The sequence below is a fragment of the Nostoc favosum CHAB5714 genome (genome assembly GCF_020829495.1).
GTDB lineage: Bacteria > Cyanobacteriota > Cyanobacteriia > Cyanobacteriales > Nostocaceae > Nostoc > Nostoc favosum.
This window is the reverse complement of sequence record NZ_JAIVFQ010000014.1, coordinates 83,719-124,271: the sequence shown is the minus strand read 5'-3', so window position 1 is coordinate 124,271 and position 40,553 is coordinate 83,719. Positions and strand designations below refer to the sequence as shown.

Genomic DNA, 40,553 nt, shown 5'->3' with positions numbered 1-40,553 from the left:
AACAGGGCGCCGGCACCTCGATCGCGGCCTTCTCGGTCATCACCTCGGCGATGATCTGGTCTTCCGCGACCACGTCGCCCGGTGCGACGTACCACTTCAGCACTTCGGCCGAGACGGTGCCTTCGAAGAACGTAGGGCCCTAACAGCAGCTTGGGTTCGGTCATCAGCACATAGTTTATTTAGAATATTACGAACGTGGGTCTTCACAGTACCAACTGTAATGTAGAGTTTTTCGGCAATTTGCCCATTGCTACACCCAGCTACAATCAACTCCAGGATTTCCAGTTCCCGTTGAGTCAAGGGGTATGTTTCCAAAACTTGCTCGTATTCTGACGCCAACGCCTCAATTTTTACAGTCTTCGGCGTTTTATCAGAACCTTGGCTCTCTCCAGGAATACCTTGCCGCATCTTCCGCAATACCACGTTGGCAATTGCCGGATCAATCCAAGAATTACCGCCGTGAGTTGCTTGGATAGCCTCAGTTAATTTACTGATGCTTGTTTCTTTCATGTAATAAGAATCAGCACCCGCCGCGAAGGCTGCAAGTACAGCATCCTCTGTGTGATCCATTGTCAGGATCAAAATCTTCGTTGTCGTTTGCCCAGTTTCAGCTTGGTGGCGTTTGAATTTTCGGGTGAGTTCAATGCCATCCATATCAGGCAAACCGATATCTACAACAGCTACATCTGGCTTTGCCGTTTCCAAAAGCTTTAGTCCTTGGGTAGCATTTGCGGCTTCGCCAATTACTTTCAATGCGCTGTGAGACTGTAATGCTGCTCGTAGCCCCATTCGCGTTAAGTCATGATCTTCAATTAAAATAATGCTAATTTCATTCATCGCTACACTCGCTCTTATGCTGTTTGCATCTTTCAAAGTATTACTTTTTGTAAGTGCTATCTTTTATTTTACCATACCAAAGATAGATGATATTTTAACCTGTCTGCATCCACCGATAGAAAGAAGAAATCTCACGTTTTTTAACATTTAGATAGAGAATAAATCTAGCTAGAGATATATAGATCCTTGCACAATAAGTATGAAAGATTGAGACTAATGCCAAATTGCTCCTCCTTTAGTAAAAATTGAGCTTTCAGTTGCCATGTTCCATTAGTTAATTACTATTATCTTGCATAAAGCTTACCAAAATGGACAAATTACAAAAGGTAAAAATTACCTTTCGAGAAAGTGAACGCTGGTTCCGAGCAATTTTTAACCAAACCTTTGGATTCATCGGATTGATGCAGCTGATGGGCATCTTCATGGAAGGGAATCAGACGGCGTTAAAAATTGGTGGAATTACTAGCAGCGAAGTAATTCGTTGTCTTTTGGGGGAAGCTTGTTGAGCGGTTGGGTTTTTTGTTAGTTTTTCCACATAAGGTGAAAAGTCAGGCTCAATGGTGGACAATCTCAAAAGAAATTCAAGCACAACTACAAAGGGTAATAACTCGTGCGTTCAGATGGTTAGGGACTTACGGTTCACAAGTTAAACACTTCAGTAATCAAAGCCGAAAAGTATTCTTTTTAATACCAAAAATTTTGCAATAACTTGGTATTATTTCTGATGTTAACTAGAAGGTTTTGGTATTTTTCCGAACAGTGGAAGGCTGCGATCGCCAGCAAAATACTAACACAGGTCTGGCGCTCATTAAGAAAATTCTCGAAATTTCAGGAGGTAGGATTACTTCAGATTCACAAGATGGTATAGGAAATTACTATTTTATTTACTTAGTCTAACCAATATGATGAGTAGACTTGCTCAAGCTTATGGTACGCAGCAATGGTGTGCAACTCTCACCAATGGCTGACGACGGTCGCTTGCTGACTCAATTACAATTGTTTTAAGCTTAGTAAAAGTATTTTATTTTACTTTATACCAGCTATGTTTGCTGCGTTCAGGTCAATAGTTTTCGGTTTGTTAATTACTAATTGTTTTAGAATCATTGGTCATTTGCTAGGAGTTTAATTTCAATCCTCTAGGAAATTAACCAGCTTGAGGATACAACAGACTGCATTTAACCCAAAGAAATGCCCGAAAGAGTAATTAACATACTACTAGTGGAGGACAACGAAGTTGATGTAATGAATATCAAACAGGCATTCAATAAAGTTAATATTATTAATTCAACCAGTATTGGATATTGTGCGAAATGCCTTAGTCAATAAAGTTACAGATTTTATATGTCTGAAAATATTATATTTAGTTAGATGATCTGAAAAAAGGAATGTTATACATCAACCTATGTTTAGCGGCAAAAATAAAAAACGATGGAAGATACGCTGAAAATTTTGGTTGTAGATGATGATGAAGTAGACCGGATGGCAGTCCGTTATGCCCTGACTAAAGCAGGTATTCAAATGGAACTATCTGAAGTAGGCAATGGCAATGATGCATTTTCTATTTTAAGCACTACTGCCTATGATTGTGTTTTCCTGGGCTATCGCTTAATAACTCAGGATGCACTAACCTTAATTCAACAGTTACGTTCTTCGGAAATTAAAGTTCCTTTAGTAGTCCTAACTAGTCAAGAAGATGAACAAACTGCTGTGCAATTATTCAAAGCTGGTGCTACAGACTATCTTTCTAAGTCTAGGGTATCTCCAGAAAACTTGGTACAAGTTTTGCGGAGTGCAATTAGGGTTTATCGGGCTGAGATACAGGTAGCTTTGGCAAAAGACCAGCTTAAAGAAAGTCATGAACAACTTATTCGTAAGAACCAAGAATTGGAGAGACAACAGCAACAGCTTCAAATGCAAAACTTTAAGCTATCAGAGGCATCAGTGCTAAAATCACATTTTTTGGCAACTATGTCCCACGAACTTAGAACGCCGATGAATGCGATTATTGGTTTTTCGCAAATACTGCTGCGTCCTAAGTTCGGTCAACTAACGCACCAGCAAGCAGATATGGTTGAGCGCATCTTGAATAATGGAAAGCATTTGCTGATGCTAGTCAATGAAGTTCTTGACTTTTCCAAACTGGAGGCAGGACGATTAGACTTAAAGGCGGAAATATTTGATGTCTTAAAGGTAATAAATCTTGCTGTAGGTGAAATGCGTTCCCTAGCTGACGCCAAAAACCTATCATTATTAGTGCAAACCGATTTGCAAAATAGTTTGGTATTTAATGATCCAGTTCGTGTCAAACAGATTTTAATTAACCTGCTCTCCAATGCCATTAAGTTCACAGAGTCAGGTGAAGTTTGCGTTGAAGTTAAGGAACTACCTGCAAATCGAGTGACAATTATTGTTCGGGATACAGGTATTGGCATAGCACCGAGAGATTTTAAACGTATTTTTGAAGCATTTCGACAAGTTGATCAAAGTCTGACTCGTAAATATCCAGGTACAGGGTTGGGTTTGGCAATTATAGATTCACTGGTGCGAATGATGGGCGGCAAAATATTTCTTGAGAGCAAATTAGAGGTTGGTTCAATGTTTAAAATTGAATTGCCGCGTCAAATCACATTATCGGCTGTAGGAGGCGATGCTCAATCTTTATCGGTAGATAGCAACCAGGTTTTTTCCCCTGCTAAAAATCCGCATCATTCATCTTCTCAAGCTAGGCAAGCACCAATAGGATATCCTAAATTTAAACTATAAATTACTTTCAAAAAAACTGATAAAAGTTGATAAATTATGTCTGTAGTTGAAAATAGTAGAATTTATCGAATTCTCGCAGTTGACGATACTCCAGATAATCTCATTTTGGTTCAAGCAATTTTAGAAAGTGAAGGGTATGAAATTGATTTGGTTTCAGATGGAATAAAAGCTTTGCGGCAAGTTGAACAATCTCCACCCGATCTGATTCTGTTAGATGTGATGATGCCAGGGATAGATGGTTATGAAGTCACACGTCGGATTCGGAATAACCCAGCAATTAGTTATATTCCAATTCTGCTGATTACAGCCTTTCACGAATCCAGTGTTGTCGAAGGTTTGGATGCTGGTGCTGACGATTTTATTCGTAAACCATTTGATACTGATGAACTATTGGCAAGGGTGCGATCGCTGTTACGTCTCAAGCACAGTTTGGACGAACAACAAAAAATGGCCCGCCAACGGGAGGACTTTGTTTCCCGTCTGACTCATGATTTGCGAACTCCCTTAGTAGCCGCCGATCGCATGTTGAATTTGTTTGAGATGGAAACATTCTGCAAAATTTCGCCGGAAATGAAACAGGCGATCGCGGTTATGATTCGCAGTAACCAAAATTTAATGGAAATGGTGAATACCCTCCTAGAAGTCTATCGCTTCGAGGCAGGTAAAAAAACCTTGAATTGGGAGGAATGCGATTTACGTGAGATATCTCAAGAAGTAGTGAGCGAACTAAGTCCTCTAACTAGTGAAAAAGGTTTGACTCTAAAAATAGACACCCGTGAATTAGATCCACTGGGTAAAAATGCAGGTATTATTATGGGCGATCGCTTGGAGCTACGGCGGGTGATAAACAACCTGATTGCAAATGCCATCAAATTTACAGATACAGGAGGCATTACAATCCGCATTTTTGAAACACCACCTAATTCAGAAAATCCAGATTCGGTAACAATCGAGATCCAAGATACAGGATATGGGATTGCGCCCGAAGATCAGGCAACAATTTTCGAGCGATTTCGCCAAGGCAAACATAAACGCTCAGGTAGTGGTTTAGGGCTACATCTATCCCACCGGATTATAGAAGCACACGCAGGAACTATCAAGGTCACCTCTGAACTAGGTAAAGGTAGTTTGTTCACTATGCAACTACCTAAAAACATTTAAGTCCTTCACCTTCACCTTCATATTTTTATGCTCGACTGCTAATCCTGACAAACCTTCAAAGCTGGGTAAGGGACGAATTTTCTTGCCAACCCACTGCGAATTATAGCCTCTAATTCCTCGAGCATATAGGGCTTGCTGATGTAATCAATAAATAAGTAATCAAAGCTATTTACTATTAAAATCTGTACTAAAGTTGGTGTAGTGGATAGTGAACTACCTACACCGCCCTTGCGGGTCGGTGTAGGCTTCCGGTTTCAACGACAACAGCCTTTCCACCTTGTGGCTTATTGGTCTTACGCTGCCTCGACTCGGCAATAACGGGGTTCCCTCCGCCATTGTTTTGTAATATCCGTATGCCTTCAGTTCTGATATTTAATGCTGCATTTGCATCACGGTCGTGAGTAGCTTGACATTTTGGGCAATCCCATTCACGAATATCGAGCGTTAACTGATCAACAATATGACCGCAGCATGAACAAGTTTTAGAACTGGGGAAGAATCTATTAATTTCTACAAGTTGACCATCTCTGGCTTTCAACTTGTAGTCTAGGAAATTAAGAAACATTCCCCAACCCACGTCGGATATTGATTTTGATAGCTTCCGGTTTCGTACCATTCCCTTAACGTTGAGATTTTCTACAGCGATGATTTGGCTTTCATCTACCAGCTTTCTACTTAGTTTATGTAAGAAGTCTTGGCGGGAATTGGCAACTCTTTCATGAACCTTTGCTACGAGTTTTCTGTATCGATTTCTAGAATTACTACCAAGAAATTTTCGTGCAAGTTTCTTTTGTTTACGTGCTAGGTTTTGTTCATGACGTTTTAGGTGTTGAGGATTAGAGTACTTTGTAATCTGACTACCATCATGAACAATAGCAAAGTCTTTGATTCCGAGGTCAATACCAAGTATTTTGTCCCCAGATGGTATTGATTTACCATCAACGTATTCAATTAAGATAGATGCAAAATACTTATCTGTAGGAGTCTTGACTATTGTACAAGTTTTGATATTTCCATTAATCGGTCTATGGAGTACTGCTTTAACGACACCAATCTTGGGAATATCCAAACAATCCCCAACCACATTGACATTTTGCGGGTATTGAATTGATTGCCTGTGATGTTTTGACTTGAACTTCGGAAACTTGGCTCTGCCTTGAAAAAAATTAGAGTAAGCTTTGTTGAGATTTCTTGCTACACATTGCAATACTGCTGAGTAGCAATCAGTTTTTAACCAAGGGTAATATTTTTTCAGTTGAGGTAAATAAGCCTTGTAAACGTTCAGCTTTAATGATTTACCTGTTTCTTGATAGTGTTGAATGCAAGCATTTAAAGAATAATTCCAATACCATCTTGCACAACCAAAAGACTTGGCTAGAGCTTCCTCTTGTTCAGTTGTTGGGTATAGCCTGACCTTTGCTGCTTTCAACACTTTTATCACCTCCTTAATTTAATTAACTGAAATCATGTTAACCTAAATGCAAATACATTGTGTAGGCATTTATGAAAAACAAAGCATTAAATTTACGAATATCTGAACGGAGATTAAATAAGCTACGGCTATATTCAGCGTGGAAGGATAAAACGATGACCCAAATTGTAGAAGAATTTATAGATTCTCTACCCCAACCACAAGAACTTGGCAATTCCTCAAACACCCCACTCCCGCGTTAATCTTCGATTAACATAGGTCGGGGATGTTTTCGTCATTGCCCCAAAATTCATCTCATCACTCCCCTTCGGGTGAGTGAGAGGCTTCTTTTGGATTTAGCTAAATTACTCAGGATAATAATTTTCAATACGTACTATAAAGTTTTGTTGAACTAAGCTTGATTTTATCCATTTTTTTCGCAACACAATACTCCTGCGGAGTCGTTGCATAAATGCCTAAGCTGAAACCTATGTGATATCATGTCCGCATAAATAGTTACGCTAACCACAGTCATTACACCCCACCCCCAACCCCTCCCGAAGAGCGGGGAGGGGAGACAAAGCATAGCTTTGGCGGGGTGGGGTTCTTCGGGTTTAATAAGTAATCAAGCGGACATGATATGAAACGGTAGTTTTACTTTTTGAACTTCATCGATAATCTATGACAGCTAGGGTTTTGTCGGATAGAAGAAGAATTCAGAATTCAGGAGCGGAGCCGGAGACGCTCCGCCGAGGCGTCAGAATCAAGACGCTCGTTCCTCGCTAACCATATATGGATCAATATTCGTATCATTCTATGGATAGTAGAAATAACTATTTTACAAAGTTATTATTCAGCCTATTAATGCCTGAAAAACGTGTATGCGCCCTGGAATGATACCCAGGGTTTTTTTTATCAAAACTCAGATAAGTCAAAGATAGACTCTCATCGGAATAGAGGTAAATTGACCAAATAATTACTAATTCGTAATGACGCTCGTCATTACGAATTAGTAATTATTTTGACTCTTCGAGCCATCTCCCACGGCGAGCCAGTCGCTTATCAGCTTTTAGAATATTTGGATACGGCCTATAGCAGGATGAACTAAAGCAAGGGTCAGTTTAAATTAATCTTGGTGTAGTAAATGCTTGGTATATATAGAGGCTTGGTTAAACCAAGCCTTTTATTATGACTGATTAAGTAATTATGTATCAGTCTTCAGGATATTTGGATACAGTCTCTAACAAGATGAACTGCTAGAAAAGTAAGTTTAAATTAATTTGGGATCTTTGCCTAACCCTCTTTTATGACTCTGACGAGATAAAAATCAGAAACCAATGTTTCTGATTAGTTTTTAGAAATCTAAGCGTAGGTTGAGGAGCCACTGCGCCCTTGCGGTTTCCCGACTTGTACCCCTGCGGGGATCTTGCTACGCGCAGCGTCTCCCCAAGGGAAGAAGCAAGTGGCGTTTGAGGAACGTAGACTCAACACCAAGAATCCAAGATAGGTGTTGGGTAACACGAATATTCAACCCAACCTTGTATCCAACCTTGTATCTTAGAAGAAGTGGTAGACCGTCCCAACCTTGGTCATCAGGGGGACTACAGGGGGGTTAAAACGATCTCAAATTCTCACGAATGATTTAGGACTGCTATATAGGACTTACGCAAAAGTACACGCACTCAGGGGCAATTCATGAATTGCCCCTACGTGAAATAAGGGTTTCGGCTATTGTTTGCGTAAGTCCTGCTATATAAGCAACAGATACCTCGAAGTCGTGTTGAGGTACCTGATATCTTGCAGCATTCTCGATTAGCACCATCGCCCGCCCAGAAATAAATTTCTGGGCTGATAGCTAAAGTCCACTCAAGTGGACTAAAACCCTTGTTCAGTCTTCAATAGATAGACTTTAGCTATTAGCCTCAGAATGAATTCTGAGGCGGTTGTTGGGACTGGTGCAAGATTTAAGGTACTTAAAAGTCGTGTTGAGGTACTTCAAAGTCGTGTTGAGGTACTTCAAAGTCGTGTTGAGGTACTTCAAAGTCGTGTTGAGGTACTCCAAAGTCGTGTTGAGGTACTCCAAAGTCGTGTTGAGGTACTCCAAAGTCGTGTTGAGGTACTCCAAAGTCGTGTTGAGGTACTCCAAAGTCGTGTTGAGGTACTCCAAAGTCGTGTTAAGGTACTCCAAAGTCGTGTTGAGGTACTCCAAAGTCGTGTTGAGGTACTCCAAAGTCGTGTTAAGGTACTTCAAAGTCGTGTTGAGGTACTTCAAAGTCGTGTTGAGGTACTTCAAACTTTGTCGCACCGCGATTAAGTACACAGGTGCGACGCCGTAAGCGTTGCGGTAGCGAGTCAGACGCTCCTGCGTCGCTCTAAGCGAAGCCATGCCGAAGGCTTTACGCTGCGCTATCGAGCGTCATAGCCCGCCAACTCTTGGAGACGCACTCGCGTTCGGCATCGCTTTCATAAATCTCCACAAACAAAGCGATGTCTACGACGGGCTATTCGGCGTCACTTGACTTTTAAAACAGTCGCTACAATTATTTTATTTTTTCAGAGTAATAAAAGAGCGCTAACTAGACAATTGCAAAATCATCATCATGTTTATGCGTTAATTGCATTAATACGGATTTACAATAGTTCCACAGATGCGATTCTAATATCAGGGAATAAAGATGGATACCCCTGGTGTTGACCAGGGGCTTTTTATTAGGTAGCTACGCCTTAAACGTCAACACCGGACTTAATCGCGTTACAGCGTCCACCATTTCTGCTTCAACCTGCACATCAATCACAGACTGAATCGGTTTATAGGCAAAGGGTGCTTCTTCAATTCGGCGTTCTTGACGCAGGGTGATGCAGTCTACCCCGGTTAATCCCAGTTCAGCCTCACTTTGAGATGCACCTCTGCGGTTGAGGTCGAAGCGAGAATGAATTCTTCCGGCCCCAATACCGTTCGGTTAAGGAATTTTTTGGTTGAGGCAGGCTGTTCTTGAGCAGGGGGAGAAGAGAAGCTGTTCTTGAGAGAAGAATTGCTGAACAATAACCTTCTTTCCTCAAGAGCCTCCCCTGCCTCCCCTGCCTCCCCTGCTTATCCGAACGGTATTGCTTCCGGCCCCATGTGAGGCAGAATTACAAAATGCTGGATTACCTCTACCCACCATCAGATAAGAATAAGCACCCATTGAACCAGGGATAATCACTGGTTGCCCTACATGGGCTGGACTTGCACCTTTGCGTGTTACCCATCTCTGACCTTTTGGCAAGGTGATGTTATGCGGCAAGTCATAAACTAGAGGTGCTTTCACATCTTTGTATACTTCTCGCAAACGCAGACGTAGCAGTTCTGCTAACAACAGGCGATTAATAACACACAGTTTCATCGGATGACAAGTGTTTTGTAGTACGTTGTATTTTTGATGGACAACGGTTACTCAGTGAAACCAAAGTTGTAAAGAAATTTGAAGTTTAACGAAAAACTTTTAAAAATCTCTAGACTCTCCAGCCGGCTAGAGAGTCTAGGATGAATTCAAGGCGACTCTCTTTCCAGTTATTTCTGATGTGTGAGAGATACGTCTCAGTGATCCTGCTCGATCTGGCTAAGTTGTTCATTTTATCCCGTAAATCTATGACTCTCCAACTCACAGTTCCCAACATGGCTTGTTCTGCTTGTGCAAGCACCATCACCAAAGCACTTCAGGCAGTCGATGCCAATGCTAGCGTTCAGGCCGATCCAACAACCAAGCTTGTCAGTGTTGAAACTCAAGCATCAGAAACAGCAATTAAGGAAGCGTTAGCTGCTGCTGGCTATCCAGTTGCTAACTAATTCGTAATTCGTAATGACGCTCCTACGGACGCTCGTTCCTCGCTACCGCTTCGCTAACGCTAACGCTGCGCTAACGTAATTCGTAATTGTTGGGGAAGCACTTGCGCGTAATTGTCTTTCTTGGCGGTATTGAATTAGTTGAGGTCTAAATCCACAAATAATTTAATTACGAATTACTTTAAGATCCTCCCACATCAATCACAGGGGTTCATCTAGTTATGGATACTCTCACACTCAAACTTCGAGGCATGAGTTGTGCCGCTTGTGCCAACAACATCGAAAAGGCAATTCGCTCTGTTTCTGGAGTAAGGGATTGCAACGTTAACTTTGGAGCAGAACAAGCTACCATCAAATACGATCGCTCTCTAGCTAATTTAGAGAAAATCCAAAGTGCGATCGCATCTGCGGGATACTCTTCTTACTCACTCCAGGAAGAATTGCTGACTGAAGAAGATGATGCCGAGAAAGTGAGTAGGCAAGCATTACAACGCGAACTCTCCCTCAAGGTAGTGGTGGGAGGTGTAATCAGCATTTTCCTATTTTTAGGGTCGTTGCCCATGATGACTGGGTTGAACTTACCCTTAATTCCAAGCTTCCTGCAAAATCCTTGGATACAGTTAGTGCTGACAACACCCGTCGTGTTCTGGTGTGGTGGATCTTTTTACCGCAATGGCTGGAAATCCCTCAAGCGCCATACGGCGACGATGGACAGCCTGATTGCTTTGGGTACAAGTGCAGCATATCTATATTCTTTGTTTGTCACTTTTTTCCCAAAATTTTTTATTGCTCAGGGCTTAATACCTCATATTTATTACGAAGTAGCCGCCATTGTCATTACCTTAATTTTGTTGGGGCGGTTGCTGGAAAATCGCGCTAGGGGGCAAACTTCTGAAGCCATCCGCAAACTCATCGGATTGCAAGCTAGAGATGCCAGAGTCATCCGTGATGGAATAGAAATTGATGTTCCCATCGCCGAAGTCAGAATTAACGATGTGATTTTGGTGCGTCCTGGTGAAAAGATTCCCGTAGATGGTGAAGTGATTACAGGCGCTTCGACGGTAGATGAAGCGATGGTGACGGGTGAAAGTTTGCCAGTTAAAAAGCAGCCAGGAGATGAGGTGATTGGGGCGACAATTAACGGTGCGGGTGCTTTTCAGTTTCGGGTGACACGAGTCGGAAATGATACGTTTTTGGCTCAAATCGTCAAACTAGTGCAACAAGCCCAAGGTTCTAAAGCACCAATTCAGCGCTTGGCAGATCAGGTGACAGGATGGTTTGTACCAGTTGTGATTGCGATCGCGATCGCCACTTTTGTCATTTGGTTTAATTTCACTGGCAACCTCACCCTAGCAACAATGACAACGGTAGGTGTACTAATTATTGCTTGTCCTTGTGCTTTGGGTTTAGCTACCCCCACTTCTGTAATGGTGGGGACGGGCAAAGGTGCAGAAAATGGCATTTTGATTAAAGGCGCTGACAGCTTAGAACTAGCACACAAAATTCAAACCATCGTTCTAGATAAAACTGGCACTTTGACTCAGGGTAAACCTACGGTTACAGACTTTGTAACTATCAATGGCACAGCTAATGGTAATGAAATCAAGCTTTTACAGTTAGCAGCAACGGTGGAACGAAATTCTGAGCATCCTTTAGCTGAAGCTGTGGTGAAATATGCCCAGTCTCAAGAAGTGAGTTTAACAGAGGTAAAGAACTTTCAGGCTAATGCAGGTAGTGGTGTCCAAGGAGTTGTTTCAAATCAGCTTGTGCAAATTGGTACACAACGCTGGTTAACAGAACTTGGAATTAACACCATAACTGTCCAGCAGTATAAAGATGACTGGGAAGCGGCTGGTAAAACAGTCATTTTGATTGCTGTAGATGGCGAACTGCAAGGAATAATGGGTATTGCCGATGCCCTCAAACCTTCCTCAACAGCAGTAGTGAAAGCTTTACAGAAGTTAGGTTTAGAAGTAGTAATGCTTACCGGAGATAATCGTAAAACTGCGGAAGCGATCGCAGGGCAAGTTGGCATCCAGCGAATCTTTGCCGAAGTACGTCCAGATCAAAAGGCAGCGATTATCCAATCTTTGCAAGGGGAGATAAAGAAATTTCCCAAATCCAAAATCCAAAATCGTTCGACTGAGCGTAGTCGAAGTCCAAAATCTAAAATTGTCGCAATGGTAGGCGATGGTATAAATGATGCCCCAGCCCTAGCACAAGCTGATGTGGGAATTGCTATTGGAACGGGAACAGATGTAGCGATCGCAGCTAGCGATATCACTCTGATTTCTGGCGATTTGCAAGGAATTGTTACGGCTATTCAACTTAGTCGCGCCACCATCAACAATATCAGGCAAAATCTCTTTTTTGCCTTTATTTACAACGTCATTGGTATTCCCATTGCGGCTGGAATCCTGTTCCCCATCTTTGGTTGGTTACTCAATCCAATTATCGCCGGCGCTGCGATGGCTCTTTCTTCGCTGTCTGTTGTTAGCAATGCCCTCAGATTGCGTAACTTTCAACCAAAAGCTATCTCATAATTTCAGGATAATTTCGGAAATGTTCAGTAAAAAAATGCTTTGGGGAAGCCTTACAGCTTTAGTGCTTCTCACTGGAACATCAGGCGTAGCTTTAGCAGAAATGCCAGCCCACTCGCCACAAAACAGCCAATTTCATCATATTGAGCAACCTTTGGGCTTGAAAGTTGGGGTTGCGATCGCAGGTTTAGCCTTGATTGGACTTGAGTTTTGGTGGTTTCTTCTTTATAAAAGTCCTGAGTCCTAGATGAAGAACAAAGAAATTGCTTTATTTTTTAATTTTTAATTCCGTCCTGCGGTACTAGTGTTTTGAATGATGGGGCAAATTGTATCCTCATGCTGTCCGTCCATATTCTTCCAGCCTGAAAGTAATCCCTTTATTTCAGACCGTAAAGTTAACAACTGATCAATTTGGTGATCAATTTGCAAGAGCTTCTCTTCGAGCTTTTCTTCAATTTCACCACAGGGAGCTTGTCCTTGGTCATAAACCTGAAGAATATTTCCAATCTCCTCTAAGCTAAGACCAAGATTTTGTGCCCTTTTAATGAACGCTAGACGAGTCAGCACATCCAATGAAAACTGACGGAAGCCTCCTTCTGTTCGTCTTGATGATTTAATTAAGCCTAAACTCTCGTAATAGCGAATTGTCCTAATGGGGATTTTGCTTATATCTGTTACCTGACCAATTAAAAGCAGTTTTGTCTCCTGAGTTAACACGGCAGATTTTCCCAATTCTTGTAATTATTATTACATATTTTTCTAATTCCTGAAGTTATTTGATTAAGCAAAATGTTGGTATCAGTAGTTTAAATTTTAATCTAATTAGGGACTTCCAAATAAAAAAATATCCCACTGTTCACAGTCAACAGTCAACAACTCCAAGCGGTTGTTTTTATTTCTTGGAGTTCCCTTAGAGATATTACTAAGTTTTAATTTTCCAAATATCTATTCTGAATGGATATTAGTTTACATAAGCTGATATTTAGTTAACCTAATTTTAACATTTTTAATAAAATCCACTCAATATTTCACCTCTTTAATTTGCTCCATGTATTGGGTAACTGTTTGTCATAGTACTGAAAGTAACTGTTTTTTTCTAGTTCTCATGTTACTTCTAGATCAACAGCTTCACCTCAAGTGAAACCATAAAAATGAATCTCAACTCGCAGACTTTTAGCTCAACCCGTAAACCTAAAAACTTCAATAATCCAGAGCATTTTATTGAGGGATGGTATTGGGTAATACCCTCTCGAAATCTGCGGGTGGGTGAAGTAAAACCTGTCACTATTTTGGGCAGAGAACTAGTAATTTACCGTGGTAAAGACAAAAGAGTAGCTACCTTTGATGCCTACTGTCCACACATGGGCGCTCACCTTGCTGAAGGCAAAGTTGAGGGTAATGCACTACGTTGTTTTTTCCACCACTGGAAGTTTGATGCTGAGGGGATGTGTATTGATATTCCATGTTTAGATACACCGCTTTCCCTAAAGTTACAAACTTGGCCCACTGCGGAGAAGTACGGGATGATTTGGGTTTGGACTGGAGAAATACCACAACAACCCTTACCTTTTGTTCCAGAGTTGGAACAAAAAGAGTGTGATGTCGCCATCCATTCTCATTTTGTGATGAACTGTCACCCCAATGTGGTGATGATTAACCCCATCGATGGTCAACACCTCAATACAGTTCACAAACTGCCAATAGAAATTATTTTTGAAAGACAGGAACTGAACGAGAATGCAATTATCTTCAGTAATATTACACCCATCAAAGACAATTCCTCTGTCATTAAGCTCATCCGTCTTTTCTACAAAAATGCCATAACTTACAGTATTTGCTATTGGTACGGTAGCATTAGCATTGTGACACTTGGCCCCGATTTCTTCCATGTCCACACGATGTTAGCAGTTCGCCTCCACGAAGGGGGAAAAGCTGAAGGTCAAATCTTGTTGATCGCTAAGAAACGTAAAGGAATTTTTGGTTGGTTATGCAATCGAATTGTGCTATGGCTGACCAAGATTGCAGGTAAGTTCTTTTTTATGGGTGACATCAAGGTTCTGCAAACAATTCAGTTTGATTTGAAAACTCCCATCAAAGTAGATCAGCCAATCATGCAGTTTATTAACCATGTTGAAAAACAGCAATCTCTAATGTGGGGGACTTGGCAAGAAGTGCGATCGCGCGATGTGGAGAGCAAGCCCAAGCGTGAGAGATGGCAAGATACAATGAGTAATGATTAATATCATGTCTATATGCCTAGAATTCCGTCAGGGTACTTGGTCATTTAAACATACACGAAATCATACCATTGTCAACAATCTTTGCAAGAAATGAATCGGCTCTAGGGGTGTACAGTTGTACGCCCCTAAAAATGTAGATATAGCAGGTATTTTGTCAAATGGTATAACAATTAATAAAGGTTAAAAGTTCAATGAAATTAGGACTTACGCAATGTACAAATGCATCGTGATGTGCATTACCTAAAATGGGAAGTTTTCAGGCTTTTCTTAATTATCCTGCGATCGTAAATAGATGATGCTGTAGGGACACAGCAATGCTGTGCCCTTACGAAAGATATGGTTTTTAACCTTAATACATATTTGGTATTTCTTGTCAATGCGTAAGTCCTAGAAATTACTTTTAACTTTTAATTTATTTTTTACTAGGCTACCAGATAAATAAAAAGAAGTGGCAAAGCCACTTCCTAATTCCCAGGTAGAACCTAAGTCATGAGTATAACGACTACAAAAATTTGAAATAGTATAAACAAACACCAATTAACTTAATATCTATGTTTTTCTTGTTTACTAGGTCAGGAAATCCTGATTTTTATCAGGCAAATAACTGTATATTTACATAGTCTCATGGTTGCAATGCAGACTCAATTTTATCCATAGTCAATTATGACAGTTGCATCAGGATTTTGATTTACCTGGGCGATGATTTAGCAATCTGGTTTACTGTGTTTGGTTTCAATAGCTGAAACATCACAACGACACGAGATGTCACTTCTGTAATTTCTTCTGTCAGTAATTTACCAGTTCCAGACTTAGTATAAGAACGTCGTCTTCATAGTCCCTCTACGCTTTAGCAAACTGATGTTTAGCATACCACTACTCACTTGGGTTGAGTACAACGATAATTTCTGCTAGCCTGATTCCCAGAGGTTTCCAATGGGGATTGCTAGAAGAAAAAGTGCGATCGCCTGACAGTGCTTTATAATCATTGGGATATTTCTGAGCAGTATCTACTCGTAGGATGAGTTTGCCCTGATAGCTAGATAATCGGCTACTATCCAACAAAATCGTGCCGCCGTAATCCCACGCCAATCCATAGAGTTTAAAGTCAGCTAACTTCTTACGTAACTCGCTCAATGGGGTTCCGACACCGATACCTTCGCGGGTTTTCCAAGTTGAACCCAGGTTACGCACATCTAGAGGTTTAGTACGAGTATTATCACTTTACGGATTCCCGATTTCTGAACAATTTTATTTCATCGCTCTAGTTGCGTTGAAAATTGCAAGTATTGCTACTCCCACATCAGCGAATACTGCTTCCCACATTGTCGCTACGCCTAAAATACCCAATCCAATAAATACAGCTTTAATTGCTAAGGCAAAAGCGATATTTTGCCAAACAATTCTGCGGGTTTTTCTGGCAATTTGTATTGCTTCTGCCACTTTTGAGGGTGCATCTGTCATAATCACAATATCGGCAGTTTCTATCGCTGCATCTGAGCCTAAGCCACCCATTGCTATACCAACATCTGCTCTAGCAATCACTGGCGCATCATTAATGCCATCCCCAACAAAAGCAACTTTACTATGCTTACCAACGGTGCTGAGTAATTTCTCAATGGCATTGACTTTTTCCTCTGGTAATAACTCTGCTTCGTAAGCATCTATACCTAACTGTTGAGCAATCCGCGATGCGATCGCTTGATTATCTCCTGTCAACATTACTGTTTTCTCTACACCCATTCCTTTGAGTGCTTGAATAGCTTGTCTGGCATCTTCTTTCACTTCATCAGCAATGACAATATACCCAGCGTAAATATTATCTACTACTAGATGAATAACTGTTCCCTCTAACTGGCAATTATCATGAGTAATATTCTCTCTATGTAATAGGCGATCGCTTCCCGCTATCACTACCCGATTTTCAACCTTGGCTTTAATTCCATAGCCTGCTATCTCTTCATAATCTCTCACCTCAAATTCATCGATTTTTTCACCATAAGCATTACGGATAGATTGAGCGATGGGATGATTTGAGTGCAATTCTACTTTGGCAGCTAATTGGAGCAATTCTTGTTCAAGGTAGCCATTTGATGGTACTATTTTTACTACTTTAAATACCCCTTTCGTTAACGTTCCAGTTTTATCAAAAACAACTGTATTTACTGCATTTAAAGCATCTAAAAAAGTAGAGCCTTTAACCAAAATACCACGTTTAGCCGCACCTCCCACGCCTCCAAAGTAACCTAATGGAATACTGATAACTAGTCCACAGGGGCAGGAAATAACTAGTAAAATTAAGGCGCGATAAACCCATTCTAAAGAAGTTGTACCCGAAATGAATAAAGGAGGTAATAGTGCAACTCCTATAGATATAAAAACTACTATAGGCGTATAATATCGGGCAAATTTAGTAATAAACTTTTCTGTTTCTGCTTTTTTACTTTTGGCATTTTGTACCAAGTCTAAAATCTTGGCAATAGATGAGTCATCAAATAGTTTGGTTACTCTAATGCTGAGAACACCCATTTTGTTGATCATCCCAGCCAAAACTGTCTCTCCCAGTCTCACTGAGCGCGGTACAGATTCTCCAGTTAATGCAGAGGTATCGACTTGGGAATTCCCATCTATAATCTCACCATCTAAGGGAATCTTTTCCCCAGGTTTTACAACGATAATATCTCCAATATTTACTGTCTTTGGGGATACTTTTTTTAATTCTCCCTCTATTTGAATATTGGCATAATCTGGACGTACTTCTAATAAAGCTTTGATGGAATTACGGGAACGACTAACGGCAATATCCTGAAACAATTCCCCAATTTTATAAAATAACATGACTCCGACAGCTTCGGGTAATTTATGAATTGCGATCGCCCCTAATGTCGCTGTTGCCATCAAAAAGGTTTCATCGAATACTCTACCTTTGAGGATATTGCGCCCAGCAGTTTTTAAAACACTCCATCCACTTAATAGATAAGCAGGGATGAAAAGCAGATATTCACCTATTGAGTAGAATGTATTGTGTAATTGATTTTCAAAAATTACACCAGGCGCATATAAACTTAAAATTACTACCAAAGGTAATACCTCATTTTTCAGATTGAATTCTCCACCGTGGTCGTGATTGTGGTCATGGTTATGATTCTCATCATGATTGTGATTATGATCATGGTTATGATTCTCGTGATGGTCATGTTCACAGTTGCAACAACCTGAAGATTCTGAATGTAGTTTTCGCTTCATTTTTTCTGTTGAGGCTAGTAAATTACTTGATATATGAGCCTTTTACCAAATGTAATGAAAAAAAGAACTTTTTTCAAGTTGATAATTTAAGAACGAGAATCTATCTCAGATTTATTGCTAAATATTTATCTTATCTTTTGGTTTAAATTAAGATTTATAATCTTGTAAAGACAGCTATACTGATTTTTAATTGTATAGAATAATGTCAAGATATAACTTTTGTTCGTAGTGAACAATTTATCGCTCTGCATAAGATTTCAAAGAGAAAGAGTTGCTTGCATCAAGCCAACAATCACCATCTTGTGGATATAGAGCGGATTTAAATTTTGTGAAGTATACTACTTAGGTTTCAAATCTAGACATCAAGCCTGTTTGACTGCTGAATTCTGCTATATAGCAGTCCTATTTGATTCGTGAAAAATATAAAATTTGAAAACGAACCGCAAAGTATTGGCTTTGGGCGCAAAGGGAAGAAAGAAGAAAGAGATATATAATTTTCACAAATGATTTAGGACTGCTATAGCAACTAATTTGTGAGCAAACTGGGTAGATAGGAAACTTTGTTGGGTAACAAGTGTCAGGCTAGCTATTCTTATGGAAAACTCACTTGAAGTTTGAAAGTGAATCGAATACCCTAAACTAGTAGACAATTTTCTCAAGGAAATTTATGAACAAAAAAATTATCTTGAATTTGCTTTCCAGTTCCTCAATTTTTGTGTCGCTGATGTCTACGCTGGCGGTATTGAATCCTGCCCATGCTAGTATTACTCAGCGATTAATGCACACACAAGACGGTCGTACTTGTATCACTAACCCACATGGTGGAAAAGATTTTGTGTGCATTCGAGATTCAGAGAGAACGCAACCTTATACCTCTACACGTTCCTCAACCATTGTCACATCAGTATCAGATGAGAATATTGCCATGTTGAACTTTACTGAGGAGGAAAGTGATGCTGCAATTCAGACATTTGGCTGTGACTGTCCATACTGTCTAAATTCTTTGCGTCAGTTGCGCGGTACTGGAAACTTAGTGTACTAAGATTGAATAGCGCTAATAGGGGCTATAACTTCTGTTAGATACACATGATTAATCACGTATAGAAAATATACGAAACCAAAAAAGCATTTTTAACTACGTACCACTACTATATATTTGGTTAAATCTAAATTCATTCTTGGGCGGTTTGTAGGGGCAATTCATAAATTAATCGCCCCTACAGCGTCTAGTTTTGTGTAAGTCCTGAGAGAAAAAGACGCACAGAAATTATCAAATACTCTGTGTACGTAAAAGCGTCCTGTTTATTCAACCACCTCATTCACAGGGAATCTATCAATCAACTGCATCGCCCGATGGGCATTACGCTGGAAAGAGTCTGGTAAATGGGGAACGTGGGGTATTTGTGATAATAAATCCAACGTCCGCCGTAAAATTCTCACCACGTCGCCTTCATCCAAGGTGGTGTTCTCGCAGAGTTCTATCCACTCCATTCCCAGCGCCCATTGTTCGACTATGGCAATTAACTCAAACTCCAACCATATAGGCAGGGCTACGTTATACCGCCGTTGTAGTTGGAACATTTGGCGACGAATTCCCCGCAATTTTGCTAAGGCTTCTGCAACTTCATTACTAAGCTCAAAGTTAACTTTGCTATCTGGACGAGGCGTTTCCATCACCAAACCGGCGGCGGCGGCGGCTAAATGGTGCGGATCTAAGTTGTCCAATTCACCACTAGCGAATACTAAACCTAGCCACAATTCATTCTCGCCTCGAATGGCGGCAGCAATTCGCCCTAATACTGTGGGCACTAAGTTATCTAAAGCGCCAAAGTGTTGCAGAATTGCGATTAAATTGAGAAATTCTTCCCAATGACGTTGTGACTGTTGCTCTACTTGCTCTTGCAACTGTTCAAGTTCGGCTTCTAGTTCAACATAGCGGGCCCGGCGCTTGAAAAGCATGGCAGCATTGCCTGATTGATGTAGGGGATGAGCTTCTAATTGCTCTTGGACGGCAGCAGTGCGGCTGAGTTGTTCTGCTACTTCTGGTGCCAGATTCAATGATTCTACAGGATTGGGAATACGCGTAGCGATCGCAAATGTTTCTTGAGTACCCCGGCGTGACTGTCCTGGCTTCAAAGGCATCTCTGGCGGTGGCAGGATATCAGGTGGCACCTCAATTCGCGGCAGTTCGGCATACAAATCGACTACATCCCCTGTCGTTGCCACATACCAGCGATTATCGTGTCCCAAGCATACCAAGTAAGGAGCTTGACCAGAACCCGGCGATTTTCCCACTAAAACTGCGGTTACAGGAGTAGACACTGTGATGTTTTTACCCTTGAGACTCAACAGAGTTCCTGACACTGCAAATCCCAACATCATCCCCAATTCTTCTTGTCTATCTTCCTGCGCTTGCTCTTGCAAGGTTTTCAATATCTGGCGTTCCACTTTCAGGCGTTGCCGTAATTTCTCATAAATAGCCAGTTCATTTTCATCAACTGCGGCGATTTGCTCATGAAGTTGAGCTAATTGTCTTTGCAGTTCCGCAATCTCATCGTATTCTGGCCGTAAATGCAAGGTGGCCATGTACTGCCCAAAACTGCGTTCTATCAGTTCCCTGGTTTGCTCTAGGGTGTGTGTTTGCAGCAAGTTGAGTACCATGCCATAACTGGGGGTAAACTGGCTTACAAGGGGATCTGGCTTGGATGTTCCCAAATACGCCGCTTCTTTGGCTCCTTCAAAGGGAGTTTGGACTGTCACCACATGACCTTGTTTATCCATCCCCCGGCGGCCTGCCCGTCCCGCCATTTGCAAAAATTCGGAAGCATTCAACAAGCGGTGTCCAGTATCGGTACGCTTGGAAAGGGTAGAAATTACTGTTGTCCGGGCGGGCATATTAATTCCCGCCGCTAGCGTTTCAGTAGCAAATACTACTTTAATCAGCCCTTGCTGAAATAGTTCTTCTACCAGTGCTTTCCAAGCAGGTAAAATTCCGGCGTGGTGGGCAGCAATTCCCCGGTACAGGGGTGCAATTTGTCCAGAACGCCCTGCTTCGGGATTGCGGGCTAAAAAGTCATCAATTTGTTGCCGCAAAATCTGGGATTCTTCATTATTTACCAGCCATAAATCACCCACTTCTGCCACTGCTTTATCACATCCCCGGCGGCTGAAGATAAAGTAAATCGCTGGTAGCATATCCCGTTGCTCTAACTGGCTCAAGGTAAAAATGATTCCAGGAGCTTCAGGTCTACCACTTCTCCCCCTCTCCCTTTCTCCCCCTCTCCCCTTCTTCTGAATAAGGCGGGGGTTAATTTTGGTTTTGCTATCATTCAGCAGGGGAAATAACCCTTTGGGATTGCAAAAGTGAAATTCCAAGGGAACTGGGCGAAAATCGGAGTAAATCAGGTCAGTTGGGCCGTGAACGCGGTTTAGCCAATCGGTGAGTTGATCGCTGTTGGCAACCGTTGCTGAGAGGGCTGCCAGTTGTACTTCCCGGGGACAATAGATGATTGATTCTTCCCAAACAGTACCGCGCTGGCGATCGTTCATGTAGTGGCACTCATCAAGTATCACCGCTTCAACGTCTACTAATGAGATGCCAACTTGCCCAATGGGTGTGCCATAGAGCATATTTCGGAAAATTTCTGTGGTCATCACCAAAATCGGTGCATCTCTGTTAATGGAGGCATCTCCAGTTAACAGTCCGACTTGATCAAACCCGAATTTTTCTCGAAAATCACGCAATTTTTGATTCGATAGCGCCTTTAGGGGAGTAGTATAAAATACACGTTTTCCTCGCGTCAGGGCGCGATAAATGGCGTATTCCCCGACTAATGTTTTGCCCGAACCTGTGGGCGCACATACGACTACGGAGCGTCCGGCGTTTAGGGACGCGATCGCTTCTTTTTGAAACTGATCCAGATCAAAGGGAAATATAGACCCTAAGTCAAGTTCTGGAGACGGTGCAGGATAATTCACTCAATCACATTTGCAACCAGATTGTTTACTATACTAACGAGTCTTTTGTCAACTTCGTTAGGTTAAGAGTTAGGAGTTAGAAGTTAGGAGTGAGGAGTGAGGAGTTAGAAGTTAAAACTCATAACTCATAACTCATAACTCATAACTCATAACTCCTAACTCATAACTCCTAACTCCTCACTCCTCACTTTATTTTCCCAGTTCTTGCGATCGCTCTGTGGCAGCTTTGACTGCTTCAATTAAAGCTGAACGAAATCCTGCCTGTTCTAGCTTGGCAATCCCCGCAATGGTTGTACCACCGGGACTAGTAACGCGATCTTTGAGTTCTGCTGGGTGCATTTTGGTTTCATGTAACAGTTTCGCTGTTCCTAGTACGGTTTGCAAGGCTAGTTGATTAGCAATTGCTCTAGGTAAACCTGCGGATACTCCGCCATCAGCAAGTGCTTCTACCAAGAGCGCCACGTAAGCCGGGCCGCTACCAGATAGCCCTGTGACTGCATCCATCAGCCCTTCTGAGACTTCCACGACTTCCCCCACAGCAGAAAAAATCTGCTGTGCTATTTGGTGGTGCTTGGCATTGGTGTATGCACCTGAACAAATGGCGGTAATTCCCGCTCCCACTGTTGCTGGGGTGTTGGGCATTGCTCTAATAACTGGCAATTGCACAAATGCAGCTTCTAGCTGGCTTAAAGGCACACCCGCTAATATCGAAATGATTAGGGGTGAGTGTTCTTTATTAAGAATATCAATATTTGCTAATTCTTGAGCGATCGCGCTGAACACCTGCGGTTTTACTGCCAAAAAGACAACTTCTTTTACTTGGGTGAAAACCTCGCTATTATCTGTCGTCACAGCAACATTGTATTGCTGTTTTAAAAAATCTAGGCGTGAAGATAGCGGTTCGCTAACTATGACTTCTGATGATTGATAAGTTCCAAGCGCGATAAGGCGGGATAAGAGCGCTTCTCCCATTACCCCACCACCAATTAAGCCAAATTTTATAGTCATTGATCAATTAGTCATTAGTCATTCGTCGTTTGTCATTAGTCATTTGTCACTATGATCAAAACCCAGGACTAATGACAAATGACAAAGGACTAACAACTAATTTAATTTTATTGTGCCATCCGGTTAGTTTCGTTGCCCCAGGTTTGATTTGGAGAACCTGTAGGACGAGAGGGACGTGCTGGCGGTTGTGGTACTTCATGAAGAACCCCACCTTGGGTGCTAACTTGGACACAGCTTGGCGTAAACAAGAAGATGCTTTCACCGATGCGTTCTTGATGTCCATCTAGTGCGTAAGTACCACCTGCAACAAAATCTACTGCTCGTTGAGCTTGATCTGGGTCCATTATTGTCAGATTTAATACCACTGACTTGCGTTCTCGCAACGCTTGAATTGCTTGGGGCATTTCTTCAAAGGTGCGTGGCTCGAGTACTAAAACTTCCGAAATTCCGTTAATTGCTCCTGGCATACCAATCACATTCCCCATTGGCTTTGAACCTTCTGCGATATCATCTCCCATTGTAGGCACTGGTTCCCGCCAGCGTCGATTTTGAGCGGCCGTGCTTTCCTGTGGTGCCGGTGGTTGGGGATTTTCTTGCTGATACAGATTTTGGTAATTATTATCTCTATCTGGTTCTTCTTCGTAATACTCGTATTCCACTTGCTCATTTAGACCCACAAAGTCTCTGAGTTTGGAAAAGATATTGTTCATTGTCTGTGTACTCTCCTGGTGCGAATAGCTTATATTGACTTGGCTTAGGATTGATTGAGTAGGAGCAATCGCTACATCGGTGGATACTACAGCAAGTATACTGCTATTTGTAACCCTACTGGTTTTAGCGATGAACTGACACTTTTTGCAAAGGTCTGTGCATCGCCTAAACATAATAATGAGTCAAGATTATATCCTAAGGTTTGTCCGAAGGAAAGTTCTTTTTACCCCATTTTTCCTTAGCGATTGCTTTTGTCAATACTATATCCTTTGTTTCTAATTGCACCAGTTTGTTAGAAAATTCTTGTCATCAAATCCTGATCTCTATTAATACTTAAGAGCAAGGCTGATGATCAAAGGCTAAGAGCGATCGCCAAACAATATTGTTCCTAATCGTACCATCGTTGCGCCTGCTTGCACTGCCAGTTCGTAGTCGCCTGACATACCCATAGACAAGTGCTGCATTTTAATGTGCGACCAGTTTTGCTCTCTTATTTTCTTTGCTAGCTCACGATTGAGATTAAATACATTCAAAATTTCCGGATCATTTAATCCTGAAGGCGGAATTGTCATCAAACCTTGAATTTGTAAACTTTTGTATTGATCGAGTGTGGGTAAATCAGCCAAAAGTTCTGGCACACTCCAACCAGACTTGTTGGGATCGGGGAGAATTTTCACTTGCAGGCAAACCTGGGGACTCACTCCTAGCTGTTGCGCCAATTGATCTAAGCGCTGTGCCAGCTTCAAGTTATCGACGGAGTGAATCCAAGGGAATTGTTCGATGGCTTTTTTGGCTTTATTGCTTTGCAAATGTCCAATAAAGTGCCAGGTAATATCCGGTAAGTCTTGCAACTCGGCTTGTTTGCTGGCGGCTTCTTGGATACGACTCTCCGCAAAATCACGAATTCCTGCGGCATAGGCAGACCGAATGGTCTGGGCAGAAACTTGCTTGCTAACAGCAATCAATTTGACTGAAGTTGGTAGAGAGGAGCGAATGGAAACAATACGTTCGGAAATCGAACTATTCATTGGAAGGTGCGTTGGAAAACACTCTGAAGCTGATCGTACTCCTGAGATTGTCCACTGCGCCGCAGGGTACGTAAGCGATTTTCCAACATCATTCTAGCCTCAGTACGTCCTAGAGACTGGAATTTAACACCTTTAACGTCATTTGCAACCAAAAAAAACAAGCGCTGGGCATAAAGTGTGGTGAACAAATCCTGGTTGTCATCAACCATACAGATTTTGTAAAGTAAACCCCAAGTTGGATGGTTTATGTAAGTTTCTGCGTTTTCTGGATTCATTTAAGAGTTAAGGTGTAGTCAAGGTGAGAGTATATATATCTTTTCGCAGTGAATTCCAAACATTCAGACGATAATACCAACATTCGCCAGAATATTTGCTTAAAATGCAAAACTGCGGTTGCGAAGACCTTGATCTAGTTTCTAATAGGCAGATGAAGCTAGTGGTAGTGAAGCGAAATGGTACAACATGAAACGTGAAGTGTAGACTCGAAGAGTAGAGGCTTATCGATAGATTTCGCTTTATGCTTTGGTGACTCAAATATACCAACCTGGCGGCATAAGGCATAAAACAGTCCTGACCCTCTTATTGAAAGTTTAGCGTGGCAAGGGAAAACACCCTTTGAAATTCCCAACGGCAACAGCTAACTTTTCAACTTCTTTCCATACTGCCACAACTGTGGCTGAATGGCACAAAATTTGGGAGTGGGGAGTGGGGAGTGGGGAGTGGGGAGTGGGAGTGGGGAGATGAGGGAGCAGGGGGAGCAGGGGGAGAAAGAATAACTAATAACCTACTCCCTACTCCCTACTCCCTACTCCTATTGATTATCTAGCATTTTCAGTGCTGCCAGTTGTGCCTGAGCTTTGTGCAGAGATTCATACCATTCTTTCTCAGGATCGCTGTCTGCGACAATTCCTGCGCCAACTTGTCCCCAGACAATGTTGAGTGCCCAGTGCCCAGGGATGAGTCTTGAGTAAGGAAATGAAGAAGAATTTGCTCCCCCTGCCTCCCCTGCCTCCCCTGCTCCCCCTGCTCCCCCTGCCTCCCCTGCCTCCCCTGCCTCCCCTGCTCCCCCTGCTTCTTGAGACACGGGAGCTAATAGCAGGGTGCGGATTAAGATATTTAAATCTAAATGACCACGCCAATCTAAATAGCCGCAGGAACCGTAGAACAAGCTGCGCCGCAAGGGTTCTAGTTCTTCAATAATTTCCATGCAACGGACTTTGGGACAACCTGTGATTGTGCCACCTGGAAACGTGGCGCGGATCAAATCAATGGTGGTGCATTCGCCTTTTAAAGTACCTTTGATGTTGCTGACAAGATGCATCACATGGCTATATCGCTCAATTGTCAGCAATTCGTCAACAGTAACGGTTCCCCATTCACAAACTCGCCCTAAATCATTGCGTTCCAAATCCACCAGCATGATGTGTTCTGCACGTTCTTTGGTATTGCTGAGTAAATCTTGTGCCAGTTGCATATCTTGTTCTGGATTGACACCACGCGATCGCGTCCCAGCGATCGGTCTGGTTTCGGCTTGTCGATTTTGCAACATTACTAACCGTTCCGGCGAACAACTAATCACTTCCCCCCAAGGCGTTTGCCAATAGCTGGCAAAAGGAGAAGGATTGATTTTTTGCAAGGCTTGGTAAATTTCCCAACCAGAAGCCGATGTAGACGCTTGAAATCGCAATGAAAGATTTGCCTGAAAGATGTCTCCAGCTTGAATATATTTTTTCGCCTGGTTTACAGCTGTTTCATAATCTGCTTGAGATGTCAAAAAGAGAGGAGGCGAGGGAGATGAGGGAGATGGGGGAGATGAGGGAGATGGGGGAGATGAGGGAGATGGGGGAGATGAGGGAGAAAGTTCTACTTTGTCCCCCAACTCCCCTTTTATGTTCTCTAATTTGTGCTGGAACTCATCGAGTTCACTTGCATCACTGGCGGCTAGCCAAAGAATTTGTTGCGCGTGATCTAAAATGGCAAAACAATCTGGTTCATACCAAAAAGCTATGGGAAATGGTAGGGGATCAATTTTATGACGTGGTAACTGTTCAATTTCCCATGCCACATCATAGCCTAGCCAACCTAACCAACCGCCGGTGAAAGGGAGATGGGGAGGTGGGGGAGCAGGGGGAGCAGGGGGAGATGGGAGAGAAAATACTACCTCATCCCCCTCATCACCCTCATCTTCCTCATCCCCCTCATCTCTCCCTACCCCTTGCTGTAACAGCTTTTCGAGGAAGGGAAAAACCTTTCCGACTTCTGGTGTCCACATCTGGGGGATGCCATCGACTAGGCGAGGAGCGCCTGCACAGATAGAATATCGGCTGAGTTGGGGATGATCGATTGGCGTTGGGTAGGGACTTTCCAGTAGGGTAGCAATTCCCGATGCGGAGGTGGGGTGAAAAAGAGTAGCAAAAACTTCCGAACCTGTACGCTTTTCTAAGGGTAGCGATCGCCAATACCAAGCCTTGATCATACTGTTTATAAGCGTTGCAAAATTAGACCTGAGTTCCTATAGCTAGCCGTATTCCCCAGAATAAAATTAAAGTTGCAATAGCAAGCCAGTCACGCCCTTTAAATCGTAAATCGTGCCACTGGACTCGATGCTCGTTAGGACTGGTAAAACCCCGCACCATCATTGCATTCGCCATTTGATCGGCTCGTAAGAGCAGATTTTCTAACAGTCTCTCTGCGACTGTCATCCAAACTTTGAATCCTCCTTTCAATCCTAGCTTTTTCCAATTAATTGCCCTTGTCATCACGGAGCGAAATAAGTTTTGCACTTCTTCTAAAACCAAAGGGATAAAGCGCAAGGATAAGGTTAAAGTTAAAGCAATTTCGGTGACAGGCAACTTGAAGCGTCTCAGGGGTTGCATTAGGCTTTCTATGCCAGATGTGATTTCTTCTGGTGCGGTTGTCAGCAGATACAAGTTGGTGCTGTAAATTACGGTAAATATAATTGTACTCAGACGTACAGCCAAATCCAAGGAGCGGCGAGTTACTTTAACTGGGCCTTTGTGAAATAGCACATAGCTGTATTTGCTATTACTTGCTGGCTCTTGAACAATATTTTTGGAGTTTACTGGCTGGGTTAATATTTGTTCATTGGCTGGGAGGCGTGGCTGATAATCTGCACCCATTGCATCAGGACTGATGGCTCCGATCGCTAAGATAAAAAACGATAGCATTAACAGCCAACCCATTTGCTGCTGCCATACTCGGCGGGGAATCCTGGCAATTAAGGTGGCAAGAATCAATATTACCACTAGCAGCACCCGCCAAAAGTTGTTAGCTAAAACATAGCTTGTTAAAAAACTCATCAACCAGGCGAACTTGACTCGCGGATCGATTTTATGCAGCCAAGTTTGGGGTTGTTCTAAATAAAGTCCAAGTGGCAGCGATCGTAATAAATCCATTTTAGAGTTAGGAGTGAGGAGTTATGAGTTATGAGTGAGGAGTTAGGAGTTACGAGTTACGAGTTATACCGATTACCTGTGAGGTTGCATAGAACCAGTTGCTCAAGCCTCTTGTCTCACCAAGTCTAATTTTGTGTAGTTTCACAAATAATTGCTATTTAGGAGTTTTGACTTTAACTCATAACTCTCTCACTTTGTGCCGCTATCAAACTCAAGTCCATAGGCTTCTATAATTAGAAATTTTGGCTTTAACTCATAACTCCTAACTCCTAACTCCTAACTCTCACTCATAACTCCTAACTTATTTTGACGCGAGTTGCTCTATTAACATTACCAATTTCGGCATCACGGACTTTTTTGCTCCGCCACAGCAAAATAATTGGCGTGCCTTTAAATCCTAGCTGTTGCCGGAATTGGCGTTCAATGTAGCGGCGGTAGTTGTCGTTGAAGCGTTTGGAATCATTGACAAATAGAGCGATCGTTGGTGGTTGGCTACTTACTTGTGTACCATAATAAATCTTGCCCTGACGGCCACCACGAGATGCTGGCGGTGAATGCCAGCTAACAGCGTCTGTTAAGACTTCGTTAATAACTGATGTGCTGACACGGCGTTTGTGTGATTCAGCCGCCGTTTTCACCAACTCTAGAATCTTCTCTACCCGTTGTCCTGACAAGGCACTCACAAAAATTGTTTCTGCCCATTCGGTAAAATGTAACCGTGATTGCAGAGTTTTTTCGTAGTCGTAGATTGTGTAAGAGTCTTTTTCGACAGCATCCCACTTATTAACGACGATGATGCAAGCTCGACCTTCTTCGATAATCCGCCCAGCTAATTTTTGGTCTTGCTCAGTGACTCCATCTACGGCATCTATTACTAATAAAACCACGTCAGCACGGCGAATCGCTTTGAAAGCACGGTTAATACTAAAGAATTCTGTGCCGTATTCTATGTGTTTCTTTTTGCGAATACCGGCGGTGTCAATCAAACGGTAGGTTTGTCCCTCTCGTTCAATGACGGTATCAATAGCATCGCGGGTGGTGCCGGAAATTGGGCTGACAATTGCCCTTTCTTCCCCGACAAAAGAATTCAGTAAGCTCGATTTACCGACATTCGGGCGTCCCACAATTGCTACTTTGATTTCATTCGTGTCTGGGATGTCTTCAATAGCAGGGATGTGATTAACTAACTCGTCGAGTAACTCTCCTGTACCACTGCCATGAATTGCGGAGATAGGGTAAGGTTCGCCCAATCCCAATTCCCAAAACTCGGCAGCTTGCATTAAGCCTTGTTCTGGGGATTCACATTTATTTACAGCTAGTAGAACGGGTACGGGTTGTTGGCGCATCCATTCGGCGATTTCTAAATCTGCCGAGGTGGGGCCTGTTTGACCATCTACGACAAAAATAGCGCCACACGCTTCTGCAAGGGCTGTCATTGCCTGTTGGCGAATCAGTGGTAAAAATTCGGTATCATCATTAAAAACTAAACCACCAGTATCTACCACCAAAAATTCACGACCATTCCAGAAAGCTGGTAGATAAGTGCGATCGCGTGTCACTCCCGGTTCATCATGGACAATCGCCGTTTGTTCCCCGGCGAGTCGATTAACCAGGGTGGATTTGCCCACATTTGGGCGTCCGATAATTGCAACAATTGGCAGTGCCATAAAACCAGGGTGAGTGAGAGACGTAGTATATCACGTACTTACATTTTACTCGCTTTAAACTGGAAGTTTTAATAATTTTCCAATCCTCTGAGGCGATGTCAAAGAAACCTCTCCCTGGTTTTACTACGTAAAACCGTCCCTCTCCGAGTCGGAGAGGGAAAGACTTGAACTTTAGTTCAAGGCAGGGAGAGGTTTATCGAACTCACGTTAATTTAAAAAATAAAAAAGGTAGGATTTCCTACCTTTTACCCAAAAAAAGCATTTTGTAACCAAATACCAGATTAAATATCACACAAGCTTTTGACGAATCTATTGCAAAACTATGACAAGGGTATGACGTTCATTTTGTAATTGACTTCGCTAGTGCTGCTAGTTGCAACCCAGGCGAATAACTTCCTTCTTCCTTGATCCGTTTAATTTCAGCATCTGCTACCCGCAAATTTAACTTTTGTGCTAACGCCCTTACAATATCTCCCCGATCAATTACACCAGCAACAGCACCAGCCGGAGAAAGCACGGTAATTCTAGGTAACTGCTCATTTTCCAGTTTGTTAATTACCTCAGCTATCGTTGTTGCTTCTGCAACAGTGGGTATTTCTGTCAAGGGATGCACAATGCTATGTAAGGTTTGGGTTTCCCATTCACTCCTTTGGGTTAAACGAAAATCGTCAATGGAAACTAGACCCCGGTAACGTCCATCAGATGCAGCAAAATAAATCTGTGAGGGAACGGTTTCCAACAGGTATAAATCGGCAAACGATCGCAATGTCTGATCAGCATCAATTACCCGAAAGTCACGAGTCATCGCATCAGCCGCCACAACTTTAAGTAGGCTTTCTTGCAATGTAGTCATGTTGTCATAGCTGTTAGCGTTGCGGACAGCAAACCAACCTAACATCGCAATCCACAAACCAAGTACTAATTCTCTGGTCACAAAATCTACAACAAATCCTAAAGCGATCGCACTGTAACCCAAAATTTGCCCAGCCTTTGCAGCCCAGTGTACGGCTTGAAAACGATTACCTGTGATTTGCCATAGTGCTGCTTTTAACACTTGCCCTCCATCTAGAGGTAAGCCTGGAATCAGGTTAAATAGGGCCACCACCAAGTTAATTCTCGCCAAATCTCCGACCATGACACTGAGTGGACTAGTATCAGGTATCACAATAGCTCCCAGCCGGAGCAGGAAAAATAGTATGATACTCACCAAAGGGCCAGCGATCGCTACTTGAAAAGCTTTGAAAGGAGTTTTAGATTCTTCTTCAATAGCAGCAATCCCGCCAAACAGAAATAGGGTAATTGAATTAACTTTAATGCCTTGCGATCGGGCTACCAAGCTGTGACCCAACTCATGTAGCAACACCGAACCAAATAGCAACAGTGCCATAACTATTCCAGCACTCCAAGCTATAACAGGCCCCCATTCCTGATAAGCTACCCCAAAGTTAAGAGTTGCCAACCCTAAAATCACAAACCATAACGGGTCTAAAAACAGGGGAATTCCAAATAAAGACCCAATTTTCCAATTTGTTTGCATTACATTGTCCTAAAACTAGATATCGTCAGTAGTTCTTATACTGCAATATTTGCGTATATTCTTATACATATATTTCTGAGCATTAATTCAGTAGTGTCGAGTTACGAAATGGGAGCATCCCAATTTTGCACGAAGGTGTAAGTCAAAAGCGAATGAAGCGGTAGCGTAGTGTTCGCGCAGCGTGTCGCAGATAAGCAATCCCATATCTTGCGATTGCTTCACTCCACTACGTTGCGTTCCCGCAGGGTACGCCTTGGGCGAACGCAATGACAATTCATAACGTGGTTTTGATATAACTTACACATTTGGGATGCTTCCGTTACGAAATGCTCTTATTTCTAAGATAGACAATTAATGCCTGTGAGCAAAGCTCTGAAGTGGGGAATGGGGAAGAGGCACAGAGGCAGGGAGCAGGGAGCAGAGGGGAAATAGGTAATTTTTATTCTTCCCCTGCTTCCCCTGCTTCCCCTGCTTCCCCTGCCCCTTGCCCCCTACCAGTCCTCTTGAGTGTGTTAAATGGTTAATACCTCTCCCCTCAGTTAGAGGGACTACACGGAGGCTGACTGGGTAATGCTCATGAGTTATGTTGCTGGAGAAAGAACCAAAATCCTTTTTAGGAGTTTTGTATTGATCGCGGCATTATAAGCAACGCCGCGATCATCGCAAAACTACAGACGACCGATGTTAGTCAGTCCTAAAACGATGCCAACGCCAACAATATGACCAAAAGCCATCGCTGCAACGAATGTTGGAATACTAATCGGCAGGATGGGGAACTTGGGGCCAACTAAGGGTTTTTCGATCCTAGTACTTAGTAAAACCATTACTAAGCTGGTGATGCTGATGATGATGCCTACTGTAGGATTCCACGCAGGTGTTGCGGGAACAGTTGCAGATGCTGCTAGTAAAATAGATGAAATCAAGCTTTTGTCTCCTAAAATGTAGACCTACAAAATTATAAAATTACCAGGGCACAAAAGTTTTACGGATAGTTTAGACTTTGTTGATGATTATTTTAAAATTATTAAATTTTCATGCGCGTTAAAATTTGCGGCATTACTCAACCACAGCAGTCTATAGCGATCGCCTCTCTGGGCGCAACGGCACTAGGCTTTATTTGTGTGCCAACCTCACCTCGCTATGTGACTACATCCCAAATTCGGGCAGCAGTAGCAGAACTCCCGGCTAATATTGACACAATTGGTGTTTTTGCCAACGCTAGTATCCCCGAAATCAGTCAGATAGTTGTTGATTCTGGGTTGACTGGTGTCCAGTTACACGGGGATGAATTACCAGATTTTTGCTACCAATTACGTCAAGCTTTACCCAATGTCGAAATTATTAAAGCATTGAGAGTTCGGAGTCTTGAGCATCTTGACACAGTGGCTAATTACACAAATTACGTAGATACTTTACTACTTGATGCTTACCATCCCGAACAACTTGGTGGCACAGGCAAAACCTTAGATTGGACAATGCTAGAGCAATTCAGCCCCAATTGCCCTTGGTTTTTAGCTGGGGGACTAACAGCAGATAATATTGTGGAAGCTTTAAGTCAGGTTAATCCCAGTGGCGTTGATTTATCTAGTGGTGTAGAACGCGCACCTGGAGATAAAGATTTAGATAAAGTAGCCAAGTTGTTTGAGAAATTGGGGAGTAGGGAGTAGGGAGTAGGGAGTAGGGGAAAATGAGGAAAGGGAAAGCAAACAAAGAATTATTATTCCCCTCATCTCTCTCATCTCCCTCATCTCCCTCATCTACCTCATCTTCCCCACTCCCCACTCCCCACTCCCCACTCCCCATTCCCTAAAAGAACGCTGGTTGATGGCGAATTAAGTTAAAAAATTCTTCGCGGGTTTTGTGTTCCTCTTGGAATGCACCAACCATTGCGCTAGTGACAGTCCAAGAACCTGGTTTCTGGACACCCCGCATCACCATACACATGTGGCTAGCTTCCATCACAACGGCTACTCCTTGAGGTTCCAAAATGGTCTGGATTGCTTCGGCAATTTGGCGGGTTAATCTCTCCTGCACTTGCAAACGACGGGAATACATCTCAACAATGCGGGCCAGCTTACTCAGTCCCACAACTTTTTGGTTGGGGATATAAGCAACGTGTGCTCTACCCATAAATGGCAGCATGTGGTGTTCGCACAGACTAAAGAAATTAATATCTCTAACTAGTACCATCTCGTTATGCCCTTCATCAAAGATGGCATCGTTAACGAGTTCTTCAAGGGATTGGGTGTAGCCACTGGTAAGAAACCGCATTGCCTCGGCCACTCGCTTGGGTGTTTTGAGGAGTCCTTCGCGTTCAGGATCTTCGCCAACTCCCAATATTAGTGTCCGCACGGCGTCCTTCATTTCCTCCAGATGTTCCTCTTTTGGCGGGGACACATCCGCTTGTCGCCCGTTGTGGGTGTTGCGATCGGGTCTAGGAGTTATGGCTTCTGCCAAGTCGGGAATCAGAGGTGATTGAGAGCAATTGGAACCGTTGGAAGCAATAGTCATGATTCAGTCTTGGTTATGGTTTGAATTTAGTTATGAGTTATGAGTTATGAGTTATGAGTTATGAGTTAAAAATTCTAATTTCTAACTACTAACTCCTAACTTTGCAATTAGAGTGCGCCAGCGCTGGGCATCAGGGTCAATTCATCAATAACTGCCTCTTGTGGTAACAGAACTGTGTAGAGAATTGACTGAGCCACAATTTCCGGGGTTAACATTTTAGAACGGTCTAAGTTAGCATGGACTGTTTCTGTATCCCAAAGTTCGGTATTGACTGCGCCGGGACAGATAGCTGTGACACGAATGCCGTGGGTGCGTTCTTCTTGTGCCAGCGTTTGAGAGAGGGCTATCAAACCAGCTTTGCTGACGCTGTATGCTCCCCAACCGGGAAAGGGTTGCTTGGCGGCAATTGAGGCGACGTTGATAATTGTGCCTGTGCCCCGATCGCGCATTGAAGGCAAAATCCCCACAATGCACTGAAACACGCTGGTAAGATTTAAGTCAATTACCTGCTGCCAGCCCTCTAGGGGGGTTTCGCTCAAAGTAGCTGTATAGGCTATGCCAGCATTGTTTACCAGAATGTCTATATCACCAAAGTCAAGAGCGATCGCTTGGATCTTTTCTTTTACTTCGCACAGTCGCGCTAAATCTACAGGGTAAGCTTTCGCTTCCACCCCAGTATGCTCGACTGCTTCTCTTACCGCCTCCAATTTATCCAAAGAACGGCTGACTAAGGCGACATCAATTCCGGCTTTGGCAAAGGCTAAAGCCGTTGCTTTCCCAATTCCACTACTTGCCCCTGTAATCAGGGCGCGTCGTTTTTGCTCAACACTCATGGTGTCTCCCAATTTTTTGGCAGTTCCCAAAGCCTATTACCACCCAATTATTCTCACTTCTCGGTCTAGATAGATTAAAGGAATCTAAAAATCTGATGATTTCCATTAAGCATCTGCTATGATGCAGTGCAATAGTGCGTATATTGTGGGTTTTACCAGTGAAGACAACAAATCATCGCCTGGAAAGCCACGCCGTACACTCAAATTAGATTACTTGATAATACAAAAGTTACTCAATCAAATTGAGTAGATTTACCAAACATGCAAATGCCTATGGCTAGATTGTTAAAAATCTTTAAGCACATAGGCAATTATAGCATTTTGCTCTGCTAATCAATCATTATGCAGCGCTGTTAGTGGGCAACTTCTGTAAAAACGCCAATTTTGCGGAATTTTTCATAGCGCAGTTGACGGCGTTCTGGAGCGGTTAAACGATTGAGTTCGTCTAAATTTTCCAATAGCACTTGCTTAAGAATAGTAGCGGCTTTTAAAGGATCGGAATGAGCGCCACCAGTGGGTTCAGGGAGTATTTGGTCGATAATTCCCAACTTTTTCAGGTCGTGGGAAATAATTTTTAGAGCAACGGCTGCTTGGGGAGCTTTGGCAGCATCTTTCCACAGAATGGCGGCGCAGGCTTCGGGAGTGGCGACGGTATAAACTGAGTGTTCAAACATGAGTAGGCGATCGCCTACACCAATACCGAGTGCGCCACCGGAACCGCCTTCACCAATGACTGTGCAGATAATTGGTACATCTAAGCAAAACATTTCCCGCAAGTTGTAGGCGATCGCTTCTCCTTGACCTTGGTGTTCTGCTTCTACTCCAGACCAAGCTCCTGGCGTATCGATAAAAGTTAGTATTGGCATACTAAACTTGTTGGCGTGTTCCATCAACCGCATCGCTTTGCGGTAGCCGCCAGGGTAAGGCATTCCAAAGTTACGGGCAATATTGTCTTTGGTATCACGACCTTTTTGATGACCCAACATCACCACAGGTTGCCCACTCAGACGACCGACACCACCAACTAAAGCCGGATCGTCACCTCCGCAGCGATCGCCATGCAATTCCATCCATTCATCACTAATAGCCTGAATGTAATCGAGAGTACTAGGGCGACGGGGATGACGAGCGACTTGCAGTCGCTGAGACGGGGATAGACTACTGAAAATTTCCTCACGCAGTTGCATGGCGCGTGCTTCTAGTTGACGAATTTGACCAGAAACATCGACGCCATTTTCTTCTGCAAGTTGCCGGATTTGATCAATTCGGGTTGCGAGTTCTGCTAAGGGCTTTTCAAAATCTAACAGTAGCGGTTTACGCTCGGTAGTTGCCATCGTAGGGATTATCAATTACGAGTTATGAGTTTTTCAGAGTGAGGAGTTAGAAATGAGGAGTGAGGAGTTAGAAGTGAGGAGTGAGGTTTTAGAAGGTGTGGACTTATGAAAGCTATTAACTTCTAACTCCTAACTCTTAACTCCTAACTCTTAAACCAGCAGTGGTCTAAATCCATGTTTTACTGATACCCGACCAATCTGTTCCATTTTATCTACGGTAATCTGATTCCGTCCCCACGAAAAGTTCGTGTATAACTTCTCAAATTCCAGCAGCATTGATTCGGCAAAACAAGCAAACAACTGGCGGGCTGGCACGTCCATATTGACGATTTTCATAATTTTCCAGTCAATATCCAGGGAATGCTCTACAATTCCACCATTTAACACATGTACACCAGGATACTGAATTTTCGTCGCTAAGTTTTTAGGATAACCACCATCAATCAACAAACAGGGTTGTTTCAAAGTGGTGGGGTCAATTTCCACGCCTCTGGGCATACTAGCAACCCAAACTACAACATCAGCTAGGGGCAGTGCTTCTGTCAAACCCATAATTTTTCCTCGCCCCAGTTCGCCTTGCAACTCTTTGAGACGTTCTTGATCACGAGCTATCAGCAGGAGTTCTTGAACATCTGTTTTCGCATCTAGCCAGCGTGTAACTGCACTACCAATATCCCCAGTTGCTCCACATATAGCAACAGTTGCTTTTGATAAATCAATTCCCAGTTGTTTGGACGCTTCTTCCACCTGCTTACAAATAATGTAGGCAGTATGAGTGTTTCCTGTGGTAAATCGTTCAAACTCTAGTTTAATGTTGCGGACTTGGCTAAACTGCTCTAACTTAAAGTTTTCAAAAATAATTGAGGAAAATCCGCCTAAAGCTGTGATGTTAATGCCGTGCTTCTGTGCATGGGCCATAGCGTTGAGGATTTTGCGCGTTGCGGCTTTGATGCGGCGACTAGCTAGCATCTCTGGCAAAAAGCAAGATTCTACATACCTTCCTTCAATTTGTTGCCCAGTTACACTGGTGACAATAATACTATCAACAATTTGCGGTGGGGCGCTACACCAAAAGTCTAGCCCTTGATCGGCATATTCTGGGTATCCCAATTCTTGAGCTACCGATTGAGCGTGTTCCAAACTAGTCAGATGTCCAATTAGACCAAACATGTAGTGATTATTAGGCTTATGCTGTCTCGAAAGGGTGGAATTTAGTAGAGTTGGGAGTTAGAGAGACGCGATTAATCGCGTCTGTACAGGAGAGACGCGATTAATCGCGTCTGTACAGGAGTTAGGAGTACGACTCATAATTTCTCACTGTTCATTACCTCACCGGAGGCAAAGCGTCTCCGGCTTTGCTCCTAACTTTTTTTAAGCGGCTATGAGTCCGTAGGCTGACAAGCGCATAATATCGCGTGTCGTAAAACCTATGTTACTTAATGCTTCACCGTACTGAATCATAAAGTCTTCTACTAAAGCATCTTTTTCCATTGCCATTGTGTGGGCATCACCCTCTACTTGGTTGAGCATTTTCCAGACTATGGGTAGGTTATGGCGATTTGCAAGTTCAAGTTCAGCTTTAGATTCTGTAAAGTGTTCTTTCAACCAAACTTCTCCAAAGTTGAGGTGGCTATATTCTTCTTTTACTACTCCTTCAGTGATTTTGCGGGCGAAATCATCGGCAACGGGGATGTAAATGTTATATGCTGCGATCGCAAAACATTCAATAATCAAAGACTGAATTAACAAGCAAGTAACAACGTTTCCCTCTGCGGCGGCTGTTTGGAAATTTTGGTGTAGTCCAGAGAAAAATTCTTTGGCAAATTGCAAATCTGGGGTTACTTGCAAATTGCGCCCACAAGCTTCAAATCCTTTCTTGTGCCGACTTTCCATCTTGGATAGGCGAAGCAATTCATCATGAGATTCTGGCAGCAGTTGGGCTAGTGTGATGTAATTTTCATGGGCTTCTTGTTCCCCTTCAATCACGATCGCATTAATCCGGCTATAAGCATCTTTGTATGTTTCGCTCTTGAAATCTAATTCTTTAGATTGGTCTGTAAGCTGCTGCATGGTATCTTTACTCCTGTAAACCTGATTATTTGACACCAGGATTCAATTTACCCCATGAACTGAGGGTAATAATCACTGTGGTTTAATTTAACTTAACAAGTAACTATGTTTATAGATTAACTGTTGCTGGGTGAGATGTAGTACTAGCGAAACAAATGCTTTGCAGCTCAAGTTATGTTTAAACCAAACCCGAATCTGAAATCTGGCGATTTTTTGAGCCTAGTAGTGTTACTGCTAGGGGCATTCATCGTTCTACTACCTCTGTTTGTGGTCTTTCTCACCTCCTTTGCACCGACGGCCACCAGCCCTGAAAATTTGTCCAAAAATAGCTGGTCTTTAGCTAATTACTGGGTTGCATGGGAACAGGGAAAATTTTTGCTGGCGTTTGCTAATTCTACCTTGGTAGCGATCGCTGTGACGGCGTTTCAGATTGTCACTTCCGCTTTAGCGGGTTACGCCCTAGCACGGCTGAAGTTTCGGGGACGCCAAGCACTGCTATTGGTCGTTTTAGCAACTTTAGTGATTCCCTTTCAGTTATTGGTGATTCCCATCTTTTTGGTTTTGAAGTGGGGACACCTGATAAACACTTATGGGGCGCTGATTTTACCCACTGCGGTCAACGGATTTGGAATTTTCTTGTTACGTCAGTATTTCCAGACAATTCCGGTGGAGTTAGAGGAAGCCGCAGCCATAGATGGGGCGAACCGACTGCAAATTTTGTGGCGGGTGATGTTACCTTTAGCCCGTCCGGCGTTGGTGACGCTGTTTTTGTTCACCTTCATCGGTGAGTGGAATGATTTGTTTAAGCCTTTGGTGTTTACGACACGACCAGAATTAAGGACGGTGCAACTAGCGTTGGCTGAGTTTCAAGAGCAATTTACGAATAATTGGCCTTTGATGATGGCGGCGGTGACAATAGCGACTGTTCCAGTGATGGTATTATTTCTCATTGGTCAGCGTCAGTTTATTCAAGGTATTGCTGCGACGGGAATTAAGAATTAGTATCGCTAATTTTGCAATCACCTTTATACAAGCGATCGCTATTTTGTATTGTAGTATTGTATTGTTTTGTAGTTAGACGGATAATCTAAGCAAACCTAATGGTTTAAAGCTATCAAGCAACAAGTTTTTAGTATTGTGTTTTATAAAAGCAACGCAAGAGTCGATTAGTGTGACTGCGCTGTAAAACTATGGCTCGTGATTTATTCCACAATATTGTGAGGTCTGCACTAGAGAAAGAGGGTTGGGTAGTGACAAATGATCCGCTCAATATTCGGTGTGGTGGGGTTGATATTCAGATTGATTTAGGTGCAGAGCGACTTATAGCTGCGGAAAAAGCAGGAAAAAAAATAGCAGTTGAAATCAAAAATTTTGTTAGTGCCTCAAAAATTTCCGAATTTCACATGGCGCTAGGAGAATTTATTAATTATCGGACAGCATTGCGTGCTGAAGAGCCAAATAGAACCTTGTATTTAGCTGTACCATTGGCAACTTATAATGACTTCTTCAACTTGTCTTTTATTCAAACTGTAGTCAATGAAAACAAATTAAAGCTGATTATTTACAATGTAGAAACTGAGGGAATAGAACAATGGACAAATTAAATGAATATCGAACAAAAGTTAGGCAACTGTTAACTAAATATCTCCAGTTAAAACCTAGTTACGGAGATGTAGAAGTAGAACAAATTTTTGATACAGAACATGACCATTATCAAATTATTAGCGTTGGATGGAACAATCAAAAGCGGATTTATGGGCCAATAATGCATATAGATATCAAGAATAATAAAATTTGGATTCAACAAAATACAACGGAGGCGGATATAGCTTTAGAACTGATAGAAATGGGTATAGATAAACAAGATATTGTGATCGGTTTTCATACTCCAAAAATGCGCCAATTATCAGGGTTTGCTGTGGACTAAAGGAGAGAATAATACTAAAAAAATATATTTTTTTAGTATATTAGGTAGGAAAAGAAATAATGAACCTACTCAAATTGTGGAAGCCCAAGGATGGGTAATAGATGCCAATGGGAACGTGGTTCTGGTTGCTCAAGTACCCACTGCTTCGCCCCATAATTCCTTGCTCACCGCTACATCTTGCGCTGCTAATTAGACGTGAGTTCAACAAACCTCTTTCTACCTTGAACTAAAGTTCAAGCCTGTCTCTCTTTGAGCTGGAGAGGGACAGGCTTTGCGTAGTAAAACCAGGGAGAGGTCTTTGTTTTAAGTTGTTTTAGGATAAACGCAATCAGCAAATGCGTAGGCGTAGCCAGCACTTCGACATGGTTCGACTCCGCTCACCAGCCGCTCAGTGACCACCGTAGGCATCGCCGATATAGCAAATGCGGTCGCCGAAATAACAAATGCGAACGCCGAAATAGCAAATGCGGTCGCCGAAATAACAAATGCGAACGCTGAAATAACAAATGCGAACG

General features: G+C 42.6%; 37 protein-coding genes and 2 pseudogenes. 14 read left to right on the top strand and 25 right to left on the bottom strand.

All coding sequences use genetic code 11. The features are described 5' to 3' along the window. The coding region (locus LC586_RS41875) for a hypothetical protein (protein ID WP_369010523.1) at positions 1-73 on the bottom strand (73 nt) is incomplete at its 3' end. 23 nt (positions 74-96) lie between these two features. Continuing rightward, a complete protein-coding gene (locus tag LC586_RS12645) occupies positions 97-837 on the bottom strand; it encodes a response regulator (protein ID WP_229484963.1) in 741 nt (246 codons plus the stop codon). A 308-nt stretch (positions 838-1,145) separates the two neighbouring features. On the opposite strand from LC586_RS12645, the gene LC586_RS12640 reads away from it, so the two are divergent. The 4 genes and pseudogenes from LC586_RS12640 (at position 1,146) to LC586_RS12625 (ending at position 4,761) form a co-directional block, all read left to right on the top strand. Then, positions 1,146-1,343 carry a PAS domain S-box protein gene (locus LC586_RS12640; RefSeq protein ID WP_229484961.1) on the top strand — a complete coding sequence of 66 codons (198 nt, stop codon included), beginning with the start codon at positions 1,146-1,148 and terminating at the stop codon, positions 1,341-1,343. A gap of 682 nt (positions 1,344-2,025) precedes the next feature. Further along, positions 2,026-2,121, top strand: a pseudogene (locus tag LC586_RS12635) (response regulator); the annotation flags it as partial. Positions 2,122-2,265: 144 nt separating this feature from the next. Beyond that, positions 2,266-3,600: an ATP-binding response regulator gene (locus tag LC586_RS12630; RefSeq protein ID WP_229484960.1), complete on the top strand. Its 1,335-nt coding sequence runs from the start codon at positions 2,266-2,268 to the stop codon at positions 3,598-3,600. Between the two features lie 36 nt (positions 3,601-3,636). Next, positions 3,637-4,761, top strand: coding sequence for a hybrid sensor histidine kinase/response regulator (locus tag LC586_RS12625; protein WP_229484958.1), 1,125 nt, complete (start codon positions 3,637-3,639; stop codon positions 4,759-4,761). Positions 4,762-4,978: 217 nt separating this feature from the next. Here LC586_RS12625 and LC586_RS12620 read toward each other — a convergent pair whose 3' ends face one another. From LC586_RS12620 to LC586_RS12605, 4 genes are all read right to left on the bottom strand, one after another. Then, on the bottom strand, positions 4,979-6,193 hold the full coding sequence (locus tag LC586_RS12620) for an RNA-guided endonuclease InsQ/TnpB family protein (RefSeq protein WP_229484956.1): 1,215 nt from the start codon (positions 6,191-6,193) through the stop codon (positions 4,979-4,981). Between the two features lie 1,888 nt (positions 6,194-8,081). After that, complete coding sequence (locus LC586_RS12615) at positions 8,082-8,558, bottom strand: Mce/MlaD family protein (RefSeq protein ID WP_229484948.1); 477 nt, start codon at positions 8,556-8,558, stop codon at positions 8,082-8,084. A 331-nt stretch (positions 8,559-8,889) separates the two neighbouring features. Further along, a complete protein-coding gene (locus tag LC586_RS12610) occupies positions 8,890-9,108 on the bottom strand; it encodes an RtcB family protein (RefSeq protein WP_229484975.1) in 219 nt (72 codons plus the stop codon). Between the two features lie 120 nt (positions 9,109-9,228). Beyond that, complete coding sequence (locus LC586_RS12605; RefSeq protein WP_438822892.1) at positions 9,229-9,555, bottom strand: RtcB family protein; 327 nt, start codon at positions 9,553-9,555, stop codon at positions 9,229-9,231. A 245-nt stretch (positions 9,556-9,800) separates the two neighbouring features. Between LC586_RS12605 and LC586_RS12600 the strand changes: the two genes are divergently transcribed. The 3 genes from LC586_RS12600 (at position 9,801) to LC586_RS12590 (ending at position 12,782) form a co-directional block, all read left to right on the top strand. After that, a complete protein-coding gene (locus tag LC586_RS12600) occupies positions 9,801-9,998 on the top strand; it encodes a heavy-metal-associated domain-containing protein (RefSeq protein ID WP_229484947.1) in 198 nt (65 codons plus the stop codon). Between the two features lie 218 nt (positions 9,999-10,216). Continuing rightward, complete coding sequence (locus LC586_RS12595; RefSeq protein WP_229484945.1) at positions 10,217-12,538, top strand: heavy metal translocating P-type ATPase; 2,322 nt, start codon at positions 10,217-10,219, stop codon at positions 12,536-12,538. A 19-nt stretch (positions 12,539-12,557) separates the two neighbouring features. Next, entirely contained in the window at positions 12,558-12,782 is a 225-nt protein-coding gene (locus LC586_RS12590) for a hypothetical protein (RefSeq protein WP_229484932.1), read from the top strand. A gap of 35 nt (positions 12,783-12,817) precedes the next feature. Here LC586_RS12590 and LC586_RS12585 read toward each other — a convergent pair whose 3' ends face one another. Next, positions 12,818-13,252: a MerR family DNA-binding protein gene (locus tag LC586_RS12585; RefSeq protein ID WP_229484930.1), complete on the bottom strand. Its 435-nt coding sequence runs from the start codon at positions 13,250-13,252 to the stop codon at positions 12,818-12,820. A 434-nt stretch (positions 13,253-13,686) separates the two neighbouring features. Between LC586_RS12585 and LC586_RS12580 the strand changes: the two genes are divergently transcribed. Continuing rightward, complete coding sequence (locus LC586_RS12580; RefSeq protein WP_229484929.1) at positions 13,687-14,775, top strand: aromatic ring-hydroxylating dioxygenase subunit alpha; 1,089 nt, start codon at positions 13,687-13,689, stop codon at positions 14,773-14,775. Between the two features lie 873 nt (positions 14,776-15,648). Here the strand turns inward: LC586_RS12580 and LC586_RS12575 are convergent. Together LC586_RS12575 and LC586_RS12570 are read right to left on the bottom strand one after the other, a co-directional pair. Next, entirely contained in the window at positions 15,649-15,966 is a 318-nt protein-coding gene (locus tag LC586_RS12575; RefSeq protein ID WP_229484927.1) for a hypothetical protein, read from the bottom strand. Positions 15,967-16,023: 57 nt separating this feature from the next. Then, positions 16,024-18,018: a heavy metal translocating P-type ATPase gene (locus LC586_RS12570; RefSeq protein ID WP_229484925.1), complete on the bottom strand. Its 1,995-nt coding sequence runs from the start codon at positions 18,016-18,018 to the stop codon at positions 16,024-16,026. 667 nt (positions 18,019-18,685) lie between these two features. Between LC586_RS12570 and LC586_RS12565 the strand changes: the two genes are divergently transcribed. Then, positions 18,686-19,060 carry a hypothetical protein gene (locus LC586_RS12565; RefSeq protein ID WP_229484924.1) on the top strand — a complete coding sequence of 125 codons (375 nt, stop codon included), beginning with the start codon at positions 18,686-18,688 and terminating at the stop codon, positions 19,058-19,060. Positions 19,061-19,320: 260 nt separating this feature from the next. Here the strand turns inward: LC586_RS12565 and LC586_RS12560 are convergent, their stop codons facing one another. The 10 genes from LC586_RS12560 to psaK form a co-directional block, all read right to left on the bottom strand. Next, complete coding sequence (locus LC586_RS12560) at positions 19,321-21,996, bottom strand: DEAD/DEAH box helicase (protein WP_229484923.1); 2,676 nt, start codon at positions 21,994-21,996, stop codon at positions 19,321-19,323. Between the two features lie 189 nt (positions 21,997-22,185). After that, entirely contained in the window at positions 22,186-23,004 is an 819-nt protein-coding gene (proC, locus tag LC586_RS12555) for a pyrroline-5-carboxylate reductase (RefSeq protein ID WP_229484921.1), read from the bottom strand. Between the two features lie 107 nt (positions 23,005-23,111). Beyond that, entirely contained in the window at positions 23,112-23,714 is a 603-nt protein-coding gene (locus tag LC586_RS12550) for a cell division protein SepF (protein WP_229484919.1), read from the bottom strand. A 360-nt stretch (positions 23,715-24,074) separates the two neighbouring features. Beyond that, positions 24,075-24,743, bottom strand: coding sequence for a YggS family pyridoxal phosphate-dependent enzyme (locus LC586_RS12545; protein ID WP_229484918.1), 669 nt, complete (start codon positions 24,741-24,743; stop codon positions 24,075-24,077). Then, positions 24,740-25,018: a transcriptional coactivator PipX gene (gene pipX, locus LC586_RS12540; protein ID WP_100898955.1), complete on the bottom strand. Its 279-nt coding sequence runs from the start codon at positions 25,016-25,018 to the stop codon at positions 24,740-24,742. The genes LC586_RS12545 and pipX overlap by 4 nt, the downstream gene beginning before the upstream one ends. A 536-nt stretch (positions 25,019-25,554) precedes the next feature. After that, on the bottom strand, positions 25,555-27,219 hold the full coding sequence (locus tag LC586_RS12535) for an anthranilate synthase component I (RefSeq protein ID WP_229484916.1): 1,665 nt from the start codon (positions 27,217-27,219) through the stop codon (positions 25,555-25,557). A 22-nt stretch (positions 27,220-27,241) separates the two neighbouring features. Then, entirely contained in the window at positions 27,242-28,159 is a 918-nt protein-coding gene (locus tag LC586_RS12530) for an energy-coupling factor transporter transmembrane component T family protein (RefSeq protein WP_229484914.1), read from the bottom strand. Between the two features lie 296 nt (positions 28,160-28,455). Further along, positions 28,456-29,826, bottom strand: a complete 1,371-nt coding sequence (der, locus tag LC586_RS12525) for a ribosome biogenesis GTPase Der (RefSeq protein WP_229484913.1) — start codon at positions 29,824-29,826, stop codon at positions 28,456-28,458. 340 nt (positions 29,827-30,166) lie between these two features. Further along, on the bottom strand, positions 30,167-31,363 hold the full coding sequence (locus LC586_RS12520; protein WP_229484912.1) for a site-2 protease family protein: 1,197 nt from the start codon (positions 31,361-31,363) through the stop codon (positions 30,167-30,169). A gap of 668 nt (positions 31,364-32,031) precedes the next feature. Further along, positions 32,032-32,286: a photosystem I reaction center subunit PsaK gene (gene psaK, locus LC586_RS12515; protein ID WP_229484910.1), complete on the bottom strand. Its 255-nt coding sequence runs from the start codon at positions 32,284-32,286 to the stop codon at positions 32,032-32,034. 111 nt (positions 32,287-32,397) lie between these two features. Between psaK and LC586_RS12510 the strand changes: the two genes are divergently transcribed. Further along, complete coding sequence (locus LC586_RS12510) at positions 32,398-33,030, top strand: phosphoribosylanthranilate isomerase (RefSeq protein WP_229484908.1); 633 nt, start codon at positions 32,398-32,400, stop codon at positions 33,028-33,030. Positions 33,031-33,050: 20 nt separating this feature from the next. Next, positions 33,051-33,173, top strand: coding sequence for a hypothetical protein (locus LC586_RS40580; protein ID WP_267921663.1), 123 nt, complete (start codon positions 33,051-33,053; stop codon positions 33,171-33,173). On the opposite strand, the gene folE is transcribed toward LC586_RS40580, so the two are convergent. From folE to LC586_RS12485, 5 genes are all read right to left on the bottom strand, one after another. Beyond that, positions 33,170-33,874 carry a GTP cyclohydrolase I FolE gene (gene folE / locus LC586_RS12505; RefSeq protein WP_229484906.1) on the bottom strand — a complete coding sequence of 235 codons (705 nt, stop codon included), beginning with the start codon at positions 33,872-33,874 and terminating at the stop codon, positions 33,170-33,172. The genes LC586_RS40580 and folE overlap by 4 nt on opposite strands. Positions 33,875-33,981: 107 nt before the next feature. Then, a complete protein-coding gene (locus LC586_RS12500; RefSeq protein ID WP_229484973.1) occupies positions 33,982-34,707 on the bottom strand; it encodes an SDR family oxidoreductase in 726 nt (241 codons plus the stop codon). A gap of 353 nt (positions 34,708-35,060) precedes the next feature. Further along, on the bottom strand, positions 35,061-36,041 hold the full coding sequence (locus LC586_RS12495; protein ID WP_100898945.1) for an acetyl-CoA carboxylase carboxyltransferase subunit alpha: 981 nt from the start codon (positions 36,039-36,041) through the stop codon (positions 35,061-35,063). A gap of 150 nt (positions 36,042-36,191) precedes the next feature. Then, positions 36,192-37,211, bottom strand: coding sequence for a long-chain acyl-[acyl-carrier-protein] reductase (locus LC586_RS12490; protein WP_100898944.1), 1,020 nt, complete (start codon positions 37,209-37,211; stop codon positions 36,192-36,194). A 201-nt stretch (positions 37,212-37,412) separates the two neighbouring features. Further along, complete coding sequence (locus LC586_RS12485; RefSeq protein ID WP_229484904.1) at positions 37,413-38,111, bottom strand: aldehyde oxygenase (deformylating); 699 nt, start codon at positions 38,109-38,111, stop codon at positions 37,413-37,415. 174 nt (positions 38,112-38,285) lie between these two features. On the opposite strand from LC586_RS12485, the gene LC586_RS12480 reads away from it, so the two are divergent. The 3 genes from LC586_RS12480 to LC586_RS12470 all read left to right on the top strand — a co-directional run bounded on the left by LC586_RS12480 (position 38,286) and on the right by LC586_RS12470 (position 40,038). Further along, positions 38,286-39,113 carry a carbohydrate ABC transporter permease gene (locus LC586_RS12480; protein ID WP_229484902.1) on the top strand — a complete coding sequence of 276 codons (828 nt, stop codon included), beginning with the start codon at positions 38,286-38,288 and terminating at the stop codon, positions 39,111-39,113. A 188-nt stretch (positions 39,114-39,301) separates the two neighbouring features. Further along, a complete protein-coding gene (locus LC586_RS12475; protein ID WP_229484894.1) occupies positions 39,302-39,715 on the top strand; it encodes an element excision factor XisH family protein in 414 nt (137 codons plus the stop codon). Continuing rightward, complete coding sequence (locus LC586_RS12470; RefSeq protein ID WP_229484893.1) at positions 39,703-40,038, top strand: XisI protein; 336 nt, start codon at positions 39,703-39,705, stop codon at positions 40,036-40,038. Before LC586_RS12475 ends, LC586_RS12470 begins: the two co-directional genes overlap by 13 nt. Positions 40,039-40,341: 303 nt before the next feature. On the opposite strand, the pseudogene LC586_RS12465 reads toward LC586_RS12470, so the two are convergent. Next, a pseudogene (locus tag LC586_RS12465) lies at positions 40,342-40,553 on the bottom strand (hypothetical protein); the annotation flags it as partial.

Bases quoted from the DNA above. Each gene is read 5' to 3' on its own strand.
- LC586_RS12645 (WP_229484963.1), bottom strand. From the start codon at position 837: ATGAATGAAATTAGCATTATTTTAATTGAAGATCATGACTTAACGCGA.
- LC586_RS12640 (WP_229484961.1), top strand. From the start codon at position 1,146: ATGGACAAATTACAAAAGGTAAAAATTACCTTTCGAGAAAGTGAACGC.
- LC586_RS12630 (WP_229484960.1), top strand. From the start codon at position 2,266: ATGGAAGATACGCTGAAAATTTTGGTTGTAGATGATGATGAAGTAGAC.
- LC586_RS12625 (WP_229484958.1), top strand. From the start codon at position 3,637: ATGTCTGTAGTTGAAAATAGTAGAATTTATCGAATTCTCGCAGTTGAC.
- LC586_RS12615 (WP_229484948.1), bottom strand. From the start codon at position 8,558: ATGGCTTCGCTTAGAGCGACGCAGGAGCGTCTGACTCGCTACCGCAAC.
- LC586_RS12605 (WP_438822892.1), bottom strand. From the start codon at position 9,555: ATGAAACTGTGTGTTATTAATCGCCTGTTGTTAGCAGAACTGCTACGT.
- LC586_RS12600 (WP_229484947.1), top strand. From the start codon at position 9,801: ATGACTCTCCAACTCACAGTTCCCAACATGGCTTGTTCTGCTTGTGCA.
- LC586_RS12595 (WP_229484945.1), top strand. From the start codon at position 10,217: ATGGATACTCTCACACTCAAACTTCGAGGCATGAGTTGTGCCGCTTGT.
- LC586_RS12590 (WP_229484932.1), top strand. From the start codon at position 12,558: ATGTTCAGTAAAAAAATGCTTTGGGGAAGCCTTACAGCTTTAGTGCTT.
- LC586_RS12580 (WP_229484929.1), top strand. From the start codon at position 13,687: ATGAATCTCAACTCGCAGACTTTTAGCTCAACCCGTAAACCTAAAAAC.
- LC586_RS12570 (WP_229484925.1), bottom strand. From the start codon at position 18,018: ATGAAGCGAAAACTACATTCAGAATCTTCAGGTTGTTGCAACTGTGAA.
- LC586_RS12565 (WP_229484924.1), top strand. From the start codon at position 18,686: ATGAACAAAAAAATTATCTTGAATTTGCTTTCCAGTTCCTCAATTTTT.
- proC (WP_229484921.1), bottom strand. From the start codon at position 23,004: ATGACTATAAAATTTGGCTTAATTGGTGGTGGGGTAATGGGAGAAGCG.
- LC586_RS12550 (WP_229484919.1), bottom strand. From the start codon at position 23,714: ATGAACAATATCTTTTCCAAACTCAGAGACTTTGTGGGTCTAAATGAG.
- LC586_RS12545 (WP_229484918.1), bottom strand. From the start codon at position 24,743: ATGAATAGTTCGATTTCCGAACGTATTGTTTCCATTCGCTCCTCTCTA.
- pipX (WP_100898955.1), bottom strand. From the start codon at position 25,018: ATGAATCCAGAAAACGCAGAAACTTACATAAACCATCCAACTTGGGGT.
- LC586_RS12535 (WP_229484916.1), bottom strand. From the start codon at position 27,219: ATGATCAAGGCTTGGTATTGGCGATCGCTACCCTTAGAAAAGCGTACA.
- LC586_RS12530 (WP_229484914.1), bottom strand. From the start codon at position 28,159: ATGGATTTATTACGATCGCTGCCACTTGGACTTTATTTAGAACAACCC.
- der (WP_229484913.1), bottom strand. From the start codon at position 29,826: ATGGCACTGCCAATTGTTGCAATTATCGGACGCCCAAATGTGGGCAAA.
- LC586_RS12520 (WP_229484912.1), bottom strand. From the start codon at position 31,363: ATGCAAACAAATTGGAAAATTGGGTCTTTATTTGGAATTCCCCTGTTT.
- LC586_RS12510 (WP_229484908.1), top strand. From the start codon at position 32,398: ATGCGCGTTAAAATTTGCGGCATTACTCAACCACAGCAGTCTATAGCG.
- LC586_RS40580 (WP_267921663.1), top strand. From the start codon at position 33,051: ATGAGGAAAGGGAAAGCAAACAAAGAATTATTATTCCCCTCATCTCTC.
- folE (WP_229484906.1), bottom strand. From the start codon at position 33,874: ATGACTATTGCTTCCAACGGTTCCAATTGCTCTCAATCACCTCTGATT.
- LC586_RS12500 (WP_229484973.1), bottom strand. From the start codon at position 34,707: ATGAGTGTTGAGCAAAAACGACGCGCCCTGATTACAGGGGCAAGTAGT.
- LC586_RS12495 (WP_100898945.1), bottom strand. From the start codon at position 36,041: ATGGCAACTACCGAGCGTAAACCGCTACTGTTAGATTTTGAAAAGCCC.
- LC586_RS12490 (WP_100898944.1), bottom strand. From the start codon at position 37,211: ATGTTTGGTCTAATTGGACATCTGACTAGTTTGGAACACGCTCAATCG.
- LC586_RS12485 (WP_229484904.1), bottom strand. From the start codon at position 38,111: ATGCAGCAGCTTACAGACCAATCTAAAGAATTAGATTTCAAGAGCGAA.
- LC586_RS12480 (WP_229484902.1), top strand. From the start codon at position 38,286: ATGTTTAAACCAAACCCGAATCTGAAATCTGGCGATTTTTTGAGCCTA.
- LC586_RS12475 (WP_229484894.1), top strand. From the start codon at position 39,302: ATGGCTCGTGATTTATTCCACAATATTGTGAGGTCTGCACTAGAGAAA.
- LC586_RS12470 (WP_229484893.1), top strand. From the start codon at position 39,703: ATGGACAAATTAAATGAATATCGAACAAAAGTTAGGCAACTGTTAACT.